Origin of the sequence: Nostoc sp. CMAA1605 (assembly GCF_021596505.1) — a bacterium.
In the GTDB taxonomy this organism is placed as follows: Bacteria; Cyanobacteriota; Cyanobacteriia; order Cyanobacteriales; family Nostocaceae; genus Trichormus.
Genome location: NZ_PJIZ01000044.1, coordinates 1 through 43896, shown reverse-complemented (window position 1 = coordinate 43896; position 43896 = coordinate 1). Strand labels below are relative to the sequence as shown.

Genomic DNA, 43896 nt, shown 5'->3' with positions numbered 1-43896 from the left:
CGGCGGGCTGCGCCAACGCACTAACAATTGGTTTGAGAACGAATTTCTTGTAGAATATTAGAAATTTCTGCTTCTGATTCAATATGTCGTGCCAGCACTTGAGCAGTAGCCTCTAGCAAGCGGTTAGAAAATAACTTAGCTAAATCTTGGCGTAACCCTTGCCCAATATAAAATTTAAGTAATGCCTCACAGGACATATCTCGACTGTCTGCTATTTTTTTCAGAGATTCTAAAGTATCTTTGGGTATTTCTAAGGTTACTGTTTCGTTTAGCCGTGGGTGCAGTTGTAAGATAAATTCCTCTTCAGGATTGTTCATAAAGTTTTCTCTCTGTACGAGTCGCCGGACGAGCAGAAATGATGCGAGTTCGTAATCCACGTTCTACATAGACTACAAGCAACAAACGTTGTTCAAGGGAATACCCGATGATAAAAGCGCGTTGTTCGCTGCTAGAAGCATTGATAGGGTTTGCATCGCCAGTTTGGTAAAAAGGATCGAAAAAAACCTCGGTGGCTTCTTCAAAGGTAACACCATGTTTTTCAATATTGCTCCGCGCTTTGTTGCTATCCCACTCAAATTCAACACCTTGTAGGCGATAAACAATATCCATACATATATTTTATTGTCATAGGCGCGATGCCTACGGCGGGTTGCGCCAATACACTTCCTATGTATGATAGCCTGTTGCTTAAAACCATTGACCGTATGTGAAAATCCCGTTTGGCACTGCGATTGCACTTTGATTCTCAGATAGCGATGTTCTCTGCGTAATGCTCTTTTGCTCCCTTCAGTTTTGTTTATATACGCATTTTAGTTACAAAATCCAGTTAAATGATGAATGACGAATTTTCCGTAATCGCTTACGCTGAAGCGGTATTCATTAACTATTCGCATATTTCTATATCAGTGAATGCTGCTGACTATAACCACGACTTACTCCCCAGCGACGGAGTTAGGCTACTTACTACATAAACACCCAGACCGTTGTCAGTCCTTTGCGTTGAGTTTTGGACAGGCACACGTATTTTACCCCGAAGCCAATAGCGATCGCTGTACGGCTGCGTTGTTATTAGATGTTGATCCGGTAAAGTTGGTACGGGGGAGAAGTGCAAGTTTAGAACAGTATGTGAACGATCGCCCTTATGTGGCATCATCTTTTATGAGTGTGGCGATCGCACAAGTATTCAGCACGGCTTTGGGTGGACGCAGTAAAGATAGACCAGTATTAGCCCAAACTCCCATACCTTTGTTTGTCAAAATATCTGTATTACCCTGTCGTGGTGGTGAAGGTTTCTTAAGAGAATTGTTTGAGCCTTTGGGTTACACTGTCAAAGCTACAGGTCATCTTTTAGATGAAAAATTCCCAGAGTGGGGAGAGAGTAAATATTTCACTGTGGAATTGCAAAATACTCTCACAGTCAGCGATTTGTTAAGTCATCTCTATGTTTTAATTCCTGTACTCGATGATGATAAACATTATTGGGTAGGGGAAGAAGAAATCGAAAAATTACTGCGTCATGGTGAGGGTTGGTTGTCGCAACATCCAGCTAAGGAACAAATCACTAGGCGTTATTTAAAACGTCAGCACCGTTTGACGCGTCAAGCTTTAGCACAGTTAGTAGAGGAAGATAATCCCGATCCTGATAGTACAGAAGCAACTCACGCTGAGGAAGAAGCGGCGGTAGAAAAGCCGATTAGTTTAAATCAGCAGCGTATGAATGCGGTGGTTACTGCTTTGAAAGAAAGTAATTCTCGGCGTGTCATTGATTTAGGTTGTGGTCAAGGAAATTTATTAAAACTGCTCATTAAAGATAGCTTTTTTGAGCAAGTTACAGGTGTGGATGTTTCTTATAGGTCGTTAGAAATTGCTCAAGAACGATTAGATAGGTTAAGACTTCCTCGGAATCAATGGGAAAGATTACAACTGATTCAGAGTGCGTTGACTTATCAAGATAAACGCTTTTCTGGTTACGATGCGGCGACTGTCATTGAAGTGATTGAGCATTTAGATTTACCGCGTTTGGGGTCATTTGAGCGAGTTTTATTTGAGTTTGCTAAACCCAAGACGGTGATAGTAACAACGCCGAATATTGAATATAACGTGAAATTTGAAAATCTGCCGGCGGGGAAATTGCGACATAAAGACCACCGTTTTGAATGGACGCGATCGCAGTTTCAAGCTTGGGCAAATAAAATAGTAGAAAAGTTTGGTTATGCTGTGCAGTTGCAAGCGATAGGGGACGAAGATACAGAAGTCGGTTCACCTACACAAATGGCAGTTTTTAGTTACAATAGTTAATCTATTTATGAGGAATGGAAGCAGTTATTTTTATTGGTATTCAAGGCGCAGGTAAATCGACTTTTTATTGTCATTACTTTTTTCATACCCACATTCGCATTAATCTAGATATGCTCAAAACTCGTCATCGAGAGCAGATTTTTTTACACGCTTGTTTGGAGGGTAAACAATCTTTTGTGGTTGATAATACTAATCCGACTGTAGAAGAAAGACAGCGTTATATTATCCCAGCCCAGGCGCAAGGTTTTCGAGTCGTGGGGTATTATTTTCAAACTGAATTAGAGGAGTGTAAAAAAAGAAATAGTCAAAGAAATTCTAAACAAGTTGTGCCGCTTGTGGGGTTATTAGGGACATATAAAAAACTGGTTTTACCTCAGTGGGAAGAGGGATTTGATGCGATTTATACGGTTAAACCAGATTTAAATTATTCATTTATTATTGAGGAATGGCAGCGTGAAATTTGATGAATTAGATACTAGAATGCGGGTGTTTGAAACAGCCCATGATCATTGTATATTACCTGGGATTTATATAGTTGCTAGATTAGATGGACGTAGTTTTACTCGTTTGACTAAAGAAGTACATAATTTTGAAGCTCCTTATGATGTCAGATTTCGAGATATGATGCTGACAACAATTGAGCATTTAATGAATTGCGGTATAGATATTAAGTATGCCTATACTCAAAGTGATGAAATTTCCTTACTGTTTGCATATCATGAAGCTACATTCAACCGTAAGTTGAGAAAATTAAACTCAGTTTTAGCAGGAGAAGCCAGCGCAAAATTTTCTTTACTACTAGGTGATATTGGTTGTTTTGATTGTCGCATTTCACAACTTCCCAATGTGGAAGAAGTGGTAAATTATTTTCGTTGGCGACACGAAGATGCTCACAGAAATGCTTTGAATGCTCATTGCTATTGGTGTCTACGGCGTGATGGTCAAAGCGCAACGCAAGCCACTAGTATGATGAAAGGGTTATCTGTGGCTGATAAAAATGAAATTTTATTCCAACATGGGATTAATTTTAATCAGCTTCCTAATTGGCAAAAACGGGGTGTGGGTCTTTATTGGGAAGAATATCAAAAAGAAGGATTTAATCCTATCACTGGTGAAGTTGTTCCTGCATTACGGCGACGAATTCGGCGAGATTTAGATTTACCGATGAAGGATGATTATAGTCAGTTTGTTGCTAAATTAGTTAATCATAGACCTATTGCATAAATCTTTTTTCGTCTCACGCAAACCGCTAGCGCGGAACCCGCAGTTTAGGCGCAAAGTCGCAAAATAACTAATGACTAATGACTATTGACTAATGACTATTGACTATTGACTATTAACTATGAAAATTACTATTCCTGAATTATCTTTGGTTGTTTTGATTGGTGCTTCTGGTGCGGGGAAATCGACTTTCGCACGTCAGCATTTTCAGAGTTTTGAGGTGTTGTCTTCTGATTTTTGTCGGGGGTTGGTTTCTAATGATGAAAATAATCAGTCGGCTTCTGGGGATGCTTTTGATGTGCTGCACTATATTACAGCTAAAAGATTAGCCGCAGGTAAGCTGACTGTGATTGATGCTACTAATGTGCAGGCGGAAGACCGTAAGACTTTACTGCAAATGGCGAAACAATATCATTGTTTTGCTGTGGCGATAGTGTTTGATTTACCAGAAGCATTATGTCATGACAGAAATCAAAAAAGAAGCGATCGCAATTTCGGTTCTCATGTTGTGCGTCGTCACACGCAAATGTTACGGCGTTCTCTGCACAGTTTAGAAAAAGAAGGTTTCCGTTATGTCTATACGCTGAAATCTGTTGAGGAAATCGCATCTGTTGAAATCGAAATTCAACCTTTATGGAATAACAAAAAACACGAACACGGCCCCTTTGATATCATCGGTGACATTCATGGTTGCTGTGATGAATTAGAAGCCTTACTACAACAGTTAGGCTACGTGAGGAGGCAGGGGGGCAGGGAGCAGGGGAGACAAGGGAGACAAGGAAGCACAGAAGATTTTACCCCAATGCCCGATGCCCAATGCCCAATGCCCAATGTCCCATCCTTTTGGAATTTCCCCACCTATTACCACCCAGAAGGACGTAAAGCTGTATTTCTCGGTGATTTGGTAGACCGTGGCCCTCGCATTTTGGATACAGTCAAGTTAGTGCGGAATATGGTGATAGCCGGGACAGGCTTTTGTGTTTGTGGTAATCATGAACACAAGTTTTTGCGGAAACTACGGGGTAAAAATGTCAAGATAACTCACGGGTTACAGCAAAGTATTGATGAAATGGAAGCGTTACCTGATGGGGTGCGTGAACCTTTTAGTCAAGAACTCGCAGGATTTTTAGATTCTCTCATTAGTCATTATGTTCTGGATGATGGACGCTTGGTGGTGGCTCACGCCGGGATGAAGGCGGAAATGCAAGGACGCGGTTCTGGTGCGGTGCGGGAATTTGCTATGTATGGGGAAACGACGGGTGAGATTGATGAGTTTGGCTTGCCTGTGCGTTACAATTGGGCGGGAGATTATCGGGGTGAGTCTTTGGTAGTCTACGGTCATACCCCTGTCCCGGAAGCGGAATGGTTGAATAATACGATTGATATTGATACAGGCTGTGTTTATGGTGGGAAATTAACCGCCTTACGCTATCCCGAAAAAGAATTGGTGAGTGTACCGGCGGCGCGTGTTTACCGTGAACCAACGAAACCATTAGGTAATAACAGTATTACTCGGACAGCACAACAAGAATTAGATGATGTGCTGAATATTGAGGATGTCTTGGGTAAGCGGATTATTAATACTAAACTCCAGCCTAATGTTACCATCCGCGCAGAAAATGCGATCGCAGCTTTGGAAATCATGAGTCGGTTTGCAGCTAACCCCAAATGGCTGATTTACCTACCGCCTACCATGTCGCCACCAGAGACATCTTCCATCCCTGGTTACTTGGAACACCCAACCCAAGCTTTTACCTACTACCAAACCCAAGGAATTACAGAGGTGGTCTGTGAAGAAAAACACATGGGTTCACGGGTAATTGTGGTGATTTGTCGTGATGTCGCCGCCGCCGAAAAAAGATTTGGGGTGGTGGATGAAGGTATAGGAATTTGCTACACCCGCACCGGCAGACGCTTTTTTGATGACTTAGAATTAGAAACGCAAGTATTAGCAAGGGTGAATCATGCTTTGACTGCAAGTAACTTTTGGTCAGAGTTTAATACAGATTGGGTGTGTTTAGACTGTGAATTAATGCCTTGGTCAGCTAAGGCGCAAGGTTTGCTACGGGGACAATATGCACCTGTGGGAGTTGCATCACACCTCGCTTTAAATGATGCTGTAACTTTATTAGAACAGGCTAATACGCGCAATTTAGATATCACCACCCTACTCACTCACTACCAACAACGCGCAGAGATGGCGAGTCAGTATGTCAGTGCTTACCGTCGCTATTGTTGGCAAGTTGATGATATTGCAGATTTAAAACTTGCACCTTTCCACATTTTAGCCACCGAGGGACAAGTCCACACCGATAAAGACCATCGTTGGCACATGGAACAAGCCGCCAAAATCTCCCACTCAGACCCCTCTTTACTCCTAGCCACTAATTACAAAGTCATCGATTTAACTGATCCCAGTAGCCAAGCTGAGGGGGTACATTGGTGGTCAGAAATGACACAAGCTGGTGGTGAGGGGATGGTAGTTAAACCTATGCAATTCATCGTTAAAGGTAGTCGGGGAATTATCCAGCCTGCGGTGAAATGTCGCGGACAAGAATATCTGCGAATTATTTACGGGCCTGAATATTCAGCTATAGATAATTTACAACGTTTGCGTCAACGGGGTTTATCTTTAAAGCGTTCCCTCGCTATGCGCGAATTTGCTTTAGGTGTGGAAGCTTTAGAGAGATTTGTTAGTCATGCACCTTTACGTCGTGTCCATGAATGTGTGTTTGGGATTCTAGCTTTGGAGAGTGAACCCATAGACCCCAGACTATAATTTTTGGCGATTTCCCTGTACAGCAGCAGTAGGGAAATCGCTATTCTTGTCCTCAAAAACTCTCCAGTACATAGCTTGAAGTCAAAATTACACCAGGAATTTATTGCCGTTCTAACCAAGCTTGGACATCAGCCACACTAGTAAAATCTAACAATGCTTCGCTCAAATCCTCCAAAACAGGTAAAGGTAAATCAGTAATTGAGGAACGCATTTCCGTAGACAGTTCGCCAAACCGTTTAGTTAGCAGTCGTATTACGAGTTTTATTGTTGCTTCCTCGCGTCCTTCCTCACGCCCTTCCTCGCGCCCTTCCTCGCGTCCTTCCTCACGTCCTTCCTCACGCCCTTCTTCCTTAATTTCTCGGTAAACTCTGGTTTCTTTGAGAGTAATTCCCAACATAGACTCAACCTCCATTCTGCTTAATTGTTCAAACTTGTACACCATAATTGTTGTGATCATCTCTATTATGGCGCGACTTGCTTGTTTGGTTACTTCTTGACGAGTTCTAGTTAATAAGTATCTAGCGGCTTCTGGTGCTTGTTCTTCCTCTACTGTCGTCAGTACCATCAAGGCTACCCAGATGGGTAAAGAACGAATATCACCCAATTCATCCAAATAGATTCTATGTACTTGTTCACCGTTGAGTAATGAGCGATGGGGATGAATATCTCTTTGTTCGGTAGTACGCGACGGGTAGATGATCACGGCTTGCCAATCAGTGAATCTATTGCGGTTACGATAGAAATATAGGGAAGATTCCGCAAACACTCTTTCGTAAAGCTGTTCGTCTGTTTGGAATTGTACTTCGCAAAAATATACAATTCCTGCACCTTGATTTTCTGGTGGGAGAAACACACCATCAATTTCAAATCTGGGTTCTTTGACAGCTACTGAATCAAATCGGTAAGCATCTGCATTAGTTGGGGGTGCAGCTAATAATTGAAACAATAGTGTAGGAGATTGCTGAAAGAGTTTGTAAAAAATGGAATCACGACGCATGAAGTAGTTTTAGAAATCTATTTTAATTTGCGTTTTTTACGATTAATTAACTTTGTAATTTGTCCAATAATTAGAGGTATAATACTCATTCCCACAATTAATAACCATCCATCAACACCAGGATCAGCAGTTTGCAATACATCTGATAATACAGGAACATGAACTGCAATTAATAGCAATCCTGTACAAAAAATCAGCGCACCCCACACATAAGGATTGCGGGTAATCTCATTACGAAATAAACCAGAATTGCGATCGCGCATATTGAAAACGTGCCACAAACGTGTAAAACCCAAGGTCATAAATGTAATCGTCACCGCTTGTTGTTCGTTCAATCCCAGCCAAGTTAAAGCCAGAATAAAAGCACCACCTAAAGTGGCTGCAATCACTAATCCGTAACCTGCGATCGCTAGCCAATGACGACGAGTTAATATTGGCTCATTTGCTGGTCTAGGTGGATGTTTCATTAAGGCGGGTTCACCTTCTCCTACACCCAACGCCAAGGCGGGCAAGGCATCATTAACAACGTTAATATACAATATCTGCAATGGTAAAAGTGGTAAAGGAGCGTTCAATAATGAGGCGGTTGCTACTAAGATAATTTCACCGACATTCCCAGATAGCAGATAAACAGTGAACTTTCTAATATTATTAAAAATCGCTCTCCCCTGTTCTACCGCCGCCACAATCGAAGCAAAAGCATCATCTTGGAGTACCATATCAGCCGCTTCTTTAGCAACTTGAGTTCCCCTCTGTCCCATTGCTACGCCGATGTCAGCTTTTCGTAAGGCTGGCGCATCATTCACACCATCACCAGTCATGGCGACTACGGCTTGATGACGTTGATGTAAATCAACTAAATTCAGCTTTTGTTCGGGACTAACTCTAGCCAGAACAGCAGATTGGACGATGCGTTGGCGTTCATCTGGGGATAGTTCCTCAAAGCTTTTCAGGTCTTGACCTTTAATTACATCCGCTTGTTGATCATCGGTTAAACCCACCGCGATCGCAATATTTTTAGCAGTTACAGGTTGGTCGCCTGTCACCATCACGACTCTGATTCCCGCTTCCTGACATTCTTTAATGGCTGGTATCACCTCTTCACGGGGAGGATCTAATAAACCTACAATTCCCAATAATGTTAAATCTGCGTAAGGGTCGGCTTTCTCTGATTGAGTGATTTTTTGCGCTAAGGCGAGAGTTCTTAAACCCTGTTGTGCTAATTGATTGATTCTTTCTTGCCAATCTTGTCGTATCTCCTCAGTCATGTGTACTGCGTCTGAGTCGGTGAGGACGCGAGTACAAGCTTGCAGCACCGCTTCTGGCGCACCTTTGACTGCAAATCGATACTGTCCTTCGATTTTATGAATCGTCGTCATCATTTTCAAATCTGGGTCAAAGGCTTCTTCCCGTACTTCTGGGGTTTTTTGCAGCAATTGCGGACGCTGCATCCCTGCTTTTGCACCTGCAACTAACAATGCAACTTCCATCGGGTCGCCTACTACCCGACTTTCATTTGAGTCTTCTGGCTGCAAAGCTGCATTGTTACATAACATCCCCACTTCTAACAGTGCAGTTAGGACTTGATTAGAGGCAGGGGGGCAGGGTGCAGGGAGCAATGCGGTCTTGGGCTTTGCCCAAGTGGAGCAATTGCGGAGGTGCAGGGGGGAAAATTGAAATTCACCTTGGGTTGTTAATCCTTCACCAGTGACTTGAATTTCCCCCGCATCTATAAATATGCGACTCACAGTCATCTGATTTTCTGTGAGTGTCCCCGTTTTATCAGTGCAGATGACGCTAGTTGCACCTAAAGTTTCTACCGCCGAGAGTTGATTAATTAGTGCATGACGTTTCGCCATGCGCCACATTCCCCGCGCTAAGGCAACAGTCGCCACAATTGGTAATCCTTCTGGGACTGCTCCTACTGCTAGAGCGATCGCAGTTTCTACCATCAAGAATAAATCTCTACCCGCCACAATACCAGCGATCGCTACAACAATCACAATGGCAATTGTCACCCAAACTAACCACTGTCCCAACTCATCCAAACGCTTTTCTAAGGGTGTTTTGTCCGATTTTCCGGCTTTTTGTGCCAACTCAGAAATGTGACCTAACTGGGTTTTCATCCCCGTGGCTACCACCACCCCTGACCCAGAACCACGGGTTAAAGCCGTACCCTTGTACAACATATTATGATGTTCTGCTAAGGGTATATCTGCGTTTAACGGTTGCACATCTTTACCAACAGGGAGAGATTCCCCCGTCAGTGATGATTCATTGACTTGCAGATTTGCGGCTTCAATAATGCGTAAATCAGCTGCGATCGCATCCCCACTTTCTACAATGACAATATCCCCAGGAACTAATTCCACCGCCGGAATTTCTTGCAATCTCCCATTGCGTCTGACTTTTGCTGTCGTGCTACTGAGTTTTTGCAGTGCTTCCATTGAGCGAATCGCTTTGTATTCTGTAAAAAAACCAATCGCCGTATTAATGACAATGGCAATAATTACTGCGATTCCCTCAATCCATTGACTAAAAGCGAAAGATAAAACCGCCGCTACAGCTAAAATACCAATAATCAAACTTTGGAATTGTTCTATAAATATGCGCCAAGCACTTTTCCCTTTGGCTTCCTGCAAGCGGTTCTCACCATACTGCTTGCGTCGTTGTTCTACCTCTGATTCCGTCAAACCTGCATCTGAAGAGACATGAAGCTGACGCAAAATTTCGTCTAAAGAAAGTGTCCAAGGTTGATCAGGAAGCTCCGCCATGAATGCCGCCCCACAGGATAAGTTGCTTAATTGCTAGTACATACGCTTATTTTTTACTTAACTACTAATTTTTCTAGAGATTATCTATCAGAGGTAATGATTGGTGCTGAAATCTATCTTGAGAGAGTGTAAGGATTGGGATTTGTTAACATTCATTAGTGCTGTTAGCGGAAGCGCGGCGTTTAGCCAATGCAATTAATCTTACTTTTTACTTAGCACTCATTACTCAGCACTCATTACTCAGCACTCTTTTGGTCAAAAAATTCGTAACTTTGCCACCATCTCAGCTCTTGCAGATACACCCAACTTCCGAAACATTCGTTTTAAAGTCTGCTTGACTGTATTTTGACTAATCCATAATTGCGCCGCGATTTCTGCATTAGTCAGACCTTGCGCCACCAAACCAGCAATCTGGGTTTCTCGCGGAGTTAAACCCATCTCAGGGTTGAGTAAACTTAACTGCTCTGAAGAACGCAAATTTGCTAATTTAGCAGAAATATGGGCGCAAATGGCACTTAATTGTAGTAAATCTTGAGTATTAAATGCTGGCGTTCCACTAGTACGGGCAAAGTTAACTGTGCCAATCAGCTTACCATCACCGACAATCGGCCCAGTCATAATATGCTCATGATCATATATTCTGCCGCAGCCACTTTGATATAAATCACTTTGCTTCCAAGCTGCTTCAGTAAAAATAATTTGCTCATGGGCAGGGGCATGATGAGAAATTACATACTGCATTACCTGATCTAAATTTTTACCGAAAGTCGAGTAATAATCAATAAAACTATCGGGTAAGCCTTTCATTTCAATATTGCCACTTTTCCCTGGCTGACCTTGTAAATAAATACTCCAGTGTTGGCTAGCAAATAAATCTCCGGCTGCATCCATGTAGTAGGAGCAGAGTTTTCTTTGTGAAGGAGCGTTAGCTATTTGCTCAATTAATGCCTGTAACGAGTAAGACATGAATCAAAGTGTACTCAACTGGGTAATTGCCAGCCAAAATATCCAATTCTAGGATAACTGTATTCATCACAGTCTGGGAAATAACAGTATGTCAAGTGTAAAACACACAATCGGTTTGGTCATTTATCCTGATATGACCCAGTTAGATATCACAGGACCACATCAAGTTTTTTCATTGATGCCTTGTACTCAAGTTTTGCTGTTGTGGAAAAACTTAGAACCTGTTGTCAGCAATGGTTTAACAATTTTACCTACCACCACTTTTGCTGAATGTCCGCAACTTGATGTTTTATGTGTTCCTGGTGGCGCAATGGGAACTGTAGAGATGATGCAAGATGCGGAAATGCTGGGTTTCTGCAAAAGCAAGCACAAACAACCAAGTATGTCACGGCTGTGTGTACAGGTTCGCTAATTTTAGCGGCTGCGGGTTTACTGCAAGGATATCGTGCAGCTTGTCATTGGGCTTTTCGGGAACAGTTGGCCTCAATGGGTGTAGAAGTCAGTCACGAACGAGTGGTGATAGACCGCGATGGACGGATCACAGGCGGCGGTGTCACCGCAGGGATTGATTTTGCTCTCACTATTGCTGCTGTTTTGTGTGGGGAAGATACGGCTAAATTTCTGGAATTATTGTTGGAATATAACCCTGCACCACCTTTTGGGGTTGGTTCACCAGAAAAAGCAGGTTCTCAATTGAAAAAAGCTGTGTTGGATATGGGCAAACCGTTAATTGCAGCCGCAGATGCAGCCAGTCAACAAGCTGCTGCTCGTTTCAGATAATGCCGTCTGACCGCTAAAACAACATAAAAAAACCCCGCCCCATAAACTGGGGTGGGGGAGAGGAGGATCAAAATTAGGTATATTTTTCGCGCCTTTGCGCCTACTTTACAAGTTCCGCTTTAGCGGTATGCGCGAAACAAAACTCATTCCCAACCAACAACGCTAACCTGCTCGTTGCTCTGTTAACACTTGATAAGCATAATTAAAGTCATCGTTGGAAATCTTAATTTCCGTCGGATCTGTCAGACCTTCCGCACGGAAACGACGAATAGCTTCTACAGCAGCTTGATTGCTGAGTAAAGTTAAATCTGCACCATTCCAATCTTTGGTCATATCTGCCCAATAGTTCAAATCCACATTGTCTAGTGGTCTTCCTTGACAATGGACTTGCAAAATTGCCAGACGACTAGCTAAGTCTGGTAAATCAACCTTCATTTGTAAATCCAAGCGTCCGGCGCGTAACAAAGCTGGGTCAAGAGCATCAGGTCTATTGGTCGCACCAATCACGAGGATAGTGCTACCTACTTCTATCCCATCCAACTCAGTCAGTAATTGTCCAACGATGCGATCGCTCACTCCTGAATCCCCACTAAAACTACCGCGTGCAGGGGCTAAGGTGTCGATTTCATCGATAAAGACTACGCAAGGTTCTGCTTGACGGGCTTTGGCAAATAATTCTCGCACCGCCTGTTCACTCGCGCCTACCCAACGACTCATTAATTCTGGGCCATTGACACCAATAAAGTTGGCTCTCGCTTGGGAAGCGACGGCTTTGGCTAACAAAGTTTTACCTGTTCCTGGAGGCCCCCACAACAAAATCCCTTTGGGTGCTAGGGCTTTGGTTTGTAAATACAGTTCTGGATAGAGTAACGCCCCTTCGACTGATTCCCGCAGGGTTTGTTTGATATTATCCAAACCGCCAATATCATCCCAAGCAATTTGAGGAACTTCTACTTCTACACTCCGTAGGACAGCCGGTTTGATTTCTTTGAGGGCTTGTAAGAAGTCGGCTGCACTCACAGTCATATTGTCTGGAATCTCGCCATCAATAGAAGGGACTTGACGACGTAAAGCAGTGTAAGCAGCTTTTTGACAAACAGCTTTCAAATCAGCCCCGACAAATCCCACCGCCCGTTCTGCGATCGCATCTAAATCAACTGCTGCTTCTAAAGGCATTGCACGGGTAAGAATTTGCAATATTTCTTTGCGTCCTTTAACATCTGGGACACGGAACTGCACTTCTCGGTCAAATCTTCCGGGACGACGCAACGCCGGATCAAGATGGTCGGGACGGTTAGTGGCTGCTAAGACAATCACACCTTGACTTTGGGAGAAGCCATCCATCAAACTCAATAATTGAGCAACTAGACGTTTTTCTACTTCCCCTTCTACCGCACTGCGATCGGGTGCTAAACTATCGATTTCGTCAATAAAGATAATACAAGGAGCATTTTTCGCGGCTTTTTCAAAAATTCCCCGCAGTCTTTGTTCCGCTTCTCCATAGTATTTACTGATGACTTCCGGCCCTACTAAAGCAATGTAGTTCACACCCAGTTCTTCAGCTAAAGCCCGCGCCGTCAGCGTTTTCCCAGTTCCAGGAGGGCCAACTAACAATACGCCTCTTGTTGGTTCAAGTCCCAATTTCGCCAATAAGTCGGGACGTTTTAAGGGTATGGCAATTAGCTCTTTGAGTTCTTTGAGAACCTCTCCCAATCCCCCCACATCCTTTAACGTATAGTCTACAGAGCTATGGGGTGGGACAACTTCAGCCTCATCACCATTTCCACTATTAGAAGTAGGAGCAGCTGGAGTGCGAAAACGACTAGTACCCACATCGTTACCCATATTGCTAGGGCGCGGTATTGTCCCATAGCGGGGAATACTACTCATCGGACGGGAATTAATCTGCACATCCGTCTTAATTTCTCCCTTCTCAATTTTCTCTTCTAAAGTTTTTACCAAATCTAATAATTGCTCAAACCCTTTGAAAAATTCACTCATACAATCACTCCCAAAATTGACTAATAATTCAGCGTTTATTTGTAGTTAATTCCTCAACTTCAAATAAAAGATTCGCCGCCCCCTTAATTCGGGCAAGAGGCTCAACAGAGCGGGGTAGATTCGGTAAACGAATCATAATTTGCTCTGGAAATAAACTTTCATCGATTTTCACCTCTTGACCGTAGCGATTCTGCACTACATAACGCTGACTCACACCCATTTTTTTCAGGGCTGCTGTTAAGCGAATGTGTTCAGATATAATTGCTGCTTCTGATTGAATTACGCCCACAAATTGCGTATGTTGGGGATTTTTTAATTTCTTTTGTGCTTGGACGACTTGTTGGCGTAGTCCTCTTAATCGTCCAATAAAATCTACTCTACCCAAAACATTTTGATATTTAATCCACAGTTTAAATATCCAAGATAACCAATCACTTAAAGCCGATGGCATTTCTAAAAATCGCATCAAATGACCTGTAGGTGCTGTATCTAAAATAATTAAATCTTGCTGATTGCTATCTAATAAATCCATCACCGTTACAAGGGACAACATCTCATCAATCCCTGGTAAAGCTTGAGACATAATTTGTCTCCAAGCTTCTGGAACATAGGCAATATTCACCGTTGTATCTGTTTGCGAACCTTCACCGCTAATCATATCTGCTAATTCCCACAGATAATCAGCCCGGAATTGTTCTAAAACTTGATTAGCATCGATTTCTTGTCCACTCAAGTTATGTGTCAAAGATATCGGTTCATGACCTAAATCTTTCCCAAAAGCATCCCCTAAAGAATGGGCTGGATCTATAGAAATCACACGGATTTTCTTATCTGGATGTCTTTCAGCACAAGCCCAAGCTATACCAGCCGCTACCGTTGTTTTACCGACACCTCCTTTACCTCCAATAATAATTAATTGACATCCTTCATTCACAAAATCTGTAAAGCTAGGTAAAACTTTAGCTGGCCAGTGAACTTCCGGTGCTGCTACTAGTTCTACACTCTGGATTTTTTGAATTTGCGCTGCTAAAGCATCTAGAGATACTCCACCCAATGGTTCTACTCTTTGTTGGGGAACGGTAAATACAGGCTTTTGATTCACCAGATGTAAGTATTTATCCAGAAGATTTTGCTGTTCGGCGTAACGGTCTGGTTCGATTTCCGCGTTGGTTAATATTCTATTAATAAATAATCCCGCAAATGGTACTTCTAGAGTGGCTAAACTGTCAATAAAACGCTCAGTTTCTAAAAAGCACATCGGCTCAGAAATACCCACAACTAAGCAACCTGTAAATTTCTCATCTTGCAGTAAGCGTCTACCTTCTGCTAGTTGAGTCTTCATTTCTACTAAAAAGTCATCGACTTCATCAGCTGTATAAGTACCTGTAAAACTTCTGGTAATGACGCGGTGTTTTTCTTGAAATAATTCTAAAGAATTTAAGATCACATCTAAAAAATCTTTTAGGCGTAATAGATTTAATGTGTGTCCAGAAGGAGCCATATCTACAACTACACGATCAGCTTCTTTTTCCGCCAATAAGCGTTGGATTTCTAATAACCCCATTAATTCATTTAACCCCGGCCAGTCTAAATCCCAAACTGGTGCTAAATCATCTCCATCTGCTAAACTACCACGCTCAACTAGTAGTTCTAAAAAACGGCTATATTTGCCCTTAAACTCTAATAATAATTTTCTGCATCTAAGGCTTGAACGCTCAAATTTGGTAAATCAGTTAATGGTAAAGCAATATCTTTAACTTCTGTGAGTAAGACATCTCCTAAAGAGTGGGCGGGATCTGTCGATAGTAACAAAATCTTCTCTTGGGGAAATTCTCTCGCCCAATAACGAGCGAAACTGCAAGCGAGGGTAGTTTTACCAACCCCTCCCTTGCCGCTAAACATAACTAAATTTAGAGAGTCGTAATATTTCATAATAAGTTGCACATAGTATTAGATAAAGTGATACGGGGGAAGAGGTTCTCCTAAAATCAAATTCCAGTGAGGAGAAGCTTTTTGCCAAACTGCAACCTTTGCTAAAAGGGCAGCTTGTTCATGACGATCAATTAAAAAATATAGGCGAAATTCTTCTGCTTGCTGTTGTACTATAACGGATGATGGATAAGTGTCTGTGATGCTGTCGATTAATTGATTTCTCTCCTCATTCTGCTCAAGATGAAAAATCTTTTGCGTTTCATAGTATTGTTTTTTAGCTAGAAAATAATCTCTCCCACTACCTACGGCTAGCTGTTTTGGCTCTGCTAATACTTGGGGGATAAGTTTTAATGTATATTCATCTTTATTTTGAATATTTTTGAGCTTCTCTAAGTATTCTTCAGCATGATCGTCTATGTGATTGAGCAAGCTTTCCTGGGAATTGAAATGAGTCCCAAACCGCAGAGGTAAAATTGTAGTTTGCTGGAATAGTTCCCGAATCACTCGGTCATGAGCTAACACCATTTTGATGACTTGTTCATCATCGGTTTGATATGCAACTGGAGATATTCCAGGTTCAACAATAGCTGAAATTTTCGCTCCATTTATCAAGACTACTGGAGCTATATTTCCCTCTGGAAATGTTAAGGAGAAATCAGGAGTTTTGAGGAAGGCGTAGGTGTAGAAATTTTGCGATCGCATCATTTTATTTACAGAGATTATTTTATTTTTTTGTACTAGAAATAAATTTATTTATTCAGTTATTAACCTCTTTACATCATAAAATTTTTAGTTATAATGCTATCAATTAATTCAGGAAAGTCTTATGAAGAAAATGCGTAACCGAGGAGCAATCAGACCTAAAGTTACTACCATGCCTCGTAGTAAATCTGAGGCTTCTAATCAGTTAGAACTTTATAAATTAGTTACGGAACAACAGCGCATTAAACAAGAACTCAATTTTATCGAACAGCGTACAGTGCTACTGAAACAACGCTTAATCACACTCCAAACACAGATAGAAGGCACAGAAAGGAATATCCAAAATTTACGGTCTTCTGATACGAATACTCACTCTCCTATATCCTATGCACAAATCCCCTTTGAATCCAATAACTATCAAACTTTTGAAATAGAATATTGATTTGTTACAGCAAATAATAAATTATTAACCCGCAGATGCGGGTTTTTAATTATTTGATTTCACTGTCAGTCCTAATTACACTTACCAAAGTATGAACAACACACTTACTATCATCAGTGAATTTAACTAAGGTGATAATACTAGATTTTCTTTATCTTCATAATCTGTACTCATTTGTGGAGTTTCTTGGTAAATTTCATTTAACTCTGAGACTGTCGCCAAGGCAGGTTGCAGGATTAAATCTGCATCTGCTGCTATCTCTTCATCTAGATTTAACTCAGAGACTGTCACCAAGGCAGGTGGTAATATCAAATCTTCATCTACTTCTTCATCTACATTTAACTCTTCTTCTAAAGCTTGAATTCTCAACAGCAGTTCTTCCTCTTTTTCCTCAAACTCTTCCTCTGATATTTCGCCCATATCAAAAGATAGTTGCAGGCTTAATAATTGTTTATGTAAATTTTCTTTAGCATCAAATTCAGTGTTAGCACGCTCTTGAATTTGCTCCCCAATCCACACAAGTCCACTGATTGGCCCCATAACCGGAAATAGTAAGATTTTCCCCAACATAATATTGACTCCTAAGCATTAATTTGAGCAAATGTATATGGTGCTGTAAAATTATTGTAGCGAATGCGTAAGCGTTCACCAAACTGTTGATCAATCGCTTCTACTCGCTCACTAAATAAAGATTCTTTATCCCAGGGAATCAAGAAAGCAGCGTTGTAAATCATGTCCTCTGTCATGGGGTCACTTTCTACGACTTCATTAGCCAAAGGTCTCAACTCATTAAAGAAAGTTTGAATTACAGATTGTTTACGAGATGTTAAATTACCTTCAATTAATTGTCCAATATGAATGACTTCCTCCATGCTTAAAGCCTTACCTTCCATTTGGTCACGTTGTTGCTTCAAACTGGGATTCGACTCCATCATGGCTTGTAATTCAGCTTTGGGATTCCAAAAAATCTTGATGCTTACTTCGCGCGTGTCATGCAATTTTTGAAATAATTCTTCTAGTTTCTCTTTGTATGGTTGAATAAGTTGGATAATTACTGTGTCCCAAGTTTTCACCACTAATCCAAACCTTAAAGGAAGGAGTGTGCGAAATCCTTCTTGCATGGCTTGTTCGAGGACTTTTTCATGGCTAATTAAATTTCGACGAGAAGCTAAATACTTTTCCTGCTTTGCTTCTGAATATAAAAAACTTAATCCATCAATCACTTGACTATATACTGGCTGAGAATCTAATCCTTTGATGGCAATTGTTGAGGGAATTGCATCAGGAAAAATACCGTATAGGTAGAAACCACAATCCATGATCAGCAAAATACTAACTAATTACAAGGGTTTTGATGTTAAAACTAAGCGCAATTTGGCATTAATCAGATTGATCTGTGCTAACCCTAAATCGATCTCGCCATCTACCACAATCCCAGTGTTTAAAAGACGGTCTAATAGCTCTAACACTGAAGGTTGAGTTCCAGGTTCACCAGGATAATAAGAACCAGGGGATGGTAGAAGAGTCCCGACATCCCCTAAATTGATATTTAAGTCGGCAGGAGTGATTTCAAAAATCTCGCATAAATTTAAAACTTGTTCTTCCAACTTTTGCAAGCTTTCTGCGGCTCGTTCTAATTCAGATTCGCTCAAACATCCCTGATCCATGCGTCGAATGACTTGCGCCTCCATCAGCTGACGCACTAGTTCCACTACAGTTAACAGTAGAGGAACTAAACCTGCTTTGTTATTGGCTTTAGAAGTGGTGAGTGGCAAATCAACAGGATTTTCAACCGGAGTGCAAACCATTGTCATAATGCCATCTACCTTTTCTAAAGTTTTGGAAATTACTGCGATCTTGAGGCCAGATTACTCTGAATATTTGCAGAAATTAACTAAGCCTCAAGTTGAGAATCTGCTTCTATTGGACTACTAACTTCATTCTCCGTATGAGCAGGTAATGTCACGGTCTCTTGCTCCTTGGCTGCTGTCAACATCCGTAACTGAGTTTCTAAACTTTCTAGCCGTTGATGCAGTTGTTGGTTCTCTGCAATTAAGTCTTGAGACTTACTACTGAGATAGGGGTCATTTTCCCACCAATTTATACCCATCTCACGGGCTTTATCAACGGAAGAAATTAGCAAACGAATGCGGATATGTAGTAGTTCCGTGGAAGCGATGGAAACAGAAATATCACCAGCAATCACAATTCCCTTATCTAACACCCGTTCGAGAATATCTGCTAAGGTAGAACCCTGTGTGGATGTAGAAATTGTACGACTAGAGTTAGTCGCAGGACGTGTTGGCTGTAGTGGAGTGGTAGTCACGATTAATTAGACTCTTCTGTTGTAGGTATATTTTTGTTAATCACTAAGCCTTTTTGGTGAGAAGACGTAGGGTTTTCTTCCTTTACCTCTTCTTCTGACTCATTCACTGCTTCATCTGAAGCAGGGTCATGATGTGATTCTTCGATTGACTGTGTATGCAGTTGGTTGAGCAATTCTAGGAAAATAGTCATAGCTTCACTAGCAGACCAATTGGTGCGATTAAATAGCACATCTGCACAAATTTCTCGAAAATCTGAGTTTTCTGATAACACTAAAATGTTGTGTTCTGCACAAACTTTAGCAATCATCAAACAAGACCGTAAGCCAGAAGTCTTTTCTCCACCTGTTCCTAAACGGAATGCTTTCACTAAGCGGGCAATTAACTGAGCATCTTCTCTAGAAATACCAGTTTTATGAACTATAATCTCAGTTTGAGTTTGTTCATCAGGCTCTGGCATATTAATAGTTACTAACCTATCCATCAGCGCATCTTGCGTTGAATGCACTCCGCAGTATTCCTCTGGATTAGAGGTAAAGATAGCCCGAAATTGGGGATGGACGTGGAGGTATTCTGGTTGGTTGCTGCTAGGGGGCAGGGTGAGAATTTTTTCTTCTAAGGCCGAAAGTAAGACGTTATTTACTTCTGGTTTAGAACGGTTGAATTCATCATAGACGAGGGTCAAACCTTCACGACAAGCTAAAGTTAATCGAGAATCAACCCAATTTTGTTTGAGTTCATCTTCAACTTTGACAACGTTGTGAATGTAGTTGTCTAGTAATTTCTTATGGGTGTAACCAGATTCACTACCAATTAAGTCAGAACTTTTAAATTCGTCGTCTCCGAAGACTAACATAATTGGTCTATCGAGACAGTTAGCTAAGTGCATAGCTAAAGTTGTTTTCCCTGTACCAGCCGGGCCACGCAAGTGAATGGCAAACCCTGATGTGAGATAACGTAATGCACGGATTGCCACTCGCTCAATTGCTGGTGTGACGACAAACTGTCCAGGACGAACACGAAGAACGGCTCTTTTTTTATTATTTACAGTATGATTTGCAGTGAGGGTCATAAGATGAAGTTGCAGTAAAGAAATGTTGCCAAATAAAAGAATTGATGTGAGTACACACAATCGTTAAACTATGTGTTATTTTAAGTATAGAAACTATTAGATAGTATCTACATATGAATAACTCCCTTAGAGTGTAGGAGTTATATAATGTTAGTTAATAACTTGAGGGTAGACCGCTATATTTGAATAACTCCTTGCATTAAATCGAGCGATACTTTAAAATATTCAAAGTTTTACATTAAACTCATTGTTGAATTCGCCCCCTTGTCTAACCAGTATTTAACCTGGAAGATAGGGGGGTTTTACTATCTAGCACAGCCAATGAATTCACTTCATTGTTTGAGAGCGTTGACTAAAGACTAACCGAAAATGCTAGCAAACAAATCTTGACGAAATTGGTGCAGATTTTGTCTTTGTTCTTTAGCTCTTTTAGCTCTGTCCTTTGCCGTTGTCGCTAAAAAGTTGTGGGTATCTTGCTCCAGGTTGTGGTGGAACTGATACAAAAACTTTGCTTGTGCTTTAGCTTGAGCATCTCTTGTTTTAGCTGTTTCCTTGAGAAAATCTTGAGTTGTATACTCAAGTTCTTCACGGAATGCGTGTAATTCTTGTGCTTGCTTTCTAGCTTGTTCTTCTCTGTTAGCTTTTGTCTCGGACAAGAATTCACGAGTCTCTCTGAATAGTTGATGGACTTCCGCAGTAAGTGACTGATGCTCTTGTCGGAGTCTTGGTATTAAAGCCGTCATGACGTTCTCCGCAATATAATTAACATCTGCAAGGAACTACATTTACTGGATAGTTAATGTTCAGTAAATGTAGCTCATAGAATACCTGCTTTTTTTCGCTGATTCCTTTTTGATAATTCTTGATTTAGAAGTATCAGGATGAGCGAACAAAAGCAGAATAAATATCAGGATTACAAATTAGGTAATTCTGAATAATTAAGCAGGCATTGCGGCAGACTGTGTGAGACCTACTGCTTCTGCATATTTCAAGTAGGTTTCTACGGATGCAATCACGATACGGGCTTCAATTGCTAATAATTCAATACCAACTAAAGAAACGCGAACCCAAGCATCTACAACGATACCTTTGTCTAAGATACGGTCGATAACTTCTGCCAAGCTGGAGGAGGAATTAGTTTTTTCAACTGCCATGATTTTGTACCTTAAGTAATGTTGTTTGTGAATTGAACCGTGAGAATGTGGAATATCACAAGTGCTAACTAGCTAACTGTGATATTCGAGAATCTACTGAATAATTAAGCAGGCATTGCGGCGGACTGTGTTAGACCTACTGCTTCTGCATATTTCAGGTAGGTTTCTACGGATGCAATCACGATGCGGGCTTCGATTGCTAATAGTTCAATACCAACTAAAGAAACACGAACCCAAGCATCTACAACGATACCTTTGTCTAAGATACGGTCGATAACTTCTGCCAAGCTGGAGGAGGAATTGGTTTTTTCAACTGCCATGATTTTGTACCTTAAGTAATGTTGTTTGTGAGTTGAACCGTAAGAGTGTGGAATATCACAAGTGCTAACTAGCTCACTGTGATATTCGAGAATCTACTGAATAATTAAGCAGGCATTGCGGCGGATTGTGTTAGACCTACTGCTTCTGCATATTTCAGATAGGTTTCTACGGATGCAATCACGATGCGGGCTTCAATTGCTAATAGTTCAATACCAACTAAAGAAACACGAACCCAAGCATCTACAACGATACCTTTGTCTAAGATACGATCAATAACTTCTGCCAAGCTGGAGGAAGAATTAGTTTTTTCTACTGCCATTGTTTTACACCTTAAACTCATTGTTGATTTTCAGTATTAGCTCGGCGGTTGCCTGCGTCTTACTGAATCAATATTAGACGCGTCTCTTCATGAATGTAAAGACTTTGACAGGAGGAAATTTGTAAAGAAATACAAAAAGAAACACACTGAAACAATAAAAATGTACGTTTTCAGTTTTAGTTGTATATTTTTAAAATATTTTTGCTGAAAAATGTTAGTTTTAATCTGCAAATTTGTTTTTTTTGTTGTTTTTAAAGTATTTTTTTCTAAAACCCAATAGTGGTTGCTCTCCTATAAAAATTGGATCAAATTAAGTAATAATACGGTTTTTAAAAGTTTAGGAACATAACATAGGATGTTTTCAACGATTATTTTTTTGAACAACATCATGTCTACAGAAGCTTCCTCTGATCAAGCACGTCACGGAGCCTTAGCGGGACTAATTGCTACTTTTGTAGAGCAAGGACATCCACCTCAGTACGCTCAGGTAATGGCGACTTCTATTATTTTTCAGACAGACTTAGATTTAAGAAATGCCCAGATGTCTCGTCTTTTGAATTGGTTAAAGCAGGAAAATGAGGGTATCTATACATCTGCTTTAAAAGTTGTGGAAAACACCCGTGAGGAATTTGAGCGACGAGTGCAGCAGGGTTGAGGTATTGGGGAATTAGGGGACTGGGAATTTAGAGAGAGATGTTTTGATTTTTGGGTTGTGAATTTGAGTTGATGGTATTGATTGACAAATAGGATATGATTTTGCAGAATTCAGCTATCGGTATGGATGGCTGATTTTTTTTCTCATTGCAAGTCATGTACAGAATCCTTCCCAAAGAAACGGCCTCTATGTACACTCGCGATGGTGTACGCCTTGACGCAGATATCTATCGCCCTGATGCAGCAGGTGAGTTTCCTGTATTATTGATGCGACAGCCCTATGGGAGAGCGATCGCATCCACTGTGGTTTATGCTCATCCTATGTGGTATGCGGCTCATGGCTATATTGTTGTGATTCAAGATGTGCGGGGACGTGGTACTTCCCAGGGTGAATTTCAGTTGTTCCAGCATGAGGTTGCTGACGGTGCAGATAGTATAAATTGGGCTGCGAGTCTACCGAATAGTAATGGTATGGTGGGAATGTACGGCTTTTCCTATCAGGGAATGACTCAATTATATGCCGCGATCGCCAAACCCCCAGCCTTGAAAACTATTTGTCCGGCGATGATTGGCTATGATTTGTATGCTGATTGGGCTTATGAAGGTGGTGCATTTTGTTTGCACACTAACTTAGCGTGGGCGGTACAATTGGCAACAGAAACAGCCAGATTACGTGGTGATCAAGCAGCATATCAAGCCTTATTAGCTGCATCCCGCAATCTGCCGCTAAATAGTCCTGAAATTCTCCAACAACTCGCGCCAGAATCTTTTTATCACGATTGGGTAGCCCATAGCGAACCTGATGACTATTGGCAAGAACTTTCACCCAAAAGCCATTTTGCAGGGGTTGATTTACCGATGTTACATATCGGTGGTTGGTTTGATACCTATCTGCGCGGAACACTGCACCTCTACAAAGATATGGTAGCCTGTGCAGCTACTCCCCAACATTTAATTATCGGCCCTTGGGCGCATTTACCTTGGGGACGAAAAGTTGGTGCGGCTGATTTTGGTCAACTAGCAGCTAGTCCCATAGACGAAATGCAGATTCGTTGGTTTGACCAGTTTCTTAAGGGTGTAGATACGGGCTTATTGGATCAGCCTCCTGTATGCTTGTTTGAAATTGGTAGCAATGTTTGGCAGAAACTCTCCAGCTTGATCACACCATCACACAAATACTATTTTTTGTCAAGTACAGGACTAGCTAGTATTAGAGAAGATGCAGGAAAACTGATTTCCCATGCCCCATACCCCATATCCCATACCCCAGATGTATTAGTCCACGACCCTTGGCGACCTGTGCCGGCAGTAGGAGGTCATGCAGGGATGCCGGCTGGTGTGTTTGAGCGATCGCAGATTGATTGTCGGTCTGACGTTTTAACCTACACCAGCGCACCTTTAACCGCAGATTTAAGTCTCTTGGGCGATGTATTAGTAGAAATCTGCTGTCAATCAGACCAAGATAGTTATGATTTGTGTGCTGTGTTGTCGCAAGTTGATCCTGATGGCAGAGTTTTTAACATGACGCAAGGTTATTTACATTGCCGAGATGGGAAACACAGCATCACTAGAAAGATAGAATTACAGCCAATATGTATACGCATAGCCAAAGGTAATTGTTTGCGTTTGAGTTTGAGTTTAGCGTGTTACCCAGCGTATACAATGAACTCTGGCAATGGGGCTGTATTGAGTAGTGAGAGTTTGATGAATGCCCAAATCATCACGTTGACTGTTGATTGTGGTGCTTCTCAGGTTTTGTTACCGGTTATGGGGAATGGGGATTGGGGACTGGGGACTGGGGAATAGGGAAATATGCGTAGAAATTTTATATCAAGTCTCAAAGGCTTGATTTTATGATTGAGTTTGGGATTGGGAATTTTCTAAGACTAATTGGTCTAATTCTTGCTGCATTTTAGTGACTACTAATTGATAACATTCGTTGACGTATTCGCGATCGCTTGCAGCTTCTCGCCCGTAGCGTTCAAATATAATGGGTGGACAAACTCTGGTGTGAATCTGCACAGGGAAAGGAATGTTAGGTAAGGGGCCTATTGCTAATCCCCAAGGCCAGCCTAAATAAATGGGAAATACTTCTGGATCAATATTCAACAACCAAGGCATTCCCCAATCATGCAACTGTGACACTACCTTGTATATGTCAGCTAAGACAATCAATGTATCATGCGCCCCATAGGAAATTGCAGGTACGATTGGCACGTTTTCCCGCAATGCTAATTTGATAAAACCTTGCCTGCCCGCAAAATAAATTTGATTGCGTAAATTATGGGGGCGAAATACGTCTTCCGCACCGCCGGGATATACCAATACACTAGCACCAGAACGCAAAGCTGCGATCGCCATTTTGGGATGAGCCATGACTGCGCCAGTTTTGGAGGCTAATTGTGCGACTGGAAGACTAATTTGCCACGCTTTGGGGTGCATTAAACCATACGCAGGTTTTTCGACACCAAAGCGGCGAAACCAGTCATACATCATCATCAACATATCCGGCGCGGCTAGTCCCCCATTGTGAGAACCAACAATTAACACTTTTTCCTGTGGCTGGATATGTTCCCAACCACTGGTTTGCACACGGAAGTAGTAATGGTAGAAGAAACCCAAAACGGGCATGATGGACTTGATAAACTCTGGATCTCTTTCATTTAAAGACCATCCAGGTTCGGTGATTTGGGGACGTTGCTTTGTTAACATTTAGGCATTTTAGCAGCAGTTTTATTGCCTGGGAAATGGTCGAAGAGATTAAACGCTAAAGTATGCTGAGGGACTTCCAGAAAATAAATTATCCAATGTTGATAGCAAAGATGATGAGAAGATTCTTTCTCCCCCTGCTTCCCCTGCTCCCCCTGCTCGCTAAGGCGATTGTATATTTTTTTAGTTGGAAGTCCCTGAGAGTTTTTCGGGATGGGTTTTTTACATTTTTTTGATTCGGTGATACGCTATCTGCGTCAGGAGTGTAGAGGTAAAAGTAATGAACAAGTTGCGGGTAGGATTACTGTTTGGTGGTCGTTCTGGAGAACATGAAGTTTCTATTAGTTCCGCACGGGCGATCGCTAAAGCTCTCAGTGCGGTGGAAAATGGTGATAAGTACGAAATATTGCCCTTTTATATCGAAAAAAACGGCCGTTGGCTAGCAGGCGAAGCCCCGCAACAAGTTCTGCAATCAGGTGTACCATTGTTAGATGTACCCAATAGTCCAGTTTCCGAAACACATGATTTAGTTTCTCATGGTAAAACCCCAGCCCTTGAGCGTTGGCAATCACCCTCTCAAGTTGCAGAAGTAGATGTGTGGTTTCCGATTCTGCATGGGCCGAATGGGGAAGACGGGACGATTCAAGGGTTACTGACTTTAATGCAAGTGCCGTTTGTCGGTTCTGGGGTGTTAGGTTCGGCTTTGGGGATGGATAAAATAGCCATGAAAATGGCCTTTGAGCAAGCAGGCATACCTCAAGTAAAATATAAAGCCGTTACGAGAGCGCAGGTGTGGTCAAATCCTTGCGTGTTTCCGAAATTGTGCGACGACATTGAGGCGGAATTGGGCTATCCTTGCTTTGTCAAACCTGCCAACCTTGGTTCATCGGTGGGGATTAGTAAAGTGCGATCGCGCCATGAATTAGAAGCAGCTTTAGATCAAGCCGCTAGTTATGACCGTCGCATTATTGTAGAAGCCGGAGTTACAGCTAGAGAAGTAGAATGTGCCGTTTTAGGTAATGACAACCCCCAAGCCTCTGTCGTTGGAGAGATTACGTTCAATAGCGACTTCTACGATTATGAAACTAAATATACTGAAGGTAAAGCAGATTTACTGATACCCGCATCCATCCCCGACGAAATTAGTCGCCAAGTCCAAGAATTAGCCATAAAAGCCTTTGCTGCCGTTGATGCCGCAGGTTTATCCAGGGTAGATTTTTTCTATGTGGAAGCCACCGGAGAAGTCTTGATCAATGAGATTAACACTTTACCTGGATTCACAGCTACTAGTATGTATCCTCAACTCTGGTCTTATAGCGGCGTTCCCTTCCCAGAATTAGTGGATCGTTTAATTCAGTTGGCATTAGAGAGACATCAATAAAGGCAAAAGGTAAAAGGTAAAAGGTAAAAAGCACGATTAAATAGAGCATTGAGTGTATGTACCCCATGCCCAATTCCCCATGCCCGATGCCCCATGCCCCATGCCCCATTTTGTAGCCTAGATAGCACAAAAAAGTTACTATACTTTGAAAATTGGCTACGGATACCTGATAGCGCGCCCCTTTAGTACAATCTATGGACTAGAGGGGAAACAATCTGTAATTGATCATGGAAAACAGTCAAAGCTTACAGCATGAGCTAACCCAGGTAAATAAAACCAAAGCAGAATCGAAAAAAAGAAGGTTCAACTTTTTTATGTTTCTGCTGACACGCCATCCTTTGCTGTTATTGATCGGTTTGTTAGCAACGTGTATAGGATCTGCGACTCTGGCTTTGCATAGCATAATTTATGTGAGTGATGTGGAACAGCCAGAGTCAGAATCAGTTCCGGCTGTGGTAGAAGTACCTGTTAGTGCTAATACCGATGTGAGTAATCCTATCCCATTGTGGATGGTTGTGGCGATCGCTTTTAGTTGTGCTAGTGGTTGCTGGGTGATTCTCCGGTTAATTAACCAGCCTAAACAACCTGCTACAGTGGCAAATCAACGTGTGGTGACAACTCGGACATCAACAGTTAATCGCCGTCAAAGAATAGCTAGGCGGACTGTAAAACCCCAGCCAGTTTTTGCATCGGCACAACCCATAAGGGCGATCGCGCCTATGTACTCACGCCAAACATCTGCTATGAAGGTTCTACCGCCAGAACAAAAGCACCCTTTAGATAGGGGTAAGGAATCCTTAGCTGATTTAGTTGATTGGCGTAAACATAATTCTTTGTCGGCTTTATTGCAAAAGTATTAGTCTAGCGGGGGAAAGGGGTGTAGGGGTATAGGGGTGTAAGGGTGTAAGGGAAAGACTTTTTCATGTTTTCTGATGTCCGCAGTTCATGATGGCTATTTATCTAGTCTGAAAATCCAAAATCCAAAATCCAAAATCTTATATGACTCTGGCTCTGATAGTATTTTTTGTAATTTCCTGGTAAAAGGAGAAACTAATTGAAGAAACATCAGACAGAGTGAAATGAAGGAGGAGTGAAATGGGACTGAGTGATGGACTCTTAGACCCTAACAAAAAAGCTATGGTTGTAGATGATTGCTGCAACATGATAGAAAACCAGCTAGCGTCTAAATCTGGTGTCAGTGGTATCGCCCTGAAAGCTGCTTTTGCTGCTTTGAAAGGAGTCAAACCAGGATACATTCCCTACATTGTTGAACAGCTACTACCACCATGGTTTAATGCGATCGATCCCATCTGGAGTGAAGGTACACAGAAAGGAGATCCCGTAGCACACTTAATTGCTAGCCGTTCTCTCACCGCCGATGCTCTACTTAGTGTCACGGATACCAGAGTTAAAAGTAGCACTCGCTCTATCGTGCGTGGAACATATGATAAGTTCCGTGGTTCAGCTAAAAAGCATATAGAGGAAGCCATCCCAGACTTTGCTAAGGTGATAGAAAATTATACAAAGGCTTGAACGAGGAAGATGGTAGGAGGCAGGAGTTAGGGAAGATTAAATGCAATATCCTGCTTGTTGATGCTAAGATTTCTTTTGAAATTTTGAATTTTGAATTTACACACCCCATGTTCTTTTACATGGGGTTTTTCTTATGGGGATGTTTATTTCTCGGCTTTCTCTACTTTCCTCCATGTATCGAGCTTAAGTTTCATCTTGACCAAAGGTTACACAAGGACTATCCACTTCTTGGAGTGGTCGAAATGAACTGCAAAAAACCACTAGAGAACAATTAATTCCAATTTCATCGGGGTGAATACACTCCACTTTCTCCTGTGCTTGAACGTGAAAAATGCAATCATGGCATAAAGTCTGAGATGGCATACTCGTAAATACTCCTGAGAACTGATGCAATTTTGTTGTAATTCTTTATGTTTAATTTAAGAAATTTCTGAGGACAACACTACCTATTTTCCATAAAATTGCTGTATCCTAGATTTCCTTGGGTAATTTTTTCAACACTAAGTTCATAAAACTTTCTTACGGATCTACATCTTGATTCTTGAAGAACTTTATTGTCTGTCCAAGAATCGGCGTTTAGATTCTCTTTTTACTGTCAATCTTTCAAACTGAGCAGAGCAAATGGATATAAGACTAATCAAAAAATCAGAAAAACTCCTCATGGAGAAAATAAAAATGATGGAGGAAGCGCAAGAGCAAACTCTCCCATCTGATAATTTGGCAGACCAAGAACCTATCGCCGAAGAGAAATCAAGTTCATATATTGAAGCAAAACAACCATACTATATTCCACAACGTGACTATCCTTTAGTCCAGTCTGTTGGTAACTCTGGGTGGCAGGTTTCTGATATTTGGCGAGATATCAGAGTTGATAACTTTTGCGATGATTAGTCAACTAAATTAACCCAGACAATTAGGGTTAATAAAATTAATGTGAACAACTAATATCATTTCAAAATGATGATGTTGATCGCAGACAATTTGCTCTACTCACTTTTAAAAATACCATAAATGCTGCTGTTATGAGTGTTAGAGAAATCTTTTCTAGCACTCACAGTTAGCATTTATAACTGTAGGATGATTGAATTAGATTATTTGTAACGTTGAGCATAGCGTTCATAATCTTCAAATCGTAGCTTGGCGATCGCACTTCTATTTAAAGTTCGCGCCACAATCCCCTCAGCCCGACCTTTTGCGCCTGCATCCAACGCCACATAAGTTTTCGATATCATTCTCTGGAGTAGCTCATGCGCTTCTTTGATGCTAGTTGGCAAAGATGCAACTGTCGCCAGGCGTGGTGTTAGCTCAAATCCATAATCTTTGGCGGTTTTGCTCAGTTGTGGTTCATCTAGAAATGATTGACCACCATTTTCTCGCCAAATTGATATTTGCTGAAGTGTTTTCTCGAACAGTGTGGCGATATCTGTCAGAATTGCTACATCAAATAACCGCCAAGCAACTTTCTGATCAGCAGTGTATTGTTTGCTAGCAGCAGTAATCTTGCCACCATACAACTCAAGATACACAACATTGAGCCACTCCCCCGTTTTAAAAACGGGGGATTCAGGCATCAGACAGAGATTGCAGTCTGGGACTGTCTAACATCTCCTACGCCTAGAGTCGAACTCCCGACTCTTTGAATATTCAAGCTGGCGTTTTCATCCCTGTCATTTTCAGATTGACATGAAGGACAACGCCAACGTCTAATTGACAAATCTAGGGTTTCTAAAATATGTCCACAGCTAGAACAAGTTTTGCTACTGGGATACCACGGGTCAATGAAAACAAGCAGTTTATTCTTCTTTTTGGCAACCCATTCTAAAATTTTTAGAAATTCACCAAAAGCCAAGTCTGATATTTTTCTGCCCCAAAGTCGTTGCATTCCCTTGAGGTTTAAAGTTTCAAAACAGAGAACATCAAACTCATCTGTTAACTCATGAGCTAGTTTCCAAAACCAATCACGACGACGATTAGAAATATCTTCATACTTGCGTACTAAATTCTTGCGGGCTTCGTCACGATTGGTTGACCCTTTTAATTTTTTAGAATGCTGCCTACTAGCTTTGGTTATAGCGTTTAGAGATTGTTTGAAAAACTGAGGAGAATCAATTTTTGTACCGTCTGAGCAAGTGAGAAACGCCTTCAACCCAAAATCAAAACCAGCGATTTTACCCGTCTTAATCTCGACTTCTGACTTACTACCGTCGTCAACGCCTCGGCTCCGCTCGGCGTTGACCACAACAACCATAAACAATTCGCCTAATGGTGTGCGTTTTATAGTTAGAGTCTTGACTGTTCCCTCTATTTCTCTAGACTTCCAAAATTGATAAATCTTGTTCCCAATTTTGACTCTGTTGCCACCCAAAAACTTATAACCTGCTTGCTTTAGGGTGAATGATTTATATTTCTTGACCTTCTTAAATCCTGGTGGTCTAACCCCCTTCTTATTGTGTTTAAAAAACAATTGGTAGGCTTTCTCAATGCGTTGACAAATATCCTGTACTGCCTGAGAGCCTACGGTCTGCCAAAATGGGTTACGCTTCCGCAGTTTAGCAATATGAGCTTGAAGTTTTGCACAGCGAATGTGTTTGCCCCACATCCGGTAGTAGCGTTTGTGTAGGGCAATACAATGATTGTAGATTACCCCACTCGCGTTAATCATGCGCTTGAGGAATCTATTTCTTTTGTGCTGATACAATTTAAACTTCAGGGTTTTCATGTTAGTATTGTATCATAAATAATGTCATTATGACGGCATGAAAAAAATAACTGTGAGATGCTCAGACGAAGAATACGAAATTCTTGTAAAGTATTGCCACAAGAAGGAGCGTAGCTTAAATGACATCCTTAGAGAACTAATTAGAACCTTGACGGACAAATAAATTTGTTCTATTCGCGGCAGTTGAGCGTAGTCGAAACTTATATCCCCCACTTAAAAGACGTATGAGGAGCAAAACTTATTGGTTTTGCTCCTCATACTTGGGGGCTTTACGCATCACGCACCGTAATACAATCTTGAGACTGAGGTAACAAATCTGCAACACCTTTGAGTGAATTGACAATTCCCAGAGCAGGATTCCCAATTAAATCCCCTTTGGCAAATAATAACTCTTCTCGACTGCCCAAAACATAATTACCATCAGGTAACAGAATAATTCGCGAGTTTGTACCATCTACTTTTTCAGTCAAAATCACTTCACCATCAAAAGTGACGGTTTCTTCCAATAATTTACCCTTTTCTCCTAGAGCATGATACGTGGGAATGCTGGGATATTTAGTCAATGAGTTGAGTTTATTTAAGTCGCAACTCCGTAATGAAAAATCAAAGCTCATACATTTACAATAATCTATACAATACTACAATTGTAGTATTAAGGTAATAAATGTCAATTTTTAATACCAATTCTCCAAAATTAAGCAAAAGATGCAAAGCCTGAAACCCAGGTGGTATCTGACTTTCTTAATTACGTTAGCGTAGCGGGACGTTAGTCCATTACGAATTACGAATTGCGTTAGCGGAGCGGGGCGTTAGCCCATTGCGAATTGCGAATTGGTATTATGTGTCTCAGCCAGATAATGCGCGATAAGCTTTTGGTGTTTGTCCCGTCCATCTTTTAAAAGCGCGGTGAAAAGCACTAGGTTCAGAAAAGCCCAAGAGGAACGCTACATCATAAATTGGAGTGTGAGGAGATTGTAAATACCGTAGGGCTAATTCTTTGCGGGTTTGGTCTAAAAGTTGCTGGTAAGATGTGCCTTCAGCTTGCAATTCTCGCTGTAACTGACGCACACTAATGGCTAAATTTCGTGCTACTGCTTCTATGGGAGGGAGATTTCCCTTGAGTTGTTTGATGATTTCCTGCACAACCTTTCTAGTGTAATCATCCTCTCGATTCATCGCCTCCAGCATGGTTTGTGCGTGTTGTTCAAAGACATTGAGAAGATGAGGGTTAGCTGATAAAATTGACCAATTCAAGCAGTTAGCATCGAAAATGATGCGATTTGTCGGCATAGAAAAATGTAAGCCTGTGGCAAATATGCGTTCATATTCCGAGATGTCATCAGGACGCGGATATTTAAACCAGACTGCTTGAAGTAGAAGCGGTTTTCCTGTTAAAACTGGCGTTGCGGTTAGCAGTGACGCAAAGGTACTCTCAATTGCATATCGTGGTTGTTCAAGTAAGTAATTTTTCACGTCCTCTACAATATCGCAGTCGCAAAATACAAAACCATCAGCCTCAGAAAAATGAATGTATGCGCCTTGACTAAAAAGTCTGGTGTATCGAGAGAGTTTTTCTAGAACTTCCCGATATGTTTGACAGTTGACTAAGACATAACCAACAATGCCAAAAGTCGCGAGATTAAAAGCTTCACCCAAGTGTAAAGCAAAGTTAGCATCTGTGCGCTTGACTACCTCTTGCCACAAAGCATTGTGCAGAGTTCCTGGAACCTGCTGATCAGGCATTTTCAGTAAACTAGGGTCAATTCCCACATCTTGACACAAGCGATCGCCATCAATTCCATATTTCGCTGCGGCGAACTGTACAATACCTCGTGTGATGTAGACGGAAAAGGTGGCTTCTTTCATGTGGGGATTGGGGACTGGGGACTGGGGACACTTCGGCAAGCTCAGTGCATCGCTGGGGATTGGGGATTGGGGACACTTCGGCAAGCTCAGTGCATCGCTGGGGATTGGGGGGTGGACAAGGTAGACAAGGTGGGATTGATTGTCTAAATCAGCACGCTGCTAAACGCCTCGCTTCCGCTAACAGCACTCATTACTTATTACTTATTACTCATTACCCATTACTCAGCACTCAGCACTCAGCACTCATTACTTATTACTCATCACTCATTACTCATTACTCATTACTCATTACTCAGCACTCATTACTTATTACTCATCACTCATTGGCGTGATTAGTCAACTTATTGGCAGGATGTGTCAATTCAGGATTTAGTTGAAAACTTATTGTTTAAGTGTGGTCAGTTAACACTTAAGGGAGTTTTTCAGATGAATCCTATAATTTCTAGACAACAACAGCCAGAAGTAATTGTCAATCCTGTGACTGGCGATCGCATGACTATTTTAGAAAGTGGTGAGGCTTATGCCAAAATCCGCTTTGATTTGCCTCCCCATGCTAAAGGTAGTCCACTGCACTACCATACCCAAATGAGTGAGACTTTTACTGTGATTGCAGGTTGTCTCAAAATGGAAGTTGGTCATAGGGGAAATTGGCGGACGCTATATGCAGGTGAGAGTCTACACGTTCCCGCAGGTGTACATCACAGTTTCCATAATCCTTGTGATCATTGGGTAGCGTTTACTAGTGAAAATCAGCCAGCGACTGGATTTGAGCAGTTTATTCGGGGAATGTATGGTTTAGCGATTGATGGCAAGGTGAATCATGAAGGAATGCCCACCAATCTGCTGCAATTGGCTTTATTACTGAAAAAAGCAGACTTAGTGATTGTCGGTATACCGCTATTTGTACAAACTTTATTAATCGGGATGTTAGAGAAGCTAGCACAGGGAATGAAAGTAGAGCGATCGCTAGTTAAATACTGGAATGGAGGTGCTAAATGAATCGTGCCAATCTAGTTAAAACTACGGGGATATTCTTTATTTTCCTGGTTGTGCTGCTCAATATTCCTTATATATTGCTGATTCAAAACTTTGAGTATGACGACATCCTCAGAGAACCTGTAGATTATGTGTTGCAAAAGTTTCAAGCTGGTGGTGCAGGATTAATTTTGACTTGGTTTATCTTCGGGTTGGCTGCCTTGTTGTTTATTCCCGCCAGCACTCTGCTACACCAAATTATTGCACAGGAGGATACACCATATCTCAAAACTGCGACTTTTATGGGCGCACTTTCGGGAATACTCCAGTCTATCGGGTTAATGCGGTGGGTGTTTGTTGTTCCCATCTTGGCGAACCTATACAACAATCCTACAGATGGTAAGACAACACGGGAAACTATCAGCGTTATCTATCAAGTAGTGCATCAATATGGTGGTGTGGTGATTGGTGAATATCTAGGTCAAACTTTGCTTATATTCTGGACTTTGGGTGTGGGAATGGCAATGCTGCACTCACCTTTATTCAAGTCCTGGGTTGCTTACTTTGAATTGATGATCGTACCTTTGTTAGTGTTAGGACAAAGTGAACTACTAGCAACGGTGATTCCCTCAATGCCAGTGTGGGAATTCACTCCTGTAGGATTTATTTTGTGGGAAATCTGGATACTGATGATCGGAATATCTTTGTTACGAACACCAAAACACAGGATTGCATTCAGAAACTGAGATTAATTACGGAAAAAGCTGCTTTGCTGCAATCGTTGAAATAATCAAGTCTAAAGATTAGTGATCACAAATTAAAATTGGTAAAAATTGGATAACAATACTATTGTTTACTGATTTGCGCCCAACTACTTCCCAGCGAATTACAAATTCAGACTATTAGCAAATTTGTAACCTGCTCCAGTCCAGCACACAGCACAGATTGATTATGCAACGCATAATAAACTCCAGGCAAATCTCGACCATCGGCCGATGGCTAATGATTTCACTTTTGGGTTTACTAGCTTTGATTGCGGCTCATGGGATGGCGTTAATTTATCGCATCCAGCCTGGAGTGTCGCTGTGGTTTCCCCCTTCAGGAGTAGCGATCGCCTTAACTTTTTGGTTTGGCCCTTGTGGTATTATTCTCACTGGCATTGCTGCTTTTTTGATGTCTCCCGCTTGGGGGTTTCATGGTTGGGAACGGGTGATTGCTTTGCCGGATATGATAGAACCTCTGCTGGCTTGGCTATTTTATCGTTATTTTTGGCAAGGTTCTCGCACACTCAATACCCTCAAAGATGTTGCCTTCTTTATTTTCAGCGTACCTCTAATTGCCAGTGCAACTTTAGCGATTGTTGGTAACTTGACTCTGGTGGCTATAGATAAAATGTCAATTACCAACTTAGGGAATAGTATTCCCCATTGGTGGTTAGGTAATGCAATGGGAGTCATGGCTATTACCCCGACGGCTTTGTTAGTGATTACTCCCTATCTGCAATCTCACGGCTGTTTACCCAGTGCTGAACCTGTAAACTCTTCATTTGTTGCGCTTAGTTTCCCACCTTCCCGCCGCTTTCTCTTAGAATTCAGCACCATCATTTTACTTTGTGTGGCGATCGCCTCTCTCACCGTCGCTGAAACTCATGAGGATGGCTTTAGATTTCAGCAATTATCTTTTTTGAGCTTTATCCCGGTAATTTGGGCTGCAACTCGCTTTGGTGTCACCTGTGGGATGTTAATCTCTAGTTTTTGCGTATTGGTGACATTATTCTTTTATTTAGTTGCCTATCCCAACGCCATGTCTTTACCGACATTCCCCGTAGAGGCAGAGGTGCTGCACGTTCACAAGTTGAGTCTATTAGTACAGTGTATTGTCAGTTTATTTGTGGGAATTGCGATTACAGAACGGTCAAAAATTCAAGTAGAGTTAGCAGTAGAAAGAGTCCGACGGGGAGAATATCAAGTCCGTGCAGAATTATCAGAAAAACTCATCCAACTCAATCAATCATTGGCTAAAACCAATACTTCCTTAGAAGAATCCCACCGCGAAAAAGATGAATTACTCCAGCGTGAACAAAATGCGAGAAGTGAAGCCGAAAAAGCCAATCGGTTAAAAGATGAATTTTTAGCCGTGCTTTCCCATGAATTGCGTACTCCCTTAAACCCGATTTTAGGTTGGGCAACCTTATTAAAAAGGAGTAATTTAGATGAGGCTATAAAAATCCGTGGGATAGAAACTATTGAGCGCAATGCCAAATTACAAATTCAACTCATTGAAGATTTATTAGATGTTTCCCGCATCCAACAGGGAAAAATCAATTTAAATATTCAGCCTGTAGATTTAACTAACACAATTTTAGAAGCCCAAGAAACTATCAGGTTAGCAAGGGAAGCGAAAAATATTAGTTTAGAAACAATATTAGATCACAGCATTGGTGTAGTAGCTGGTGATGCTGCTAGGCTACAACAAATTATTTGGAATTTGCTAGCTAATGCTGTCAAATTTACATCTAATGAGGGGAGGATACAAGTTATTTTACAACAAATTAATAACTATGCCCAAGTTCAAGTTAAAGATAATGGTAAAGGCATTAGTGCAGAATTTCTTCCCTATGTATTTGATTATTTTCGCCAAGCTGATGGTACATTAACAAGACAATTTGGCGGACTAGGTTTAGGACTAGCCATTGTTAAGCATCTTACAGAATTGCATGGTGGGACTGTTACCGCTAGTAGTGAAGGCGAAGGGAAGGGGGCAACATTTACAGTCAGATTACCATTAATATCTGATAGACTCCAAATTATGCCAAAAGATGGAGAAAGGAACTGTAATTTCAGTTTGTCTGGTTCATCTATATTAGTAGTGGATGATGATATCGATACAGGTGACTTTCTCACTTACATATTGTCACAATCTGGTGCGAAAGTAACAGCAGTCACATCAGCCGGCGAAGCTTTAGAAGTTATCGCTCAATCTCCAGTTGATTTACTATTAAGTGATATTGGAATGCCAGGAATTGATGGTTATACACTCATGCGATTAATTCGAGCGATGCCTTTAGAGAAAGGGGGCAAAATTCCAGCGATCGCCCTCACAGCCTACGCAGGTGAAATTAACCAACAACGAGCCTTAGATGCTGGGTTTCAAAAGCACTTAGTTAAGCCAATAGAAACAGATATATTATTTCAAGCAATATCAGAAGTCTTAGCGTTGACAGAATCATAATCTATTCATATTCATATAGAAAATTAAATTTTTATGCTAATAAATCAGATTAAAAAAGCAGTAATTCCGGCGGCTGGTTTTGGTACTAGATTATTTCCAGCTACTAAAGTTGTCAAAAAAGAACTTTTCCCGATTATTGACGAAACAGGGAGAGCAAAACCTGTAATTTTAGCAATTGTGGAAGAAGCAATCAGTGCTGGTGTTACAGAAGTAGGTATTGTTGTCCAACCTGATGATGTGGAGATTTTCGCCAATTTATTTCACAATCCACCCACCCCTGAACTTTGGCAAAAACTCTCACCATCCAATCAAGAATATAGTCAATATCTGCAAGAATTAGGTAAGAAAGTTGTCCTATTAACCCAACAAGAGCAAGAAGGGTATGGTCACGCAGTATTTTGTGCTAAAGAATGGGTACAAAATGAGCCATTTTTAGTAATGTTGGGTGATCATGTCTATAAATCTGACATTGATAAATCCTGTACGCGACAATTGATTGAAATTTATCAACAAGTTAATCAAAGTGTAGTTAGCTTAACTACCATGTCGGCTGAAATTATCGGCAAAGCCGGATGTGTAGCTGGAGTATGGCAAGAGTTAAACTCACTATTGACAATCACACAACTAGCAGAAAAGCCAAGTATTGATTATGCACGCCAACATCTCAGAGTAGAAGGTATGGCAAAAGATGAATTTTTATGTGTGTTTGGTCTATATGTATTGACACCAAAAATTTTTGATTTTTTGGCACAAAGCATTGAGGAAAATAGCCGCTATCGTGGTGAGTTTCAGTTAACAACTTGCTTGGATAAATTATGTCAAGCCGAAGGGATGACAGGTTATGTCATACAAGGTAAATGTTTTGATACAGGTTTACCAGACACCTATCGCCAAACCTTAATTGATTTTAGGTGAAATCAACGCATTTTAAGATTATTGGTTGAGGAATTTTACAACTATAGACAAATCAATTTGGTTTTAGTTTTTGGTCAATTTAATTTGACTTATTTCGTTTGAAAGTCTTTTTCAACCGCCTTATTAGTGTTGGAAGATCAAGCTCAATAAACTCCCAATCAAACTTTTTTACAGATACTACATCACCCACAATAGATTCCTTATCTTCTTTCTCATCTTTATTATCTTGAATTGATTGAACCAAAATTTGACCTGAAAGTAATTGCTGTTGAATTAAAGATTGTTGTTGTTGAATAAATTGTTCTTTCTGTTGTATTACTGCACTTGCAAGAGTTAGCTGACTTTGCAAATGGTAGATGTTAGCAACTAAACGCTGCACTTCAATATTAGGTTCAGAAAATGTTACTGCATTTAAAGTTGGATTAGAAGGTAAACGTAAGTAAATACCTAAAGCCGTTTTAATATTTTCTAGAGCTTCTTCTTTATTTTTGGGAATGACAGAAAAAAGGACACTTTCAGCTTTTTCTTTTAGTTCAGCAGTAGCTTCTATTCCAATATCATGTAAAAATTGAACAAAGTATAGTAGATATTGTTCACAAGCCACTTTAACTTCATCAGGAAAATTAAATTTGACTATAACAGCATTAGATTCTGCCTTCAAAGACAGGTTTGTTACAGTTTGCTCGTGAACTTGTTCTAAAACTGATAATAATGCTTCGAGTTCAACTTGAATGGGAAGGCTTTGATTTTGAATCTTAAAGGATACGGCAAAACCGTTTAGAATATCGTCATCATACCAATGTTCGTATTTAAAATCACTTAAATGTTTAGCATGGAGAACTGATATAAATTCTTTGCCATGTTCAGGCATACTCCAAAGTTGCTTCCAGTTATCGTATTGAAACCCAAAACCAAATATTAATTTAAAAAGATTATCAGTGCAAGATAAAGTAATGTCCCTTATATGAAAACTTTCAAATCCATCTTCCCAAGAGAAAGGGTAGGAGAAACTGAACTTTTTGAACAAATGAAGTAATTCTTCAGGAGATAAAATTATAATTTTTTCGTAAAAATCTGTACTAAATGTACTGGCTTCAAGTACACCATCATGTTCGGCAACATATCCCTGTTCTTGATCTATCGGAACTCCATCTATAGTTAATAGATGTTCTTTAAAAAACCCTGAACTCTCTAGACGAATATAACCGAACACCTTATTTTCCTTGACTTAATAATCACTTTATTATTAAGTATAGTCTGTAGGAAATAATAATTAGTGGCATTCTCATACCACGAATACAAGGACGACCACCACACTGTCTGGGGTTGACTGTGATTCTTTGTAATAAGTCTCACAGTCACTAGAACTCCACAAGTGATTACTTTCAGTGTGGTGTCAATTCTTTAAACCGGCACAGCTTGACGCACTTCTATGGGTTCGCCGGTCAAGCTAAAAGCCCGAACTTCGGTTATTTTTACTTTCACCAATTGCCCTTTTAACTCATTAATATCGCCTGTAAAGAAAGTGAGACGATTACCGCGTGTGCGTCCCATGACTTGGGTTTGGTCTTTGGGGTTTTGGTCTTCTACTAAAACTTCCTCAATACGCCCCATGTAACGTTGCGATCGCTCGGCTGCTTTCACGTTCACTAAATGGTTTAATCTTTGTAGGCGATCGCTTTTCACTTCTTCACTCAGTTGATTCTCCCACAATGCCGCAGGTGTACCAGGACGGGGAGAATAAGCAGCAGTATTCAACTGGTCAAAGCCGATATCATCTACTAATTTCAAGGTATTCTCAAACTGTGCTTCCGTTTCCCCAGGGAAACCCACGATAGCATCAGCACTAATAGACGCATCTGGCATATATTGACGAATGGTGTCAATAATTCGGCGGTATTTTTCGTGAGTGTAACCCCGTGCCATTGCTTTTAATAGTTCGTTATCCCCAGACTGAAAGGGAATGTGGAAGTGTTCGCAGACTTTGGGCAATTCTGCACAGGCTTTAATTAATCTCTCAGTAAAATAACGAGGGTGGCTAGTAGCAAATCTAATTCTTTCTACTCCTGGCACATCATGAACGTAATACAGTAAATCTGTAAAGGTGTGCAGGTGTCTTCCTTCTGGTGTGACACCTGGTAAATCTCGTCCGTAAGCGTCAATATTTTGACCGAGTAAGGTAATTTCTTTGTAACCCTGTTTTCCTAGTTGTTCCATTTCAGCGCGGACGGCTTCTGGTGTGCGGGACTGTTCCACACCGCGCACGTTAGGAACTACACAATAAGTGCAGCGTTCATTGCAACCGTAAATCACATTTACCCAAGCTGTAACAGTGCTATCCCGCCGTGCTTGGGTGATATCTTCCATAATGTGGACTGCTTCTGTCGCCACAATTTGATTACCAGCAAAAACTGACTCTAGTAAATCCTTGAGGCGGTTGGCGTGTTGTGGCCCCATGACTAAATCTAATTCTGGGACGCGCCGCAGCAGTGCTTCGCCTTCTTGTTGGGCGACACAACCAGCCACGACTAAAGTTAAATTGGGTTGGTCGTGTTTGCGCTTGGCTTGTCTACCAAGGTAGGAATAGACTTTTTGTTCGGCATTATCCCGAATCGTGCAGGTATTGTAGAGGATGACATCTGCATTGTTGGGATCTTCGGAAAACTCAAAACCCATGTCTTCTAATATGCCAGCCATGCGTTCTGAGTCGGCTTTATTCATTTGGCAACCGAAGGTAGTAATGTGATAGCGGCGGTTAGAAGTGGTCATGGGTAATTGCTGAGTTAGCTAAATGTTCAATATACTTTGTGTTCTTCTCTATTGTATTAGAGTACAAGAAATACAACAGCATTGGGAAAGTGATGTCTGGCAATAAATCACTTTTTTTATAATCAGTTTTGCTAACTAGTTCCAGTTTTAACAGATTACTCTAAAACGTAAGTCTCTAAGTTCTCTAGGGGTATGGTGAAGACGTAATAAATTACTCCTGCACCCAGCAATGTGACAGCGAGACTAGCCAGGAATATCCATCGGTCTGGAGGTTGATAGGTTTCTTGGTCAATATCTTCACGGACTGCAAAATAATGCTGCGTCGAAAGTAGCACTGTTAATACACCCACTACTGCAAAGGCTAACCCTAACTTCCAACCATTACCCGGAGGTTGGGGTGCGAGGGGTGGACGCAGAATTCGCAGGCGCACAATTAAAACACCAAAACCCATGAGTGCAATTCCACTCCGCATCCATGCTAGGTAAGTGCGTTCATTCGCTAAGTGATCACGTACTCTGTCTGATCTATATTTCGGCTTTGGTTTTTCTAACTGATAATCGGTCTCTGTTTCCATAAATCCACAATTCTTGACAAGCTCAGAAAAAATCTCATTGCTTGCTTAATCTACACTATATCGATAGTGATATGATACTATGCAATGAGGAATTTGCATAAATATACGTTTCTTGGCTCCGAATTCCAAATTATCATCCAGAAATAACTAGCTAGTTGGAAATTTTTAATTTCCATGTTTTGACCTTTAATTAAAAAGCATTGTTAAGTTAGGAAACAGTTGGTAAGTACCACTTTTGATAATGATAGATAATCCTAAGTAGATTAATACAAAAGGAAAGAATCTCCGACCGTAGCGCGTGAGAACAGGAGTCATCAAAGGATTGCGAGTCAAATTGTAAGAAAGCAAGCACCAAAGACCGACAGTCAGATAACAAACACACAAAATTACAGTTAAGCTGGGGAGACTACTACTAGCAAATAAGGGGACATAAATACCGATGTTATTGCCTCCATTGGCAATGGTTACAGCAGAAACGCGGTAAGTTTTTGGGTCTTTAAGAGTTGCTAATAATGATTTTTTGTGGCGTTGATGCTTACCGGAATTACCAAAGTCAACTGATACAGACTGTAGGCTATCTTCCCCATTATCTCGATTGAATAAATGACTAATACCAATTATAATTGGCAGAATACCTAACAATCCAATCCAGGCTTCTGGCAGCACTAATCCACCGAAAAATCCTGGTAGACTAGCAAATACTAAGGCGGTAAAACCGACAAATTCTCCAATAATAATATGCTGAGGACGAAAATGATGATTGACTTTGCCAAAGAAAGCTGTCAAGTACAAATTATCATCAAAAGTAGTGGCAAAAGCCGCCGAGATTCCAATAATTAATGTTCCAATTAGCCAACTCATAATCTTTGTTCACAATAATTTAGCAAAATCTCTTGAGAAGAAAATGGAGCTATTCACCATGAATCAAAAACTTGATTTCTTCTGTAAAGGTTGAGCTTGTTTGTTGATGAACTCAATATTATGGTTGAAATATTAATCAGAGCAAATATTCTTTTTTTTTAAATTGATAAATTTAATTTATGGAAATCCGATTTGATTCCTGAAACCATTTGTGTAGAAAGGGAACATCCCAATTTTTATTTAGCAGCTAGAGAATAAATGTCATTGCGATCGCGTAGCGTGGGGTGTCGCAGACAAGCGATCGCTTCACTCTACTTCGTTACGTACCCTTCGGGAAGGCTAACACCTACGCAATGACATTTAAACAAGTGGAATGCTCCAGATTTGTATATTCTGGAGCGACTATAGCTAATGTGACAGCAGTTTCTATTTGTTTAACTTTAAAGGATACAACGGCTCAGATCCGTTTAGCTGCCAAATTCTCAATACCAAGACAGCCGCTACAGTTAGCCAAACACAAGAAAATGATAAGGTGATTCCCGCTAGGGGATTAGTTTGCCAATAAATTGCTGTGACAACTAAAGCAGATAACCAAGGCCCTAAAATCACTACAGGAACAGCAGCACCTAATCTTTTTTCTACAGTAAAAATCGTATTCCAAGTATCACCTAAAGCTAGATGTACAACAAACAAGATAAAAGGTAATGCTAGCAGATGGTGATTCAGTTGCTGCCAAACCAATATAGAAGAAATTACCCGCAAAACAGCAATAATCATCCACACTATGGGAAAGACTAAAGGTGGTGGAGACCATCTTGGTCTGATTACCTGATCATATGTCTGACGAGAACGGGTGTTATCTAAAATAGAAAAGATGCGTGAACGAAGACTTAATAAAGCAAAAAATAATCCAGCCAATAAAGTGCTAACCCAACTAGGAAAAGAAGAACTATTGTCAATCAAGACGATGAGTTTTTCCATCCCCAGTAATGTCAGAACCATCACTCCGATTTGGAGGATAGTTCCTAGCTTATAAACTAAAACAGCTTTGATATCTAGTTCTTGTGTCGTGCTTGATGTGTTGAGAGATTGCTGTGGATTGCTAGCTTTCACACCCATGACTGTGTTCACAAACTTTTCCAGTATGGTGCTATTATTCGATTGGTTCATAGATATGGCTGGCTAGGTGAAGAGGAAGTAACAGCACAAGAACTGCTGATAGTTAAGTATTCATCAAAGCCCGTGACGAGGATTGAACTCGTGACCTCACCCTTACCAAGGGTGTGCTCTACCACTGAGCCACACGGGCGAACTTTGGGTGAATTTCAGATTTTGAATTTACGTGAAATTCAAAATCTAAAATTGAAGGTGGGCCGGGCTGGATTTGAACCAGCGTAGGCGTAAACCAACGGATTTACAGTCCGTCTCCATTAACCACTCGGACACCGACCCGTATGTCCCACGATTTACAATAATAGCAGCAGTTTTTGGGAATGGCAAGGGGTTGGGGAAAAATTTTTTAGTTCGTAGTCAGAAGAGGCAGGGGGCAGGGAGCAGGGGGCAGGGGAGAAAAATACTGAAATTACCCTGCCAAAAGGGTTTCAAGCTCCTAAATTTATTTATGGG

48 protein-coding genes and 2 tRNA genes are annotated in these 43896 nt (G+C 41.1%); 19 read left to right on the top strand and 31 right to left on the bottom strand.

Annotation, left to right across the window (positions count from 1 at the left end; translation table 11 throughout):
- Positions 1–20 precede the first annotated feature (20 nt).
- Positions 21–317 (bottom strand): hypothetical protein, encoded by a 297-nt coding sequence (locus CV014_RS16210; protein ID WP_236142969.1) that lies wholly within the window; start codon positions 315–317, stop codon positions 21–23.
- Positions 304–609 carry a BrnT family toxin gene (locus tag CV014_RS16205; RefSeq protein ID WP_236142968.1) on the bottom strand — a complete coding sequence of 102 codons (306 nt, stop codon included), beginning with the start codon at positions 607–609 and terminating at the stop codon, positions 304–306. The genes CV014_RS16210 and CV014_RS16205 overlap by 14 nt, the downstream gene beginning before the upstream one ends.
- Before the next feature lie 300 nt (positions 610–909).
- Here CV014_RS16205 and CV014_RS16200 point away from each other — a divergent pair, with 300 nt between their 5' ends.
- From CV014_RS16200 to CV014_RS16185, 4 genes are all read left to right on the top strand, one after another.
- Positions 910–2298 (top strand): 3' terminal RNA ribose 2'-O-methyltransferase Hen1, encoded by a 1389-nt coding sequence (locus CV014_RS16200; RefSeq protein ID WP_236142967.1) that lies wholly within the window; start codon positions 910–912, stop codon positions 2296–2298.
- Between the two features lie 14 nt (positions 2299–2312).
- Positions 2313–2762, top strand: a complete 450-nt coding sequence (locus CV014_RS16195; protein ID WP_236142966.1) for an ATP-binding protein — start codon at positions 2313–2315, stop codon at positions 2760–2762.
- Positions 2752–3522, top strand: coding sequence for a tRNA(His) guanylyltransferase Thg1 family protein (locus tag CV014_RS16190; protein ID WP_236142965.1), 771 nt, complete (start codon positions 2752–2754; stop codon positions 3520–3522). The genes CV014_RS16195 and CV014_RS16190 overlap by 11 nt, the downstream gene beginning before the upstream one ends.
- Before the next feature lie 118 nt (positions 3523–3640).
- Positions 3641–6298 (top strand): polynucleotide kinase-phosphatase, encoded by a 2658-nt coding sequence (locus CV014_RS16185; RefSeq protein WP_236142964.1) that lies wholly within the window; start codon positions 3641–3643, stop codon positions 6296–6298.
- A gap of 100 nt (positions 6299–6398) precedes the next feature.
- Here CV014_RS16185 and CV014_RS16180 read toward each other — a convergent pair whose 3' ends face one another.
- From CV014_RS16180 to CV014_RS16170, 3 genes are all read right to left on the bottom strand, one after another.
- On the bottom strand, positions 6399–7295 hold the full coding sequence (locus CV014_RS16180) for an Rpn family recombination-promoting nuclease/putative transposase (RefSeq protein WP_236142963.1): 897 nt from the start codon (positions 7293–7295) through the stop codon (positions 6399–6401).
- A gap of 17 nt (positions 7296–7312) precedes the next feature.
- Positions 7313–10069 carry a cation-translocating P-type ATPase gene (locus CV014_RS16175; protein WP_236142962.1) on the bottom strand — a complete coding sequence of 919 codons (2757 nt, stop codon included), beginning with the start codon at positions 10067–10069 and terminating at the stop codon, positions 7313–7315.
- Positions 10070–10324: 255 nt separating this feature from the next.
- Positions 10325–11035, bottom strand: coding sequence for a LuxR C-terminal-related transcriptional regulator (locus CV014_RS16170; protein WP_236142961.1), 711 nt, complete (start codon positions 11033–11035; stop codon positions 10325–10327).
- A gap of 88 nt (positions 11036–11123) precedes the next feature.
- Here CV014_RS16170 and CV014_RS30430 point away from each other — a divergent pair, with 88 nt between their 5' ends.
- Positions 11124–11447, top strand: a complete 324-nt coding sequence (locus tag CV014_RS30430) for a hypothetical protein (protein ID WP_236142960.1) — start codon at positions 11124–11126, stop codon at positions 11445–11447.
- A complete protein-coding gene (locus CV014_RS30425) occupies positions 11429–11815 on the top strand; it encodes a DJ-1/PfpI family protein (protein ID WP_236142959.1) in 387 nt (128 codons plus the stop codon). The genes CV014_RS30430 and CV014_RS30425 overlap by 19 nt, the downstream gene beginning before the upstream one ends.
- 162 nt (positions 11816–11977) lie before the next feature.
- Here CV014_RS30425 and CV014_RS16155 read toward each other — a convergent pair whose 3' ends face one another.
- From CV014_RS16155 to CV014_RS16140, 4 genes are all read right to left on the bottom strand, one after another.
- On the bottom strand, positions 11978–13816 hold the full coding sequence (locus CV014_RS16155; RefSeq protein WP_236142958.1) for an AAA family ATPase: 1839 nt from the start codon (positions 13814–13816) through the stop codon (positions 11978–11980).
- 28 nt (positions 13817–13844) lie between these two features.
- Positions 13845–15380: an ArsA family ATPase gene (locus tag CV014_RS30100; RefSeq protein WP_268964731.1), complete on the bottom strand. Its 1536-nt coding sequence runs from the start codon at positions 15378–15380 to the stop codon at positions 13845–13847.
- 116 nt (positions 15381–15496) lie between these two features.
- Positions 15497–15748, bottom strand: coding sequence for an ArsA family ATPase (locus CV014_RS30095; protein WP_268964730.1), 252 nt, complete (start codon positions 15746–15748; stop codon positions 15497–15499).
- A gap of 18 nt (positions 15749–15766) precedes the next feature.
- A complete protein-coding gene (locus CV014_RS16140) occupies positions 15767–16453 on the bottom strand; it encodes a GvpL/GvpF family gas vesicle protein (RefSeq protein WP_236142957.1) in 687 nt (228 codons plus the stop codon).
- A 121-nt stretch (positions 16454–16574) separates the two neighbouring features.
- Between CV014_RS16140 and CV014_RS16135 the strand changes: the two genes are divergently transcribed.
- Positions 16575–16892, top strand: a complete 318-nt coding sequence (locus tag CV014_RS16135) for a gas vesicle protein (protein WP_236142956.1) — start codon at positions 16575–16577, stop codon at positions 16890–16892.
- A 126-nt stretch (positions 16893–17018) separates the two neighbouring features.
- Here CV014_RS16135 and CV014_RS16130 read toward each other — a convergent pair whose 3' ends face one another.
- From CV014_RS16130 to gvpA (CV014_RS16090), 9 genes are all read right to left on the bottom strand, one after another.
- Complete coding sequence (locus tag CV014_RS16130; protein WP_236142955.1) at positions 17019–17411, bottom strand: gas vesicle protein GvpG; 393 nt, start codon at positions 17409–17411, stop codon at positions 17019–17021.
- 62 nt (positions 17412–17473) lie between these two features.
- Complete coding sequence (locus CV014_RS16125) at positions 17474–18211, bottom strand: GvpL/GvpF family gas vesicle protein (protein ID WP_236142971.1); 738 nt, start codon at positions 18209–18211, stop codon at positions 17474–17476.
- Between the two features lie 21 nt (positions 18212–18232).
- Positions 18233–18700 carry a gas vesicle protein K gene (locus CV014_RS16120; RefSeq protein ID WP_103140613.1) on the bottom strand — a complete coding sequence of 156 codons (468 nt, stop codon included), beginning with the start codon at positions 18698–18700 and terminating at the stop codon, positions 18233–18235.
- Between the two features lie 86 nt (positions 18701–18786).
- The gene (locus CV014_RS16115) at positions 18787–19218 is read right to left on the bottom strand and encodes a gas vesicle protein (protein WP_236142954.1); all 432 of its coding nucleotides are present in this window, start codon (positions 19216–19218) and stop codon (positions 18787–18789) included.
- 2 nt (positions 19219–19220) lie between these two features.
- On the bottom strand, positions 19221–20288 hold the full coding sequence (gene gvpN / locus CV014_RS16110; protein WP_236142953.1) for a gas vesicle protein GvpN: 1068 nt from the start codon (positions 20286–20288) through the stop codon (positions 19221–19223).
- Between the two features lie 359 nt (positions 20289–20647).
- Positions 20648–21031 carry a gas vesicle protein GvpC gene (gene gvpC, locus CV014_RS16105; RefSeq protein ID WP_236142952.1) on the bottom strand — a complete coding sequence of 128 codons (384 nt, stop codon included), beginning with the start codon at positions 21029–21031 and terminating at the stop codon, positions 20648–20650.
- Positions 21032–21226: 195 nt separating this feature from the next.
- The gene (gvpA, locus tag CV014_RS16100; protein WP_010996411.1) at positions 21227–21442 is read right to left on the bottom strand and encodes a gas vesicle structural protein GvpA; all 216 of its coding nucleotides are present in this window, start codon (positions 21440–21442) and stop codon (positions 21227–21229) included.
- A gap of 104 nt (positions 21443–21546) precedes the next feature.
- Positions 21547–21762, bottom strand: coding sequence for a gas vesicle structural protein GvpA (gvpA, locus tag CV014_RS16095; RefSeq protein WP_010996411.1), 216 nt, complete (start codon positions 21760–21762; stop codon positions 21547–21549).
- A gap of 104 nt (positions 21763–21866) precedes the next feature.
- Positions 21867–22082, bottom strand: a complete 216-nt coding sequence (gvpA, locus tag CV014_RS16090) for a gas vesicle structural protein GvpA (RefSeq protein ID WP_010996411.1) — start codon at positions 22080–22082, stop codon at positions 21867–21869.
- 388 nt (positions 22083–22470) lie between these two features.
- Between gvpA (CV014_RS16090) and CV014_RS16085 the strand changes: the two genes are divergently transcribed.
- Complete coding sequence (locus tag CV014_RS16085) at positions 22471–22737, top strand: hypothetical protein (RefSeq protein ID WP_236142951.1); 267 nt, start codon at positions 22471–22473, stop codon at positions 22735–22737.
- Positions 22738–22892: 155 nt separating this feature from the next.
- The gene (locus CV014_RS16080) at positions 22893–24542 is read left to right on the top strand and encodes a CocE/NonD family hydrolase (protein WP_236142950.1); all 1650 of its coding nucleotides are present in this window, start codon (positions 22893–22895) and stop codon (positions 24540–24542) included.
- Positions 24543–24587: 45 nt separating this feature from the next.
- Here the strand turns inward: CV014_RS16080 and CV014_RS16075 are convergent, their stop codons facing one another.
- Complete coding sequence (locus CV014_RS16075) at positions 24588–25448, bottom strand: lysophospholipid acyltransferase family protein (RefSeq protein WP_236142949.1); 861 nt, start codon at positions 25446–25448, stop codon at positions 24588–24590.
- A 277-nt stretch (positions 25449–25725) separates the two neighbouring features.
- On the opposite strand from CV014_RS16075, the gene CV014_RS16070 reads away from it, so the two are divergent.
- From CV014_RS16070 to CV014_RS16050, 4 genes are all read left to right on the top strand, one after another.
- Positions 25726–26826, top strand: a complete 1101-nt coding sequence (locus CV014_RS16070; protein ID WP_236142948.1) for a D-alanine--D-alanine ligase family protein — start codon at positions 25726–25728, stop codon at positions 26824–26826.
- A gap of 227 nt (positions 26827–27053) precedes the next feature.
- Positions 27054–27686 carry a hypothetical protein gene (locus tag CV014_RS16065; RefSeq protein WP_236142947.1) on the top strand — a complete coding sequence of 211 codons (633 nt, stop codon included), beginning with the start codon at positions 27054–27056 and terminating at the stop codon, positions 27684–27686.
- A 235-nt stretch (positions 27687–27921) separates the two neighbouring features.
- Positions 27922–28359 carry a DUF6918 family protein gene (locus CV014_RS16060; protein WP_236142946.1) on the top strand — a complete coding sequence of 146 codons (438 nt, stop codon included), beginning with the start codon at positions 27922–27924 and terminating at the stop codon, positions 28357–28359.
- Between the two features lie 621 nt (positions 28360–28980).
- A complete protein-coding gene (locus CV014_RS16050) occupies positions 28981–29250 on the top strand; it encodes a hypothetical protein (protein WP_236142944.1) in 270 nt (89 codons plus the stop codon).
- A 200-nt stretch (positions 29251–29450) separates the two neighbouring features.
- On the opposite strand, the gene CV014_RS16045 is transcribed toward CV014_RS16050, so the two are convergent.
- Together CV014_RS16045 and CV014_RS16040 are read right to left on the bottom strand one after the other, a co-directional pair.
- On the bottom strand, positions 29451–29885 hold the full coding sequence (locus tag CV014_RS16045; protein WP_236142943.1) for an RNA ligase family protein: 435 nt from the start codon (positions 29883–29885) through the stop codon (positions 29451–29453).
- A 44-nt stretch (positions 29886–29929) separates the two neighbouring features.
- A complete protein-coding gene (locus tag CV014_RS16040) occupies positions 29930–31078 on the bottom strand; it encodes an RNA-guided endonuclease InsQ/TnpB family protein (protein ID WP_236142942.1) in 1149 nt (382 codons plus the stop codon).
- A 37-nt stretch (positions 31079–31115) separates the two neighbouring features.
- On the opposite strand from CV014_RS16040, the gene CV014_RS30090 reads away from it, so the two are divergent.
- Positions 31116–31241, top strand: a complete 126-nt coding sequence (locus CV014_RS30090; protein ID WP_268964724.1) for a ribbon-helix-helix protein, CopG family — start codon at positions 31116–31118, stop codon at positions 31239–31241.
- A gap of 106 nt (positions 31242–31347) precedes the next feature.
- Here CV014_RS30090 and CV014_RS16035 read toward each other — a convergent pair whose 3' ends face one another.
- Together CV014_RS16035 and CV014_RS16030 are read right to left on the bottom strand one after the other, a co-directional pair.
- Complete coding sequence (locus CV014_RS16035; protein WP_236142941.1) at positions 31348–31692, bottom strand: RNA ligase family protein; 345 nt, start codon at positions 31690–31692, stop codon at positions 31348–31350.
- A gap of 232 nt (positions 31693–31924) precedes the next feature.
- Entirely contained in the window at positions 31925–32983 is a 1059-nt protein-coding gene (locus CV014_RS16030; RefSeq protein WP_236142940.1) for an AraC family transcriptional regulator, read from the bottom strand.
- Between the two features lie 20 nt (positions 32984–33003).
- On the opposite strand from CV014_RS16030, the gene CV014_RS16025 reads away from it, so the two are divergent.
- The 5 genes from CV014_RS16025 (at position 33004) to CV014_RS16005 (ending at position 38065) form a co-directional block, all read left to right on the top strand.
- A complete protein-coding gene (locus CV014_RS16025; protein ID WP_236142939.1) occupies positions 33004–33276 on the top strand; it encodes a hypothetical protein in 273 nt (90 codons plus the stop codon).
- Positions 33277–33370: 94 nt separating this feature from the next.
- Positions 33371–33943 carry a cupin domain-containing protein gene (locus tag CV014_RS16020; RefSeq protein ID WP_236142938.1) on the top strand — a complete coding sequence of 191 codons (573 nt, stop codon included), beginning with the start codon at positions 33371–33373 and terminating at the stop codon, positions 33941–33943.
- Positions 33940–34665 (top strand): DUF4386 domain-containing protein, encoded by a 726-nt coding sequence (locus tag CV014_RS16015; protein ID WP_236142937.1) that lies wholly within the window; start codon positions 33940–33942, stop codon positions 34663–34665. The genes CV014_RS16020 and CV014_RS16015 overlap by 4 nt, the downstream gene beginning before the upstream one ends.
- A gap of 205 nt (positions 34666–34870) precedes the next feature.
- Positions 34871–37150: an MASE1 domain-containing protein gene (locus CV014_RS16010; protein WP_236142936.1), complete on the top strand. Its 2280-nt coding sequence runs from the start codon at positions 34871–34873 to the stop codon at positions 37148–37150.
- 33 nt (positions 37151–37183) lie between these two features.
- A complete protein-coding gene (locus tag CV014_RS16005; RefSeq protein ID WP_236142935.1) occupies positions 37184–38065 on the top strand; it encodes a sugar phosphate nucleotidyltransferase in 882 nt (293 codons plus the stop codon).
- Between the two features lie 79 nt (positions 38066–38144).
- Here the strand turns inward: CV014_RS16005 and CV014_RS16000 are convergent, their stop codons facing one another.
- The 8 genes from CV014_RS16000 to CV014_RS15965 form a co-directional block, all read right to left on the bottom strand.
- A complete protein-coding gene (locus CV014_RS16000) occupies positions 38145–39278 on the bottom strand; it encodes a hypothetical protein (RefSeq protein ID WP_236142934.1) in 1134 nt (377 codons plus the stop codon).
- 22 nt (positions 39279–39300) lie between these two features.
- Positions 39301–39402 carry a DUF433 domain-containing protein gene (locus tag CV014_RS15995; protein ID WP_236142970.1) on the bottom strand — a complete coding sequence of 34 codons (102 nt, stop codon included), beginning with the start codon at positions 39400–39402 and terminating at the stop codon, positions 39301–39303.
- 67 nt (positions 39403–39469) lie between these two features.
- Positions 39470–40834 (bottom strand): tRNA (N6-isopentenyl adenosine(37)-C2)-methylthiotransferase MiaB, encoded by a 1365-nt coding sequence (gene miaB, locus CV014_RS15990; RefSeq protein WP_236142933.1) that lies wholly within the window; start codon positions 40832–40834, stop codon positions 39470–39472.
- A gap of 155 nt (positions 40835–40989) precedes the next feature.
- On the bottom strand, positions 40990–41409 hold the full coding sequence (locus tag CV014_RS15985; protein ID WP_103136409.1) for a YidH family protein: 420 nt from the start codon (positions 41407–41409) through the stop codon (positions 40990–40992).
- 186 nt (positions 41410–41595) lie between these two features.
- On the bottom strand, positions 41596–42270 hold the full coding sequence (locus tag CV014_RS15980; protein WP_236142932.1) for a cadmium resistance transporter: 675 nt from the start codon (positions 42268–42270) through the stop codon (positions 41596–41598).
- A 426-nt stretch (positions 42271–42696) separates the two neighbouring features.
- The gene (locus CV014_RS15975; RefSeq protein WP_236142931.1) at positions 42697–43440 is read right to left on the bottom strand and encodes a TspO/MBR family protein; all 744 of its coding nucleotides are present in this window, start codon (positions 43438–43440) and stop codon (positions 42697–42699) included.
- Between the two features lie 67 nt (positions 43441–43507).
- A tRNA-Thr gene (locus CV014_RS15970) sits at positions 43508–43579 on the bottom strand.
- Between the two features lie 60 nt (positions 43580–43639).
- Positions 43640–43722, bottom strand: a tRNA-Tyr gene (locus CV014_RS15965).
- Positions 43723–43896: the final 174 nt, after the last annotated feature.

Bases quoted from the DNA above. Each gene is read 5' to 3' on its own strand.
- CV014_RS16015 (WP_236142937.1), top strand. From the start codon at position 33,940: ATGAATCGTGCCAATCTAGTTAAAACTACGGGGATATTCTTTATTTTC.
- CV014_RS16050 (WP_236142944.1), top strand. From the start codon at position 28,981: ATGGATATAAGACTAATCAAAAAATCAGAAAAACTCCTCATGGAGAAA.
- CV014_RS16010 (WP_236142936.1), top strand. From the start codon at position 34,871: ATGCAACGCATAATAAACTCCAGGCAAATCTCGACCATCGGCCGATGG.
- CV014_RS16080 (WP_236142950.1), top strand. From the start codon at position 22,893: ATGTACAGAATCCTTCCCAAAGAAACGGCCTCTATGTACACTCGCGAT.
- CV014_RS16195 (WP_236142966.1), top strand. From the start codon at position 2,313: ATGGAAGCAGTTATTTTTATTGGTATTCAAGGCGCAGGTAAATCGACT.
- CV014_RS30100 (WP_268964731.1), bottom strand. From the start codon at position 15,380: ATGGGGTTATTAGAAATCCAACGCTTATTGGCGGAAAAAGAAGCTGAT.
- CV014_RS16170 (WP_236142961.1), bottom strand. From the start codon at position 11,035: ATGTCTTACTCGTTACAGGCATTAATTGAGCAAATAGCTAACGCTCCT.
- CV014_RS16065 (WP_236142947.1), top strand. From the start codon at position 27,054: ATGGAAAACAGTCAAAGCTTACAGCATGAGCTAACCCAGGTAAATAAA.
- CV014_RS16120 (WP_103140613.1), bottom strand. From the start codon at position 18,700: ATGGTTTGCACTCCGGTTGAAAATCCTGTTGATTTGCCACTCACCACT.
- CV014_RS16200 (WP_236142967.1), top strand. From the start codon at position 910: ATGCTGCTGACTATAACCACGACTTACTCCCCAGCGACGGAGTTAGGC.
- CV014_RS15985 (WP_103136409.1), bottom strand. From the start codon at position 41,409: ATGGAAACAGAGACCGATTATCAGTTAGAAAAACCAAAGCCGAAATAT.
- CV014_RS16175 (WP_236142962.1), bottom strand. From the start codon at position 10,069: ATGGCGGAGCTTCCTGATCAACCTTGGACACTTTCTTTAGACGAAATT.
- CV014_RS16040 (WP_236142942.1), bottom strand. From the start codon at position 31,078: ATGAAAACCCTGAAGTTTAAATTGTATCAGCACAAAAGAAATAGATTC.
- CV014_RS16035 (WP_236142941.1), bottom strand. From the start codon at position 31,692: ATGAGCTTTGATTTTTCATTACGGAGTTGCGACTTAAATAAACTCAAC.
- CV014_RS30095 (WP_268964730.1), bottom strand. From the start codon at position 15,748: ATGAAATATTACGACTCTCTAAATTTAGTTATGTTTAGCGGCAAGGGA.
- CV014_RS16135 (WP_236142956.1), top strand. From the start codon at position 16,575: ATGAAGAAAATGCGTAACCGAGGAGCAATCAGACCTAAAGTTACTACC.
- CV014_RS16020 (WP_236142938.1), top strand. From the start codon at position 33,371: ATGAATCCTATAATTTCTAGACAACAACAGCCAGAAGTAATTGTCAAT.
- gvpA (WP_010996411.1), bottom strand. From the start codon at position 21,762: ATGGCAGTTGAAAAAACCAATTCCTCCTCCAGCTTGGCAGAAGTTATC.
- CV014_RS16155 (WP_236142958.1), bottom strand. From the start codon at position 13,816: ATGAGTGAATTTTTCAAAGGGTTTGAGCAATTATTAGATTTGGTAAAA.
- gvpN (WP_236142953.1), bottom strand. From the start codon at position 20,288: ATGACCCTCACTGCAAATCATACTGTAAATAATAAAAAAAGAGCCGTT.
- CV014_RS16060 (WP_236142946.1), top strand. From the start codon at position 27,922: ATGGGACTGAGTGATGGACTCTTAGACCCTAACAAAAAAGCTATGGTT.
- CV014_RS16125 (WP_236142971.1), bottom strand. From the start codon at position 18,211: ATGGATTGTGGTTTCTACCTATACGGTATTTTTCCTGATGCAATTCCC.
- CV014_RS16140 (WP_236142957.1), bottom strand. From the start codon at position 16,453: ATGATGCGATCGCAAAATTTCTACACCTACGCCTTCCTCAAAACTCCT.
- CV014_RS16005 (WP_236142935.1), top strand. From the start codon at position 37,184: ATGCTAATAAATCAGATTAAAAAAGCAGTAATTCCGGCGGCTGGTTTT.
- gvpA (WP_010996411.1), bottom strand. From the start codon at position 21,442: ATGGCAGTTGAAAAAACTAATTCCTCCTCCAGCTTGGCAGAAGTTATC.
- CV014_RS16185 (WP_236142964.1), top strand. From the start codon at position 3,641: ATGAAAATTACTATTCCTGAATTATCTTTGGTTGTTTTGATTGGTGCT.
- CV014_RS16205 (WP_236142968.1), bottom strand. From the start codon at position 609: ATGGATATTGTTTATCGCCTACAAGGTGTTGAATTTGAGTGGGATAGC.
- CV014_RS30430 (WP_236142960.1), top strand. From the start codon at position 11,124: ATGTCAAGTGTAAAACACACAATCGGTTTGGTCATTTATCCTGATATG.
- miaB (WP_236142933.1), bottom strand. From the start codon at position 40,834: ATGACCACTTCTAACCGCCGCTATCACATTACTACCTTCGGTTGCCAA.
- gvpA (WP_010996411.1), bottom strand. From the start codon at position 22,082: ATGGCAGTAGAAAAAACTAATTCTTCCTCCAGCTTGGCAGAAGTTATT.
- CV014_RS16085 (WP_236142951.1), top strand. From the start codon at position 22,471: ATGTCTACAGAAGCTTCCTCTGATCAAGCACGTCACGGAGCCTTAGCG.
- CV014_RS16075 (WP_236142949.1), bottom strand. From the start codon at position 25,448: ATGTTAACAAAGCAACGTCCCCAAATCACCGAACCTGGATGGTCTTTA.
- CV014_RS15975 (WP_236142931.1), bottom strand. From the start codon at position 43,440: ATGAACCAATCGAATAATAGCACCATACTGGAAAAGTTTGTGAACACA.
- CV014_RS15980 (WP_236142932.1), bottom strand. From the start codon at position 42,270: ATGAGTTGGCTAATTGGAACATTAATTATTGGAATCTCGGCGGCTTTT.
- CV014_RS16070 (WP_236142948.1), top strand. From the start codon at position 25,726: ATGAACAAGTTGCGGGTAGGATTACTGTTTGGTGGTCGTTCTGGAGAA.
- CV014_RS16210 (WP_236142969.1), bottom strand. From the start codon at position 317: ATGAACAATCCTGAAGAGGAATTTATCTTACAACTGCACCCACGGCTA.
- gvpC (WP_236142952.1), bottom strand. From the start codon at position 21,031: ATGACGGCTTTAATACCAAGACTCCGACAAGAGCATCAGTCACTTACT.
- CV014_RS16180 (WP_236142963.1), bottom strand. From the start codon at position 7,295: ATGCGTCGTGATTCCATTTTTTACAAACTCTTTCAGCAATCTCCTACA.
- CV014_RS30090 (WP_268964724.1), top strand. From the start codon at position 31,116: ATGAAAAAAATAACTGTGAGATGCTCAGACGAAGAATACGAAATTCTT.